Consider the following 57,370-nt stretch of genomic DNA (forward strand, 5'->3'; position numbering starts at 1 on the left):
CAAGTTCGACGCCCGCGAATGGCTCAAGCCGGCGCGCGAGGCTGCCAAGCAAGTCTGCAAGGCCCGCTACATCCAGTTCGGCTGTGAAGGCCAGGCTGGCAAGATCAAGCCGGTGGGTATGTCGGTGATGGCGGCTGACTACGCAAACGGCAAGCTGGCGCAAGTGGTGCAATAAGCATTTCACGTCACATCTGGCAAACGGCTGGCATTGCGCCAGCCGTTTTGCATTGCACAGGCCACGTATAATGCTGGCCTTCCACGTTTTCTCATCCTCCACTGGGTTCCGTCGTGTCCGCTACCCCCGCCGCATCCTCCGCCCTTTACGAATCGTCGATCACCAGCCTGCCGTTGCTCGGCCGTGGCAAGGTGCGCGAGAACTACGCCGTCGGCGACGACAAGCTGCTGATGGTCACCACCGACCGCCTGTCGGCGTTTGACGTGATCCTCGGTCAGCCGATTCCGGACAAGGGCAAGGTGCTCGCGCAGATGTCGGACTTCTGGTTCAACAAGCTGCGCCACATCGTGCCGACGCACGAAACGGGCATCGCGCCGGAAACCGTGGTGGCCCCGAACGAAGTCGACCAGGTGCGCGGCCGCGCCATCGTGGTCAAGCGCCTGAAGCCGATCCTGGTGGAAGCTGTGGTGCGCGGCTACCTGGCCGGCAGCGGCTGGAAGGACTACCAAGCCACCGGCGCTGTGTGCGGTGTGCAGTTGGCCCCCGGCCTGCAGAACGCGCAGAAGCTGCCCGAGCCGATCTTCACCCCCGCCGCCAAGGCCGAGATGGGTGAGCATGACGAGAACATCTCCTTCGATGAAGTCGAGCGCCGCATCGGCCCGGACCTCGCCGCGCAGATCCGCGACGTGAGCATCCGCCTGTACAAGGAAGCGTCTGACTTTGCCGCCACGCGCGGCATCATCATTGCTGACACCAAGTTCGAGTTCGGCCTGGACGAGAACGGTACCCTCACGCTGATGGACGAAGCGCTCACCGCCGATTCGTCGCGTTTCTGGCCGGCCGATTCGTATCAGGTGGGCACCAACCCGCCGTCGTTCGACAAGCAATTCGTGCGCGACTGGCTCGAAGCCGTGCGCATCGACGGCAAACCGTGGCCGAAGACCGCGCCGGCACCGGAACTGCCCGCCGACGTGATCGAAAAGACCGCCGACAAATACCGCGAGGCGCTGACCCGCCTGACCGGTCAGTCCCTGCGTTAAACCGGAGCGATGACGATGACTGCACAATCTGCTCCGCTCGTTGGCGTGGTGATGGGCTCCAGTTCCGACTGGGAAATCATGCGCCACGCCGTGGACATGCTCACCCAGTTCGGCATTCCGTTCGAGGCGCAGGTTGTCTCGGCACACCGCATGCCGGACGACATGTTCCGCTACGCCGAAGCCGCCCGCGGCCGGGGTTTGCGCGCCATCATCGCCGGCGCTGGCGGGGCAGCGCACCTGCCGGGCATGATCGCCGCCAAGACCATCGTGCCGGTGTTCGGTGTGCCGGTGCCGTCCAAGTACCTGCGCGGCGAAGATTCGCTGCTCTCCATCGTGCAGATGCCCAAGGGCATTCCGGTGTCGACATTTGCCATCGGTGAAGCGGGTGCGGCCAATGCGGCGCTCGCGGCCATCGCCACCATCGCGACTACCGACACGGCACTGGCCGACAAGCTCGAAGCCTTCCGCGCACAGCAGACCGAAGTGGCGCGCGGCATGACGCTGCCCGTGCACGGGGCCTGAGGTGCCTAAGCAACAGACGACCCCATTTATGGCCGACGACCTGAACCCGCGCCTGGCGCAAGCCCACACTGCGGAATCCCGCGCGCTGAACGTTCCCAACGCCATCCTGCCTGATGCTTGGTTGGGCATGCTCGGCGGCGGCCAGCTTGGCCGCATGTTCGCGCACGCTGCGCAAGCGATGGGCTACAAGGTTTGCGTGCTGGATCCGGATCCGAACAGCCCGGCCGGCACCATTGCCGAGCGCCACATCTGTGCCGGTTATACGGACGAGGCCGCGCTGGCCGAAATGGCGGCGCTGTGCCCGGCCGTCACCACCGAATTCGAGAACGTGCCCGCACAGGCGCTGGACCGCCTGGAGCAACTCGGCGCATTCGTTGCGCCGCGCGCCAACTGCGTGTCGATCGCGCAAAACCGCATCGCCGAGAAAAAGTTCTTCGCGCTGTGCGCCGCCCGCACCGGCATCCACCCGGCACCGAGCTGGGTGATCGAGCACGAAGCCGACATCGAGCAGCTACCCGCCGACATCCTGCCCGGCATTCTGAAGATTGCCCGCATGGGCTATGACGGCAAGGGCCAAGCGCGCGTCTCCACCATCGACGAGCTGCGCGCTGCCTGGGGCGCCATGCAGCACGTGCCGTGCGTGCTGGAGAAGATGCTGCCGCTGGCGTACGAGGTGTCCGTGCTGGCCGCCCGTGCCGCCGACGGCTCCACCGCCACCTGGCCGCTGGCCGAGAACGAGCATCGTGACGGTATTTTGTTCTCGACGATCATGCCGTCGCGTAGCGTGTCGGACGACATTGCCACGCGCACGCGTGCCGCTGCCGCGATGATCGCGGAAGAGATGGGCTACGTCGGCGTGCTGTGCATCGAGTTTTTCGTGCTGCAGGATGGCTCGCTGATCGCCAACGAGATGGCACCGCGCCCGCACAACTCCGGCCACATCACCATGGATGTATGCGAGACCAGCCAGTTCGAGCAGCAGGTGCGCGCCATGGCCCGCCTGCCGCTGGGCAGCACGCGCCAGCACTCGCCGGGGCGCATGCTCAATGTGCTGGGCGATGTGTGGTTCGAATACGGTCTGGAACGTACGCCTGCGTGGCACGAGGTCATGGGCCACAGCGGCGCCAAGGTCCACCTGTACGGCAAGGCCGATGCGCGCCCGGGCCGAAAGATGGGTCACGTGAACTGCGTCGGCACGTCGCCTGAAGTGGTGGATGAAGCCTTCCGTCACGCCGCGCATGTGCTCGGCCTGCAGCCGGATTGATCGCGAGCATCACCATGCACAAGTCGACCACGCCCTACGTCATGCCTTCGCGCGAGCGCCTCGATGAGGCCGCACGCAAGCTGGAGGCGGGCGAGCTGGTCGCCTTCCCGACCGAGACAGTCTACGGCCTCGGCGCCGATGCCGAAAACCCGCAGGCCATCGCCAAGATCTACGCGGCCAAGGGTCGGCCATCCAACCATCCGGTGATCGTGCACGTGGTCGATGGTGCGGACATCTCCTACTGGTCCGACGATGTACCCGGCATCGGGCTTCAACTCATCGAAGCCTTCTGGCCGGGGCCACTCACGCTCATTCTGAAACGCGCGCCGCACATTCCGGCTGCCGTAGCGGGTGGGCAGGACAGCATCGGGCTGCGTTGCCCGTCGCATCCGGTGGCGCAGGCGCTGCTCTCGCGGTTCAAGCGCGGACGCGGTGGCATCGCGGCACCCTCGGCCAACAAGTTCGGCCAGGTCAGCCCCACCACCGCACAGCATGTGCGTGATGAATTCGGCGATGCCGTGTTCGTGCTCGAAGGTGACGGCGTTGACGTGGGCATTGAATCCACCATTGTCGATCTCTCGCGCCTGGACCAGGGCATCGGCCCGGTGCTGCTGCGCCCCGGTGCCATCACCCCCGAAGACATCGAGCGCGTGACCGGCGAGGTGCCCGCACTGCCGGATGCCGCAGCACCGCGTGCCTCCGGTACGCTGAAGGCGCACTACGCACCGCGCACGCCGCTGTATCTGCTTTCCGCTGCCGAAGTGCCCGTACGTCTGGCAGCGTTGCAACCCGGCAAGCGCATCGTCTGGCTGGGTGCCCCCATGGCATTGCCGGCCGGCTGCGACCAGCAAGCCGCACCCGCCACGCCGGCGGCCTACGCCAACGCGCTGTATGCGCTGCTGCGCGAGCTCGATCGCGGCGGGTACGACGCCATCTGGGTAGAAACCCTAGCCGATACGCCCGCCTGGGCGGCCGTTAACGATCGCCTGCGTCGCGCCGCCGCCGCGTTCGAGACGAGCCTCTAATTCTTACGGGGCACGCGTTCGCCGTGCGCCCGGCAACCTCGCTACACTTGGTCGTTGTGTCGTTCCGCGTGCTTCAAACGTGCGCGGACAACGCACCCTACACATCATAAAAATTCCACACGGGAGACAGACCATGAAGTTGCGTCAATGGATGGGGCTCGCATCGGCAGCCCTCGCCTTGGGCCTGACCGCTTGCGGCGGCGAATCCGATCAGAGCGGTAGCAGCAATAGCGGCAACCCCAAGGTTCAGCGCATGGTGGTGTTCGGCGACAGCCTGAGCGACGCTGGTACCTACACGCCCGCCGCGGCAGCATTAGGTGGCGGCAGGTTCACCACCAACCCTGGTCCGGTGTGGGCGGAAACCGTGGCATCGCAACTGGGCGTGGCACTTACGCCGGCGGTGATGGGTTACGCAAACCAGGTGCAGACCTGCCCGAAACCCGGCTGCTTCGACTATGCGCAAGGCGGTTCGCGTGTGACCGACCCGAATGGGATCGGCCACAACGGCGGCGCAGGCGCGCTGACCTATCCGGTCAAGCAGCAGCTCGCCAACTTCTACGCGGCCAGCAGCAACACGTTCAACGGTAGCGGCGACGTGGTGTTCGTGTTTGGTGGCAACAACGACATCTTCTATTGGGCAGCGGCGGTGGGCCAAACTGGCCCCGGCGGTGTCGTGATAACGCCGGCCATCGCTACCGCACAGGTGCAGCAGGCCGCGACCGATCTGGTCGGCTACATCAAGGACATGATCAGCAAGAACGCGACGCAGCTCTACGTGTTCAACCTGCCCGACAGCAGCCTGACGCCGCAGGGCGTGTCGAGCGGCCCGCAAGGCCAGGCTCTGCTGCATGCACTGGTGGGCGTGTTCAACACCACGCTGCAAACCGGCCTGGCGGGCACCACCGCGCGCGTGATCGACTTCAACTCGCAACTGACCGCCGTAATCCAGAACGGCACGCAGTTTGGCTTCAGCAACACCAGTACGCCGGCTTGCGACGCGACCAAGATCAACGCACTGGTGCCGGGCGCTGGCGGCAGCTCGCTGTTCTGCTCGGCCAACACGCTGGTGGCAGCGGGGGCGGATCAGTCCTACCTGTTTGCCGATGGTGTGCACCCGACCACGGGCGGCCATCGCCTGATCGCCAGCAACGTGCTGCAACGCCTGTTGGCGGACAGCCTGATGCACTGATCCGGCTAGTCCCGATGTAAGCAAAACGCCCGCGCAAGCGGGCGTTTTTGTTTGTGGCGATGACGCGTGGGCAGGCTTACTGCGCGGTTGGCGTGGGTAACGTTACCGCCAGGCGTGCCAGTGTTGCCTGCAGCGCATCGCTCTTCGGCCAGATCGCGAGGCCCTGCTTGAAGGCCTCCTGTGCTTCGTCAGTGCGGCCGAGTCTCCACAGCACTTCGCCCTTGTGTGCGAGACCTTCCGCGCGCGCATTGCGCACCGCGTCGTCGCTGACGCCGTAGCTGCCATCCGGCTGGTTGAAGATAGCGATGGAACGGTCGAGCCACGTGAGCGCCTCTTCACTGTGGCCCAGCCGGTAAAGCGCCCAGCCCTTGCTGTCGAGCGCGAACGGGTCGTCTGGGTGTTGTGCCAGATAGGCTTCGATCATGGACAGGCCACGCTCCACACGCAGCCCCGCGTCGGCGAGGTCATAGCCGTAGCCGTTGAGCTTGTCTTCCGGCACCGGGCGCAGATCGAGCGCGTAGTCGATGTGTTCGAGGTTGCGCTCGGCGATCGCCAGCGAAATCAGCTTGCGCGCAAGGCGGTTCTGAAAACCTTCGCTGAGCGTGGTGCCGTTGGCAGTCAGCGCACCGAGGTATTGCGTATAGAGCGCCGACGGGCTTTGCGCCGCGTCCGCATTGGCGATGGCTCTGCCCGGGCCTGCGCACCAGGCGTAGTCCTCGGGCGTGAACTGCATGTCGATATCGAGCTGGACTGTGCGCGACTCGCGTGACTGTGCGTAGTACGAATAACCTCCCGCATTGGCACGGCCGCAGATCAGGTATTCGTCTGTCACATCCAGCAGGTACGGGTAACCGCCCATCGGGTCGCTGCTGGACGTGCCGACCAGATGGAAGGATTCGCCAAATTCACCCTGGCCGATGACCGGGTTGAGTATCCAGCGAGCGGCCGGGTAGCGCTTGGGCAGGCGGACTTTGACCGTGCGCCCCGCACCATCGGTGGTGCCGAAGATCACGCTATCGTTTTCGTCTTTCTTGGGCGGTTTGCCGGCGATGGTGTGGCCCGGTAGGAATAGGCGGTAACGCACGTTGGGCATCGGCTTGCCGGTCGAGGGATCGGTCAGCACGAACTGATGGACCTGTGCGCCGCGGCCGAGCGTGGCTGTCGGGGCGATCCAATCACGCGCGGCAGCAGGTACGGCAGAGCAAAAAAATGCCGCGCCAAGAAGCGCGGCTGACAGACGGGAAAGCATATTGTTGGGAGGGGGGCTGGCGCAAATTGCAACGCCCCATCATAGCCAAGCTGCTTCGCGCAGATGTTAAGAGTGCTTCATGTGGATGCTTTTGCAATCTGCTGCACGGCAAACCGGTACACCGCATCGACATCGTTGAGGTCGAGCACGGCAATGCCTGCCGGCACTTGCACGCCATCGGTGGCATCTGTCGCCACCGCGACCACGCCACCAATTTCCGGCCACAGCGGCGGACGGCCCAGCGAAGGGCGGAACACCTCGATCTTCGGGAACGTGCTGCGCTTGTAGCCCTCCACGATCACCACGTCGGTCTCGGGGGACAGCAGTGCCAGCACGTCGGCCAACTCAGGCTCTTGTGCCGGGGCAAATTCGCGCATGAGAACGAGGCGCTCGCCGCCCACCAGCACCACCTCGGCGCTGCCGGCCGAGCGCATGCGGTGCGAATCCTTGCCCGGCGTGTCGAGATCGAAGCCGTGATGCGTGTGCTTGACGGCGGCCACGCGGCGCCCATCGCGCACGAAGCGTGCGATGAGCTGCTCGACGAGCGTGGTCTTGCCGCTGCCCGAGGTGCCGGTGATGCCGAGAATTGCCGCGCGTGGGTTCGACTGCATCATCGTGGCGCGCCCTGGTAGATCCATTGCAGCAGCGCGTCGTGTGCAGCCTGGCCGCCGCTCGCGTTCGGGTGGTTGATCATGCTGACGACAACGAAGCGCTCGCCATTTTCGCCTTCCACATAGCCGGCGATGGCGCGCACATCGTTGAGCGTGCCGGTCTTGATCTCGGCGTTGCCGGCCACGCCGGCGCGCGTGAGGCGGTTGCGCATGGTGCCGTCCACGCCCACCACGGGTAGCGCGTCGCGCAGGATGCCGCCGTTCGGGTTGGCATCGGCCTGTTGCAGCAGGCGCCCCATGTTGCGCGCACTGATGCGTTCCGTGCGCGACAGGCCCGAGCCGTTCTCCAGCACCAGCTCCGGCATCGTCAGGTTTTGCTTGGCTAGCCAGCGGTTGATGACCTCGGTCGATTGCGGAACCGAGGCAGGCTTGCGGCCGATCTCCGCACCAATGGTGAGGAAGAGCTGGCGCGCCATCACGTTGTTCGAATACTTGTCGATGTCGTGCACGACTTCTGCCAGCGTGGGGCCGTAGTGCGTGGCGAGCAGTACAGCCTGGCGCGGCACCTTGCCTTCGCGCAGGCCGGGCGTGAAGCGTGTCGTGCCGCCCGCCTGCTGCCACAGCGCCAGGAAGCCGCCCCAGATGAAGTCGGCATGCGTGAGCGCGGCGATGTTATAGACGCGTTCTCCACAGGCGGCAGCATAGCGACCGCCGAAGCTGGCGAGCACGTGGCCGTCGGTCTGCGTGGTGATGTTGGCGCCGGAGGCCGTCTTCCAGTCGCCGCAGCCGCCACGCGTGGTGCGTAACTGGTTGTCGATCTGCAGCTGCGCGAGCGGCGGCGATACGTCGATGTTGACCGCGCCGTTGCCGGCGTCCGGCGTGAGCGTGAAGGTGAGCGTCTTGAACGAATACAGCAGCGCATCGGGTGCCACGTTGTAGGCACGTCCGCTGTCGCCATCGAGCGGTGGCGCTTCAGACAGGCCGTTCTCGAAATACGTGCGGTCCAGCACGATGTTGCCGGCGAGTTCATCCACGCCGGCGCGGCGCACGTCGCTCACCAGTTTGACCAGCTCTTCGGGAATCAGCTTCGGATCGCCCTGGCCGCGCAGATAGAGGTTGCCGTTGAGCGTGCCGTTGATTGGCTGGTTGTCGGCATAGGCCGTAGTCTTCCAGCGGAAGTCGGGGCCCAGCAGATCCAACCCGGCAAAGGTGGTCAGCAGCTTCATGGTCGACGCCGGGTTCATGCCCGCATCGGCGTTCCACTGCAGGATGGGGTTGGCGGTGCCGGTGCGGATCACGAACACGCTCACCGCATCGAGCGGAATATGCGCTCGGGCAAATGCCAGCGCCACATTGGCGGGCAACCCGGCGGGATTGCGTGCGGCCTGACGCTTCTGTGCTGCGGTGGCGGCGGAAGTTGCGTGGGCCACCTGGGCTTTGGGCTTCTTGGCATGCGCGATGGGCGTAGCCGCGAGGGTGAGGAGGGTTGCGCAGGCAAGTGCGCAGCGCGACAGGTACGGCAAACGGGTCGAGCGAATTCGGGCCATTGGGCGGGGGCAGAGTGGGGCACACGTGCGTGCGCCAAGTGCGGATGCAGGCATGTTAACGCAGTGGCCCCGCGCTTCGGACGACAAGCAATGCGGCATTCATCGTTCAATTCCTGAGGAATCATCGGCGTGTGACGGCGGCGTCATCGCATGGGCAACCCTGCGCAAAGCAGTGATCAGCTTGGCGCGGTAGCATGGCGGCTTTGCCGCGCGACGTTCGTGCGGCATGCGCATTCCTCGTCGTCCTCATGTCTTCCGAATTCGTGCAATCTGCCGGCGTGCTGCAGCCTCGCCGGCTACCCTTGTCAGCCCGCGCGGCGACGATGGCTCTTTTTTTCGTCAACGGCGCAACGTTTGCGACCTGGGGTATCCACATTCCTACCGTGAAGGCGCGCTTCGGATTGTCCGAGGCATCGTTGTCGCTGGCGATGTTCATGGTTGCCTTTGGTGCCATCCTCTCGATCAAATTTGTGGGCCGCTGGGTGGCGCGCGTTGGCACGCAGCACGCCAGTGTGCGGGGCGGCATCGCGTTCAGCGCGATGCTCGCGTTGATCATGCTGATGCCCAGCTACCCGGCGCTGCTGGTGGCGCTCTTTCTGTTTGGCGTCAGCACCGTGGGGTTCGACGTGGCTATCAATGCACAGGCCACCACGGTGGAAGCCAACCACCACAAGCCGATCATTTCGTCTTTGCACGGCATGTTTAGCCTGGGCGGCATGGTGGGCGCAGCCGTGGGCGGCGTGCTGCTGGAGTTGGGGGTGCCGCCGGCCGTGCACTGTGGCGGTATGGCGCTGGTCTTGATGGCGACCGCGCTGTGCGCCGGGCCGTTCATGCTGCCCGATCACGTGCATGCTGAAGGCGAACCCGCACACCCGAGCACCGGACGCACGCTGTTCGTGCTCGGTCTCCTGGCCTTCTTCGGGCTGCTGGGTGAGGGGGCGATGTACGACTGGACCACCGTCTACATGCGCGAGATTGCGCAATCGCCCGAGGCCGTTGCCAGCGCCGGGTATGCAGCGTTCTCAGGCGGTATGGCGTTGGCGCGTTTCGGCGGCGATTTCGCCCGCGGGCGCTGGGGCAACATGCGCGTGCTGGGCGCCAGCGGCGTGCTGGCCACGGGCGGCATCCTGCTGGCGCTGCTGTGGCCGGACCCGGCGGCTGTGCTGGCTGGCTTTGCGCTGATGGGCGTGGGCGCAGCCAACATGGTGCCGATCTTCTTCATTACCGCATCGCGCCTGCCGGGCGTGCCGGCTGCAGAGGGCATTGCGGCGGTGGCGCGTTTTGCCTACGTAGGTTTGCTGGTTGGCCCGGTCATCATCGGGTTGATCGCCCACCACTCAGATTTGCGCTGGGGGCTGTCTGTGGTGGCACTGACGATGGCGCTGATTGCCGTTGCGGGGCCGGGAGCGATCCGGCAGAAAGGCCGGAAGAGCTAGAAAGGGCTTAAGGGTCAACACTGATGTTGTGCATGTCGCCAAAAAAATAGGCACTTCCTGTGCGTTGACTTTCGCGTGCGCTTGCCATAGCGTACGACGAGGAGAGGGGGTTCTCCGATGTGGCGTCATGGTCAAACCGTGATTGACGGCACCGGAATATGTTCAAAATGAGGCTGCACGATGTGATCAGCCCAAACGACCCAGTGGAAAGGAGCTTCAGATGCCGTACAAACGTCTCAACCTCGTGGCAGCGGTTGCTGTCGTGGCAGCCATCAGCAGTGTGGCGCACGCGCAAACCGATAAGAAGTTCGACCCCTACAGCCAAGGCGCCAACGCCGACAAGAAGTTCGACCCGTATACCCAAGGGGCGAAGGCCGGCGACAAATTCGACCCGTATTCGCAGGGTGCCAACAAGGATGACAGCACCGCCAGCGCACTGAACCCGGGTGCCCAGCCGGCCAATGTCGAGAAGGGCAAGTACGATACGTACACGCAGGGTGCCAAGGCCGGCGACAAGTTTGATCCGTACAGCCAGGGTGCTCGCCAAGGTGATGCCACCAGCCCGTACTCGAAGGACCAGAACAAGCAGTAAGCCTATGCCGTTCAGGTTCATGAAGACGCCGATGCATCGCCAGGTGCATCGGCGTTTTTCTTTATGGGTTGCAGCCATGGTGGCCTGTGCGGCGCTGCCCGCGCACGCTGCCGGCCTGTGCACCGCGTCCTGGGTGCATGACGGTAGCCGCCTGCGACTGGACGGCAACGGCAAGACGCCGATGATCGTCGAGTTCACGCTGCACGACGTCAACCGCGACATCCAGGACGGCTGCGAGATCGGTCTGCACATCTACGCTAAGTCGGGCCTTGTGGCGCTCGGCGGTCGACCCATCGAGACAGTGCAGGAGCATCAACTGCTGGTGGACGAGGCCGGTGTCGTCACGCGCGTGGTCAGCATCAACGGGCGTGTGTTTGCGCAAAGCGAGCATGCTGACCTGGTCGGCACCGTCAGCACGGCCATCTCCGGCATGTTTCTTTACGGCGCGGGTCTGGCACCCGAAGCTGAGATGCTGCCGGGCGATACGTACGAATCGAGTTTCGACTTTGATGTGGTATCGCCCCGTGTGGGGATTTCAGTCGGGCACATGCGCGCCGAGCACGCCAAGGTGGAGGTGTCCGAGCGTGAGGTCGGGCCGCCGCAGCCGATGAACACCGTCGTCGGCATTCTGCAGTGCCGGCCGATCCGCTACACGCGTACGGCCACGCTGGGCGTGTTGAAGCTGGGCAATGAATCGCTCGAACCCGAGCCGACCGTGGCCCATCTGACCGATTGGTTCTGCCCGGAAGCCGGCGTGGTGATGCGCCAGGAGGTCGAGCAGCACGGCCAGACGCAGGTGATCGACGTGGTCGATCTCACGCGCTGAGCATCAATACCTGCTGCGACATCATTCAACGCTGCCGTCGAAGCGGTACACGCGCGCCACGGTAAAGGGCGCCTCGGGTTCTGGCTGCGTGAACAGCGCGATATTGTCGATGGACATGGTGGGCGGCAGCATCACGCTGCCGGCTTCCAGCGCGCGGTAGCAGGCCAGTTGTTCGGTATGGCCCAGGCGCCCGGTCAGCGTGATGTGGAAGGTGAAGGTATCGAACACGTATGGATAGCCCCAGCGCTGCAGGTGGCGCTCCTGCGCGTCCGACAGCCCGGCCTGGCGCCGCCGCGCGAGTTCGGTGGCGGGGGCCGGCGCGCGGAAGGTGTCGAACTCACGCACGCAGGCATCGGCGAACTGGTGGAGCGCATCGCGGGCGGGATCGCCGTGGCGCAGGCGCCAGGCCAGGAAGCCGCGCAGCGTTTGCAACGCCGGTTCGATCGTGAATGGGGTTTGCTCCAGCGCGAACCGGCGCAGCGCCGCATCCAGGTCATCCACGGTGCGTGTTTCTGCCAGGCGGAATGGCGGTTTGAAGGTAGCGTGCAGGCCGTAGTGGCGTGGGTCTGCGGTCCAGCGGTCGAGCGTGGTGAGGTCGATCTGGGCCTCGCGGGCCAGCGGTTGGCGCGCATCGGTGTCGATCGGCCCGCCGTGCAGCGCGCAGCGGCCGAGCCAGCGGGTGCCCAGCGTGTACCAGGGCTCGGGCGGCAGCAGGTAGAGCGCGTATCGCCAGGCGTTGGGGAGCGCAGGCAACGGTTGCAGCGGTGCGTCCATCGGCAGCCAAGTCCTCAGGCGATAAGCGGCAGATGCCCGGTGGCGTGGCGCAGTCGGCCTCCCACCACGGCAGCCACCACGCGCGGCAGGCCGGGGCGGTGGTCATCGACCACGATGGCGTCGGCACGCAAGCCGGTGGCGAATTTGCCGCGGTCGGTCAGCCCCGCAGCTTCTGCCGGGTTGGCGGCCACCAGATCCCACGCCTGCGCCAGTGGCACGACGCCGCGTTCGGCCAGCTTGAACGGTGCGGCCAGCAGGGCGGGGTAGTAGTAGTCGGAGGCCAGCACCGTGCCCAGCCCGGCCGCCACCATGGCTGCGGCGTTGGGCGCGCCATTGTGGCTGCCGCCGCGCACCACATTGGGGGCGCCAAAAACGATGTGCCCACCGTGCGCACGCGCCGCGCGGGCCACCTCCTCGGTCAGCGGGAATTCAGTCACGGTGCAGCCATGCGCGTGGAAGGTGTTGCGCGTGGCCACGTCCGGTTCGTCGTGCGAGGCCATGCGGATGCCGCGCTGCTGCGCCGCCCGTGCCAGCACGCCGAGCACCTCGTCGAGCTTGTGCACGTTGACGGCGGCGGTGTCCAGACGCGTGCGGAAGGTGTCGACGTCGCACTCGGCGCGGTCGGCGTATTGCGCGAGCTTGCGCGCGTCGCCCAGCTTGTCGCGCATCATCGGCAGGTGGTCATTGAACGAGAGGAAGTGCACGCGGCCTGCCGCCATCCAGGCCAGCGCATCGGCCACGCCGTCTGCGTGGTGCAACTCAAAGCGCAGGTGCATCAAATGCTCGGCACCCAGGTGCGGGCGCATGGCTTCGAGCGTATCGAGCATGCGCAGCGCATAGGCGTGGCCGCGCAGGCCACCTTCCCAGGAGTAGGTCACACCGTGGAATTCGGTGGTGATGCCGTTGGCGAGCAACTGGCCGTCCACATCGGCCAGCGCCGTGTCGTACGGAAAGGCCACGCCCGGGCGCGGCATGACGGCGCGCTCGAAGGCATCGCCATGCAGATCGACAATGCCGGGCAGGACCAGCAGGTCACCGCAGTCGAGCATGCCGCGCGTCGGGTTGGAGTCACACGCAGCGATATGGCCGTCACGAAACTGGACCGCCGCTTCCACCAGCCCATCGGCCAGGAGCGTGCGGCGCGAAACGAGGCCGGCCAAGTGACCGACAGAGGACGAAAACGATTGCATGGCCCGTGCCTGAGAGAAAGTGTGCGCGTTTGCGGTGCTCGCGCGCATCGAAGTTGTGCCGGCATTGTGCCGCAACTCATGTGTCATTCGACCTGACCTCGGTCATTTGCACCACTCTGAAGAGGGGAGGACCATCCAAACGCCTTAACTTTCCTGACACGATGGTCGATAGCAAGAGAAACAGGCCCCCCAGCCCTATGGACGCCACTTCCGCAGAGCGGCCCGACCGTCCCGAACCGGATACGACCGGCCCGGACATGATCAGGCCGCTACCGCTTGCTGATGACCGCTACGAGGCGCTCGTCCGGCAGATGCCGGATGCGCTGTACATCGTGGCGGACGACATCATCGTTTTCATCAACGAGGCAGGTGTTCGGCTGTTCGGTGCGCAGCATGCCCGCGACATCGTCGGCCACGAGCTGGACGAGTTCGTGCATGGGGATTCGGTGCACCTTGCCCGCCAGCGCCGCGAGTGGATGGTGGCGCACGGCACAGGCCTGCCGCCGGTGGAGCAGACCTTGCTGCGCCGCGATGGCACGCCCGTCGATGTGGAGGTGCTGTCCGCGCCCGTGCAACTCGGCTGGCGCACCGCCATCCAGGTGGTCGCGCGCGACATCACCCAGCGCAAGCAGGCCGAACAGGCCCTGCGTGACTCCGAAGCCAACTACCGCGCCCTGGCCGCAGAGACAGCACGTGCCAAGGAATTGTTGCGCTGCGAAAAGACCGTGCTCGAATTGAGTTCGCGCAACGTGCCGCTGTCTGACCTGCTGGCCGAGGTATGTCGGCTGGTGGAAGCGTTGCTCGACGACGGTGCGATGTGTTCTGTCCTGCTGAGCAGCGACAGCGAACATGTCACACAGGCCGTGGCGCCGTCGCTGCCGTTCATGCTCTCGCAGGTACTGACCGGGCTGGCGATCGGGCCCGCGCACGGCTCGTGCGGCACGGCCATGTTCCTCAACAAACGCGTGGTGGTGGAAGACATCGACACCGACCCGCTGTGGGACGACTACCGCGACATCGTCCAGCCGCTCGGATTGCGTGCCTGCTGGTCCACCCCCATCCGTGGCGATAACGCGCAGATGATTGGCGCGATGGGCGTCTACTACGACACGCCGCGTGCGCCCACGCACGACACGATGGGCTTGCTTGACGGCATCACCGACATCGTCGGGGTGGCGATCCAGAAGGCGCACATCGCGCGTGAGCTGCAGGAAAGCGAAGAGCGTTACCGCCTAGCTGTCGACAACCTGACCGAAGGCATCGTCGTGCAGGCGGCTGACGGCACCATCCTGGCGTGCAACCCGAGCGCGCGGCGCATCCTGCGGGCGGGCAATGTGTCGCCGGTCGGCACCAGCCACCTTGCGTTGATGCGCCGGTCCTTGCGCGAAGACGGTAGCGAGATTCCCTTCAACGAGCGGCCCACGCACGTGGTGCTGAGCACCGGCCGCCCGCTGCTGGGCCTGACCATTGGCCTGGAACTGGTGGATGGCGATGTGGTGTGGGTGCACGAGAACGTGCTGCCCATCGCACGCCCCGGCGACGATGCGCCCACCGCCGTGCTCATCTCGTTCAACGACATCGGCCCGGCACGTCAGGCCCAGCAGCAGCTCAAGTTCCTGGCGCAGCGTGATGCGCTGACCGGCCTGTACAACCGCGCCTATTTCTCGCAGCGCATGCAGGCCGTGCTGGACGAGGCTGCCAGCGATGGCCGTCAGGTGGCGGTGCTGTTCCTGGATCTGGACGGCTTCAAGAAGGTCAACGACACCGCCGGCCACGAAGCGGGCGACCACCTGCTGCGCATCGTCGCGCAGCGGTTGTCGGCCTGCGTGCGCCAGAGCGATACGCTGGCGCGCCTGGGGGGCGACGAGTTTGTCGTGCTGCTCGACAACGTGCGCTCGCTGGGCGAGGCCGAGCGGCTGGCCCAGCGCATCGTCGAGGCCATCGCGCAGCCGTTCTCCACCAGCGGCACGGAGTACTACCTGGGCGCGTCGATCGGCATTGCGGTGTATCCCGAGCACGGCAGCGATGCCGCCACGCTGCTGCGCTGTGCCGATGCCGCCATGTACAACGCCAAGCAGAATGGGCGCAACCAGCATCGCGTGTACACCGCGCGGCTGTCGCAGCGGGCGCAGCGGCGCTTTCAGCTTGAGTACCACCTGCGCCGCGCACTGGCGGCAGAAGAGTTGTCGCTGCGTTTCCAGCCCATCGTCGATGCAACGTCAATGGAGATTGTCGGCGCAGAAGTGCTGTTGCGCTGGCACAGCACAGAGTTGGGCGAGGTGTCGCCTGCCGAGTTCATTCCCGTGGCCGAGGACTCCGGGCTCATCGGCGTGATTGGCGAGTGGGTGCTGGGGCAGGCATGCCACCAGGCCGCGCACTGGCGGGCCACCTGCATGCCGAACTTCTTCGTGGCCGTGAACCTGTCGCCGCGCCAGTTTGGCGAGGGGCTGGTGCCGACCATCTCGCGGTGCCTGACCGAAGCCGGCCTGCCCGCGTGCGCATTGGAGATGGAGATCACCGAAGGCCTGCTCATGCGCGACACCGCCGCCGTGATGCCCGTACTTGATGCGCTCACCGCGCTGGGCATCCGCATCTCGATCGACGATTTCGGCACGGGGTATTCCTCGCTGTCGTATCTGCAGCGCTTCCCGATCGACAACCTGAAGGTGGACCGCTCGTTCGTCTCGGGCATTCCGCGCCACCGCGATTCGGTGGTGATCTCGCGCGCCATCGTGGCGATGGCGGCGTCGCTGGACATGACCGTCACCGCCGAGGGCGTCGAGACGCTGGAGCAGGCCGAGTTCCTGCAGGCCGCTGGCTGCGACAAGCTGCAGGGCTTCCTGTTTGGCCCGCCCATGACGGCGGCTGCCTACGAGGCGCGCCTGCGCCGTAGCCGCGCCGCGCAGGCATGATCCAGCCGTAATGCCAGCGTAAGTCTGGGCGCGTAGCGTCTCTCCAGCGCGCATCCGCCCGCGCCGATATGCCCCATAGAGGGTTGCCCCGCCACCGTTGCGAGGGCGCATAAAACAACGACCTTGGAGACCACTGCACGTGAAGCCATTTGCCTGGGGCCGCGGCCCAAAAGCCTCTTCCGAACTGATTGCCCGCATTGCCGAAGAGGCCGGCCGTGTGGGCATGGGCATCTGCGAGGTGTCCGGCAACGTGGAGGACGTGGCCGTGCGCCTGCGTCGCCAGGCCGATGTATTCGATCAACTGCGCAGCGCTGCCGACGCCACCATGCGCGGTAACCACGACATTGCTGTGGCCGCGCGCCATGCGCGTGAAGTGGCGTCGCACGCCAGCGAAGAGGTGCGTGATTCACGCGCCACGGTGGATGCCTCGTTGCGCGACATACGCGAACTGGCGATCGGCGTGGCCAGCATGGAGCAGCAGATTGCCGCGCTGCGTGAAGCGCTGGTGCAGGTGGCGCAGGCGTCGGAACAGATTTCGCAGATTGCCAAGCAGACCAACCTGCTGGCCATCAATGCCGCCATCGAGGCGGCGCGTGCCGGGGAATCCGGTCGCAGCTTTGCCGTGGTGGCAGGCGCAGTCAAGCAGCTGGCCGGCCAGACGGCAGAGGCCACGCAACGTATCGAGACCACGCTGGCGGATTTGTCCGGTCAGACCGACAAGCTGATCGGTGACAGCAGCACCAACGTGGCACGTGCACAGCGTGTGGATGCCGGCACGCAGGCCATTGGTGCGGTGATCGGTGTTGCGGGCGAGGCCATCGCACGGTTTGACGCCGAGGCCACCAGCATTGCCGACTCCACCGCCGCGATTGAAGACGAGTGCGCTTCGCTTGCCCACGAGGTGGAGGCCATGGCCGAGGGTGTCCGGCAATCGAGCCAGAACATCGACAACGCGCGGCAGCAGCTTTCCGGCCTGCTGGCGGTATCGGAAACGTTGATCCGCCACACGGCCGCTACCGGTGTGCAGAGTGCCGATACGCCGTTTATTGATGCCGTGCAGGCGACGGCGCGCAAGGTCGGTGCGCTGTTCGAGTCGGCTGTCGCGCGCGGTGACATCAGTGAGAGCGACTTGTTCGATCACGCGTATCAGCCCGTCGCTAATACCGACCCGCCGCAGCATCTGGCGCGCTTCACGGCGTTTACGGACCGCGTGTTGCCTGCGCTGCAGGAGCCGCTGCTGGGGCTCGACCCGCGGGTGGTGTTTTGTGCGGCGGTGGACACTAACGGCTATCTGCCGACGCACAACCTGAAGTTCTCGCAGCCACAGGGCAGTGACCCGGTGTGGAACGCGGCCAACAGCCGTAACCGTCGGATGTTTGCCGATCGCACGGGGTTGGGGGCGGCACACAATACCGAGGCGTTCTTATTGCAGACGTATCGGCGCGATATGGGGAACGGCGCGTTTGTGATGATGAAGGATGTGTCGGCGCCGATCTATGTGAACGGGCGGCACTGGGGTGGGTTGAGGATTGGGTACAAGGTGGCGGGGTAGCCGGCTTGTGCCACGATTCGCTGGCGATTGATGTTGGTGGTGCATCCCCCGTTTCGTCCCCTGCCGGGGCCGACTCACTTTCTCTGTCTTGCCAGAGAAAGTAAGCAAAGAGAGGCGCGCCCGAGATGGCGACTTCCCCTTGAATTTATGTAACCGGGCGGAGAAGGAGGCAAACTCGCTTCGCTCAGACAGGCCTCCTTCTTTTTTCCGCCCGCTTACAGAAATTCAAGGCGCCATCTAGGGCAGGAACGTCAAAGGCCAAACCATCGCGGCGCATGGGTTGGCGCTGCGATGGTTTCTTCTGGGGCTTGGCTGCTGCTCAGTGTTTGCGCGTGCCTACGATGACCAGCACGGCGGCACCCAGTTCCAACACGGCTACGAAGTACAGGCCGGCCGACAAGTGGCCGGTGCTCGTCTTCAGCCAGCCGATCATGTACGGGGCGACGAAGCCGGCCAGGTTACCGATCGAGTTGATGAGGGCGATGCCGCCTGCGGCAGCGGTGCCGGCCAGGAACACTGCCGGAATCGACCAGAACACCGGGAATGCCGCCAGGATGCCGATGGCTGCCACGGTGAGCGCAACCAGCGCCAGCACCGGTGTGCCCAGCGTTGCGCCCGTCGCGATCAGGCCCGCGCTGGCGATGATGGCGGCGATGGCGCAGTGCATGCGGCGCTCACCTGTGCGGTCTGAATGCATGCCGTTCCACACCATCGCGATCGTGCCGGCGATGAACGGAATGGCGCTGATCAGCCCGATGTGGAAGTTGCCCTGTACACCCAGCTCCTTGATGATCGACGGCGTCCAGAACGCGATGGTGGCGTTGCCGCTGACCACGCAGAAGTAGATTGCCGCACAGATCCACACACGGGCGTTCGACAGTGCCGCACCAAACGACACGTGTTTGGCTGGATCGCGGTTTTCTGCGTCGATGGAGCGGACAACGGCTTCCTGCTCGGCGGCGGAGAGCCACTTGGCCTGGCGTGGCGTCTCCGGCAGCCAAGCCAGTACGGCAAAGCCGGCCAGCACCGAGGGAATGCCTTCCAGCAGGAACAGCCACTGCCAGTTGGCGAGGTGGCCGACGCCTTCCATGGTGCTCATGATGAAGCCCGCAACCGGGCCGCCCACTACGCCCGCAATTGCAAACGAGGTCATGAACAGGCCGTTGATGCGCGCACGATAGGCCGACGGAAACCAGTACGTCAGGTACAGCACCACGCCTGGGAAGAAGCCGGCTTCAAAAATGCCCAGCAGAAAGCGCAGCGCATAGAACGAGGCCGGCGTTTTCACATAGATCATCGCCATCGAGGCCAGGCCCCAGAGGATGGTGATGCGCGCCAGCGTCTTGCGTGCGCCGATCTTCTCCAGCAACAGGTTGCTCGGCACTTCAAACAGGAAGTAGCCGATGAAGAAGATGCCGGCACCCAGGCCGTACACCGCTTCGCTGAACTGCAGGTCCTGCAGCATCGACAGCTTGGCAAAGCCAACGTTGACGCGGTCGATCCACGCGAGGATGAACAGGAAGACCAGGAACGGCACCAGCCGCCATGCGATGCGGCGGTAGGTGGCGTCCAGCGCGGTGCCGTGGGGTGGGCTGCTGGCCGGGTCCGTGTGGTCGGCCGGCAGGGCTTGGGTTTGCGACATGGTTTCCTCCAATAGCGTGCAAGGGCGTCTGCGCTTTGTTGTCAAAACGCACGCGTGAGTGGGGCCGGACGCGTCTGTCGCGCGCCTTGTCTTCGTGGCTTAGAGAACCGCCTGCGTGGCGCGGACGCTGGCGGGGATGTTCTGTCTAGTTTCTGTCTAGTCGATCAACGCAGCGCAGCCTCCACCGCCCGGCCGGCGCGCAGGATGCGTGCATCGTCATTGGCGAGACCGCACAGCGACAGGCCGACCGGAAGTTCGCCGGAGGCATGGATGGGCAGCGTCAGTGCGCAGCCGTCCAGGAAGTTGATGACGCTCGGGTTGCGCAGCGTCAGTGCATTGGTGCGGAAGAACTGGGCGTCGTCCGCTTCGAGCGGTGCCACTTCCGGCGGCACGATGGCCACCGTGGGCATCAGCCAAGCGTCGAAGTTGCCCAGGCGCTTGTGCGCGGCGGCGATCATGCGGGTGCGCGCGTCCAGTACGTCGATGTAGGCGGCAGCACCCATCTGTTCACCACGGCGGATGCGTGCGGCAACGCGCTGGTCGTACTGCGCCTCGGCACGTGCCAGCACTGGGCGATGCCATGCCCAGGCTTCAGCCGCCGTGAGGCCGCCACCACCGTTGATCTCGGGCAGTTGCAGCAGTTCGGGAAAATCGAAACGCACGATATGCGCGCCTGCACGTTCGAGGCGTTCTACGGCGCGGTTGAATGCCTTGGCGACGACGTCGTCGAGATCCGCCCCCACGTAGTCCTGCGTGATGCCGAAGCGCAGGCCGGCCAGCGGCACTGCATCAGTGTCGAGCGATTCACCACTGAGGATGGCATCGACGATGGCGCAGCAATCCACCGAGTTGGTCAGCGGCCCACCGGAATCGAGCGAGGTGGACAGCGGCACGCCGCCCGTCATCGGTACGCGGCGTGCGGTGGGTTTGAAGCCAGTCAGATTGCAGAAGGCCGACGGAATGCGGATCGAGCCGCCCGTGTCCGTACCCAAGGCCGCCACCGCCATGCCGCCCGCCACGGTGACTGCGCCGCCTGAGGTGGAACCGCCCGCAGCACGCGTGCCATCTGCCGGCGTGCGCGGCGTGCCGTAGTGCGGGTTCAGGCCCAGGCCCGAGAACGCGAATTCGCTCATGTTGGTGCGGCCGAGCAGCACGGCCCCGGCAGCGCGCAGGCGGGCGACTGCAGCAGCATCCGCAGTGGCGGGCGGTTGATGCGCCAGCGCACGCGAGCCTGCGGCCGTCACCTGGCCCGCCACGTCGAACAGATCCTTGATCGATACCGGCAGACCTGCCAGCAGCGATGGCACGTTGCCCGCCGCGCGGGCGGCGTCGGCAGCGCGCGCCATGGCCAGCGCCGCTTGCGCATCGATGCTCACATAGGCGGCACCGCCGGCGGCGCGATGCGCTTCGGCGTGTTCCAGGGCGGCTTCGGTCAGCGCAACGCTGGTGGTGCGACCACTGGCCAGTTCAGCGGCCAGGGCGCGGATCATGTTCGGGCGGGGTGTCATCATGCAAAGGGTCTCCGGTAGGGGGTGCTTCAGCCCTCAACGGGCAGCGTGTCGACAGCATACTGATGGCGTAGCTCGGTGCCCGATACCGGGTCGATCAGGGCCATATCGAACGCTTCGCCAAAGCCGAGTTCACCGATGATGGGCTGCGTGCCGCAGAACATGGCGGTGCCCACCGGCAGCGTGTCGGCGCCGGTGTAGCGACGGATCAGGTCACGCGGGTCCAGCATGCGCGTGACGCTGCCTTCCTGGTACAGCGCGGTCTGGCCGTTGCGGGTGCGCCAGGTCTTCATCTGCAGGCTGTCCCAGTGATCGGCCAGCGCTTCAAAGCGCCACACATCTCGGCTCACGGGCTTGGCGCACATCTGCTTGGAGACGGTCACGCCATAGGCTTCGACCTTGCGGTCGGTGTGGTCCGAACCGATGCCGACCAGCAGACCCATCGGCGTGGAATACAGCACGAACTCCGCTTCGCCCGACGAATCAGCACCGGGAATTTCCACGCGCGCATCGGTGGTCAGCAGTGCGTGCGACACGCGATAGAAGCACGGCACACGCGCCGGGCGCGCCACGCCAATCGCTTCGAGTTCGGCGATGTGGTGTTCAACAGCTTCAGCATCGCGGCCGGTCCAGCCGGCAATGACGAGGTGGTCCACGGTCACGTCGACGGGGCCGTGGCCGATCAGGTTCAGGTGCAGCGTGGTCATGCGGAATTCCGGAAAGAGGGCGGGGGGAACGGGAATCAGAGCGTGCGGATGATCGTGCGGCGGAACTCGTCGATGTGCTCGCGGATGGCCTCGCGGGCGGCGGGCACGTCGCGGCGTTCCAATGCATCAAGCACGGCGAGGTGTTCGTCGTACACGTTCTGCAGGTGTTGTGGCTCTGAAAGCGAGAGGAACCAGAAGCGCGCCTGCTTTTCATGCAGGCCGCGCAGCAGCTCGGCCAGCACGCGGTTGCGCGAGGCGGCGGAGATGGCGAGGTGGAACTTGAGGTCGAGTGCGGCGAGCGCGGCGATGTCGCGGTGCTCGATCAGCGCGGGCGATGCATCGACGATGGCGCGCATGGCTTCGAAGTCGGCCGGGTGGGCGCGCTCGGCGGCCAGCGTCACGCAGAGGATCTCGTTGGTCGCGCGCACCTCGATCATGTCGAGCACGTCGTTGAGCGACAGCGGGGTCACCAGCACGCCCTTGCGCGGCAGGATCTGCACCAGGCCTTCCACTTCAAGGCGATGCAGGGCCTGGTGAATCGGCGTGCGACCCAGGCCCAGCAGCGCGCCCAACTGCGCTTCGTTGAGCGGCTCGCCGGGGCGGAATTCGCACGCCATGATGCGGCGCTTGATCTCGCCGTAGGCCAGTTCGCGCAGGGCAGCGCCCTTGGGGGCGTGCGCGGCGGGTTCGGCGGCGAACGGCACGGGCGCTTCCGCAGTAACAAGCTTGATCGGACGCGACATGAGGCAGTCTCGGATTTCGTAAAAGTCGAGTGATGGTATTGTGATATATCACTGAGCGTCAAGGCATCCACACGCCACATTAGCCTAGGGATTGCCCTGATCCGGCCCGCTCTGGTTGTCGTTGATATTTGTTATAGACTGCAACAAATTTCACGGAGACAGCCATGAAGATCGCCATCATCGGCGCGGGCATCGGCGGGCTCACGCTCGCGTTGATGGCCGAGCGCCAGGGCTTCGAGGTCGAGGTGTGGGAGGCGGTGCAGACGCTGCGTCCGCTGGGCGTGGGCATCAACCTGCTGCCGCACGCCGCGCGCCAGTTGTGTGAACTGGGGCTCGAAGATACGCTGAGTGCGTTGGCGATCCGCACCTCCGCGCTGGCGTACTACAACCGCTTCGGTCAGCCGATCTGGCATGAGCCGCGCGGGCTGGCAGCGGGCTACGACTGGCCGCAGTTCTCCATCCATCGCGGCCAATTTCAGATAGCACTGGCCGATGCCGTGCGCGAACGGCTTGGGCCCGATTGCATCCGCCTTGGCCACAGCTTTGATGCCATCCAATCGACGGGCGAGGGTGGCGGCCCAGTGCGCTTCACGTTGCGGAATCGGGGCAATGAGCGCACCAACGACGCGCTCGTCGAATCGTCTGCCGATGTGCTGATCGGTGCGGACGGCATCCACTCCGCCGTGCGTCGTCAGTTCTATTCGAGCGGCGATGCACCGCGCTTTGCGGGCCGCATGCTCTGGCGTGCCACCACGGAAGCCGCACCGTACCTCGATGGACGCACCATGTTCATGGCCGGCCATCAGGACCAGAAATTCGTCGCCTACCCGATCTCTGAGCCGCTGCGGCAGCAGGGCCGCTCGCTCATCAACTGGATTGCCGAGCTGCGCGTGCCCGACGAAGCGCCGCCACGCAGCGACTGGAACCGCGAGGTCGACCGCGCCATCTTCCGCAGCGCCTTTGCCGACTGGAAATGGGATTGGATCGACATTCCCGCACTCATCGACGGCGCGCAGGCGGTGTATGAATTTCCGCTGGTCGACAAGGACCCGCTGCCGCGCTGGACCTTCGGGCGCGTCACGCTGCTGGGCGATGCCGCGCACCCGATGTATCCGATCGGCTCGAACGGCAGCGCACAGGCGATTCTCGATGCACGTGCACTGGTCGATTGCCTGCTCGCCACGCGCGACACCGGCATCGCCCTGCGTGAGTACGAGGCCGACCGCCTGCCGCGCACCGCTGGTATCGTGCTGCGCAATCGGCTCAACGGCCCGGAGCAGGTCATGCAGCTCGCGCACGAACGCGCACCGCAAGGCTTCGCCGATATCGATGGCGTGATCCCGCGCGCCGAGCTGGAAGGGATTGCGATGCGCTATAAAAAGCTGGCCGGCTTCGATCCGCAATCACTGCGTGACCAGCCGCCGATGCCGGAACGCACACGCGTACCCGCCTGAACCCATACCGCCAGAACACCAGAAGAGGAGAGGAGACCCATGATCATCCACCGCACCATCTGCGCTGCTGCCGCGCTCCTGCTTGTGACTGCCGCGCATGCCGAGATCGTAGTGGGCGTGAGCCTGTCGACCACCGGGCCGTCGGCGTCGCTCGGCATCACGCAGAAGAATTCGCTGGCGTTCTATCCAGACACCATCGGTGGGGAGAAGCTGCGTCTGGTGCTGGTGGACGACGCCTCTGACCCGAGCACCGGCGCACGCATGGCGCGCAAGCTGGTGACGGAAGACCACGTGGATCTGATCGTCGGTTCGTCCGCCGTGGCGCCGTCGATTGCGATTGCCGAAGTCGCCACCGAATCGCAGACGCCGCAGTTGTCGCTCGCCCCTGTGGAGTTGAAGCCGGGCAAGGGCGACTGGACGTATCGCCTGGCGCAGCCGATTTCGCTGATGGCTGAGGCGATTGCTGCGCGCATGGCGTCGAGCGGCGTGAAGACCGTCGGCTTCATCGGTTTTGCCGATGCGTACGGCGAGAGCTGGCTGAAGGATTTCACTGCGGCCGCTACGCCGCGCGGCCTGAAGGTCGTGGATGTGGAGCGCTATGCGCGCGCCGATACCAACGTGACGGGGCAGGTCGCCAAGCTGATCAGCTTCAAGCCCGACGCCGTTCTCGTGGCGGGGGCAGGCACAGGCGCCGCGTTGCCGCACACCTCGCTGCGCGATCGTGGTTATGCCGGGCCGATCTACCAGACGCATGGTGCCGCTACCAAGGACCTGATCCGCATCGGTGGCAAGGCCGTCGACGGAGCCATCCTGCCGGCCGGGCCGGTGATCGTGGCCGAGCAATTGCCGGACAGCCATCCGAGCAAGAAGACTGCGCTCGAGTATGTGACGCGCTACGAGAAGGCCTACGGGCCCGATTCACGTACGCAGTTTGGCGCGCACACGTGGGATGCGCTGCAGGTGCTCCAGCGCATCGTGCCGGTGGCGCTCAAGACGGCCAAACCGGGCACGCCGGAATTCCGCCGCGCGCTCAAGCATGCGTTAGAGACCGAGCACGACATCGTCGTCTCGCACGGCGTGCTGAACTACACGGCGGCCGACCACTTTGGCTTTGACGCGCGCGGCCGTGTGCTGCTGACCGTGGATCACGGCAAGTGGAAGCTGCTGCCCGCCGATCAAGCTGTCGTGAAGAACTGAAATTCTTCTCGGTTCATGGCTGACGGGCACGCGGCCGACGATAATCGACGGATTCCGTATGCCTGACGCCACCATGCCGCGCCAACCCAAAGCCGACGACTTGTACCCAGCCGTTGCTGAATCCGGTCACTTCAATCCGCATATCGCGGACGTAGAGTACGGCGCACTCGACGGGTTGATCGGCTATGCGGTGCGGCGTGCGCAGCTGCATATCTACGAAGATTTTGTGCGCTCGCTACAGGCGTGGAACATCACGCCGCCGCGCTTCTCGGCCATGACCGTGATCGCGCACAACCCCAACCTCAAGCTGACCGAACTGGCCAATATCCTGGGCGTGGCGCGCTCCGGTGCGGTGCTGCTGGTCGACACGCTGGAAGACATGGGCTTGGTCGAGCGGCAGCCTTCGCCGACGGACCGGCGCGCTTTTCGCCTGGTGCTGACGGCCAAGGGCGTCACCACGCTCGACGAGATCACGCGTGCGGTCACCGCGCACGATACCCGCGTGACCGCCCATCTGTCCGGTGAGGAGAAGCAGCGCCTGCTGGCATTGCTCAACAAATTGGCATCGGGGCCGGACAGCGATTGAACGCGCTTGAATGAAAACGGCCCGGGGAGTGAACCGACTCCGGGCCGCAACATCGTCTTTGGGTTGGCTTAGCGCTTGTCAGCGTCGATGGCCTTTTGCCAGAGGTCTTTGTCGGGTGGGTAGAGCGAATCGAAGTGTTCGCGCAGTGTGCAGATCTCCTGCACGATCTCGAATGGAAAGCCCTGGCGGCCGCCGCGGTCATCAATCTGCAGGCTGTCCAAGTAGCGCCGGCAGCCGATGAAGTCGACCCATTTGGCGGCGATGGTGTTGATGATGCGCGGGAATTTGCGGCCGAGCTCGATCGGCCGGACATCTTCCGGCAAGGACGCAAGCCAGCGGATGGCATCGCGGTTGAGCGCGAAGTCATCGGGTTTTGCTTCCTTGCGTTGGGATGCGGGATCGTGAGTCATGTCGGATGCACTTGCATGGGGCTTAGTGTACGCCGCCATCGCCCCGGTCGGCAGCCCGACGGGCGTGGGTCTTGACGCACCACCTGTTTGATTCGACCGCTGCGAGCGCCGACGTTCCCCGATGTCCCTGGTTCGAAGCGCGCTACGCGCCGCCTGATCCACCTTTCCCCTCAAGTTTTGTGCGGGGCTGCCGATAAGCCAAGCGCGGTTTGGTTCGTTGGTGGCCCCGAGCATCCACCTGGGTCGTAGACTCGAATGGCCAAAACGGCGTCAGTGTCGGCTGACGTGCCGCATCCCTATTTCAATCAAAACCGGACTTCGAGCCGAGGCGGGCAGGGTATGAAGCGAATCGATGCGAACCAATTGCGTGTCGGTATGTTTGTGATGAAGCTGGGTGGGTCCTGGTTGAAACATCCGTTCTGGCGTACGCAGTTTCAGTTGTCGCACCAGGGTCAGATCGACGACATCCTCAAGGCGGGTATCACCGAGATCTGGATCGATCCGGAGCGCGGCGAGGACGTGGTCGCCCAGGGCCTGATGCCCACGCCGGCAGCCGCTGGGGTGTCCACTTCGGCGTCCGAGCCCGAACCGCTCACGCGCGAAACCGTTGCCGCCCGCCCGCCGATTACGCCCACGTCGCTCAAGGAAGAGTGGCAGCACGCCCAGAAGCTGATGCAGAGCGGCAAGGCGACGCTCGGCCACATGTTTGCCGAAGCCCGCATGGGCCGCGCCCTGGAGACCGACAAGGCGCTGCTGCTGGTGGACGACGTGTCCAACTCACTGGCGCGCAACTCCTATGCGCTGATTGCGCTGGCGCGCCTGAAGAACAAGGACGACTACACCTACCTGCACTCGTTTGCGGTCTGCGCGCTGATGGTGGCGCTGGCCCGCACGCTGGGCCTGCCGGAAGACGAGATCCGCGAATGCGGCCTGGGCGGGCTGGTGCACGACATCGGCAAATCGGCCATGCCGCGCACGCTGCTCGACAAGAGCACGGCGCTCACCAAGGACGAACTGGCATTGCTGCAGACCCATGCCGTGGGCGGCCATCACTTGCTGCAGGGCACGGGGCAGTTCAGTGAGATTGCGCGCGAGATCTGCCTGCACCATCACGAGCGCATTGACGGCAGCGGCTACCCCGACGCCCAGAAGACCGAAGGGATCAGTCTGTGGGCCAAGATGGGGGCCATCTGCGACGTGTATGACACGTTGACGTCGAGCAGCCCGTATCACCATGCGTGGTCGCCGGCGCAGGCGCTCAAGTACATGATGGCCCGTACCGACACGCAGTTCGATCGCACCGTGTTCCAGGCCTTCACGCGCAGCGTGGGCATCTACCCGGTCGGTACGCTGGTCAAGCTGCGTACCAATCGCCTGGGCGTGGTCGTCCACCAGAACGAGGCGTCGGCCCTCAAGCCGGACATCGTGGTGTTCTATTCCGGCAATACCAAAACCCGCGTGCGCCCCGAGCGCATCAGCCTGGGCAAGTCGGACGATTCCATCGTGACCGTGGAAGATGCCGCCACCTGGGGGCTGTCGGACGAAGAGGTCTCTGACATGTGCCTGGTTTGATCAGAATGCAACGTAAGCGCCGCCAAAGTGCTGCGCTGTGCATTTGGCAAGCCCCTTCGATTTTTGTGTCTTTTTCTTAACACGGACTTCAATAAACTTCATGCCGCACCCCTCTAAAGTGGGGTACCGTTGAGTCGTTGATTTTTACGTTGTTGACTGATTGCCATCGAGAGCAACGGCAGCAACCTCTCAAATAAACGATTCGGTCTTCCGGGGGGTGACATGAACGTTTCCAACATGCTGCATGCGGTCTCGGACTGGGCAATCCGGTCGCGAGCCTTCAATGTCACGCAATCGGTTGCGCACCATCGCACCGAGCGCGATGCACTGTCGCACTGGAAGCTCGATATCTGGCACAAGAGCGTGCCGTTCCTGTTCGAGGGCGGCCTGGCCGAGCCTGCGCATCAACTGTTTCCCAAGCATCTGGCCCATGCCGACTGGGTGGACGATCTCCATCACCATCTGAGCCAGTTGGTGGGCGTGCGCCGTGAGCATTGCCAGATCGACATTCGTGCGGTGACGGGGCTGGCGCAGTCGCCGTGCTCGGTGCACTCGTTCCCGAGCATGCTGGTGTTTGCGCATCAGCATTGCCGCCGCATTCCGCACAGCACTGATGCGGACTTTGCTGCCAACCAGCGCCACGTGTTCCGCTATGCGGATCAGACCAACGTGTTCCGCGCCTATGACTTTGCGGGCGCCGAACTCTTCTTCATGAATGAATGGGGCGCGCACCATTTTGCTGCGCTGGCGCTGCAGGCACGCACGCAGAATCGCGTGTTGCTGGTGGATGCCGAGGTACGCCATGCGCGCTCTGCACTGGGGTTGCGTCGGCTGCTGGATGGCTTCCACGTGATTGCCGCGCGCCGTCAGGGGCAGCAGCGTTATGGCACGCGCTTGTCGGAAGCGCTCGCCAGTCACCAGGTGCCGCATCGCTGGATGCACGGCCGCCGCGAGACCGAGGGCTTCGAACTGTGCTTCCTGCCCAAGTCCGACCGCTTTGCCAACTGCGTGGGTGAGCAGCTCGTGCGTGACGGCTGGTTTGACTACGGCACTTGGCTGGCCAACTTGCATGACGCCACGGAAGTGGGCGCGCCAGCCCAGCGTGCCGAGGCCGCCCGCAAGGCCCGCCCGAACTGGAAGCGTGTGCCCGTGCCGAGCCTGGGCGTGCAGACGGGCTTCGGGCCGGGTTTTGCGCACACGCGCCTGTAATACGAAGGCGGTAGGGTGGCGGGCGGTTTTCCCTGCCGCCTCCCTCCACCCGACGGATTGCCGAATCGGGCGGCCGGTGTCAGAATTCGCAACTTAGTTGCATTGGGCGCTCAGTCACCTGAAAGATTGCGCGCCTGCATCTGCTCCTCAAACCGTGCGCGCTTTCCGCTCCTCCTTCTCGCATTTGCGCTGGCTGGCTTGCCTGCTGGCCGTGCTGCTGCTGTTTGGTCAGCAGGGCGCGCTGCGGCATGCGCTGTCGCATTGGAGCGAAGGGACCTCGGCTGAGCTGAGCGTCGCGGCCACACCTGCCGGCACCGAACGCGGCAGTCAGCCCGCACAGGAGCACGCTGCCTGCTTGCAGTGCGCGGCCTTTGCTGCGCTCGCGGCTGCGCTGCCGATGCTGCTGGTACTGCGTTTGCGCAGCACGCGGCGCTGGCACTTTCCTCATATCGGCTTTCGCGCCGCGGCGCCGGTCTTTCCGGTCGCCGTCTGTTCGCGTGATCCACCGTTCTGCCTTTGATTTTCGACTTGCCTGTCGGCTCGCGTCTTGATGCACGAGCCGCCGTTTGACGCATTTGTTCGATTCAAAGGTCTTTCCATGATTCCGTTCCAGCCTGCCAAGCTGGTGGTGGCGCTTGCTGCCGTGCTGCCATCCTTCGCCTCCGTCTCCGCTCTGGCGCAAGAAGCCACGACAAAAACGGCTCCGGCCGAGAGCCCCACCACCAACGTCGCGCCTGCCACGTCAGCGGCACCTGCCACCAACGTGCGCGATCTCAGCGAAACCCGCGTCACCGCCAAGCGCCTGGATGCGGCACGCAATGCGCTGTCGCCGGACACCGGCAGCTCGGTCTACAAGTTTGATACCGACGACATCGCCCGCCTGCCGCTGGGGGACGCTACGCCGCTGAACCAGGTGCTGCTGCAAGCGCCGGGCGTGGTGCAGGATTCCTACGGCCAACTGCATGTGCGTGGGGACCACTCCAACCTGCAATACCGCATCAACGGTGTGATTGTTCCCGAGCCGATCAGCGGCTTCGGGCAGATGCTGGATACGCGCTTCGCCAACCAGATCAATGTGCTGACCGGCGCGCTGCCGGCACAGTATGGCTATCGCACGGCCGGCATTGTGGACATCACCACCAAGGGCGCTTCCACCGATGAGAACGGCGAGCCCAAGGCCTTCGGCGGCGAGATCGGCACGGTGCTCGGCAGCAACGCCACGCACGAGGTCAACGCGCAGATCCAGGGCACGAAAGACCGCTTCAGCTATTACTTGAGCGGCGTGTTTGCCGAGAACAACCTCGGCATCGAGAACCCCACGGGCAACCGCAACGCCACGCACGACCACACCACGCAGAACAAGTCGTTCGGCATGCTCTCGTACCTGCTCGACAACGACAGCCGCGTGAGCTTCATGTTCGGCTCGTCCAACGGACGCTTCCAGATTCCGACGCGCCCCGGGCTGACGCCGCAGTTCACGCTCGACGGTGCGGTAGCGCCGGCATCGGAGGCGCTCAACGCCAATCAGCGCGAGAAGACCGATTTCCAGATCCTGACGTATCAGCAGAAGGTGTCGCCCAAGCTGGACTATCAGGTGTCGGTGTTCCGCCGCTCCAGCCGGATCGACTACACCCCGGATCCGATCGGAGATCTCGTCTATAACGGCGTAGCGGCCGACCTCACGCGCCGCAATGAAGCCTACGGCCTGCAGGGCGACGCCAGCTACAAGCTCAATGACAAGCACACGCTGCGTGCCGGCGTGTTCGTGCAGCGCGAGCGCTTCGGAACGGACAACACTTCCCGCGTGTTCCCTGCGGACGACACCGGCGCACAGACCAGCGGCACGCCGCTCACCATCGTCGACAACCACAGCGGCACCGGCACGACGATGGGCGTCTACCTGCAGGACGAGTGGAAGCCGACCGACAAGCTCACCGTCAACTACGGTGCGCGCTATGACCACGTCAACACCATCGTCAGCGAGCAGCAGTTGAGCCCGCGCCTGGGCCTGACCTATGACCTGACGCCGCGCACCCGCGTGCATGCCGGTTACGCGCGCTACTTCACGCCGCCGCCGACTGAGAAGTTTGATAGCACCTCGGTGGCGAGCTTCCTCGGCACAACCAATGCGCTGCCGTCGGATGCCAACACGGCGGTCAAGTCGGAGCGTTCGAACTACTTTGACCTGGGGGTCTCGCACCAGCTGACGCCGCACCTCACGGTGGGCCTGGATGCGTACTACCGCGACGTGCGCCACCTGCAGGATGAAGGCCAGTTCGGCAATGCGTTGCTGTATTCGGCGTTCAACTACGAGCGTGGCCGCATCTACGGTCTGGAAGGCAGCGCCAACTATCGCAACGGCAACCTGGGTGCGTATGTGAACGTGGCGGTATCGCGCGCGCAGGGTAAGGGCATCGAGACGGGGCAGTTCAACTTTGGTGCGGATGAGCTGGCCTACATCAACAGCCACTGGGTCAACCTGGACCACGACCAGCGCCTGACCGCGTCGGCCGGTGTGTCATACCTGTATTCGAGCACAACCTACACCAGCGATGTACTGTTCGGTACGGGCCTGCGCAGCGGCTTTGCCAACACCAACCACCTGCCGGCCTACTGGCAGATGAATATCGGTGCCGCGCGCGACTTTAACCTGCCGATGCTCGGCAAGTTCAAGACGCGCCTGACCGTGCTGAACATCTTCGACCGCAGCTATCAGTTGCGCGACGGCACGGGCATCGGCGTGGGCGCGCCGCAGTTTGCGCCGCGCCGCACGTTCCTGCTGTCCGTCAGCAAGCCGTTCTAAGCAAAAAGGGCCGGGCATCAGCGTCGGCCCTTTCTTTCATCACATCGGCGGGACCATTCCGTCCTTGCCGACCAGCACGCGCTGCGCAGTCAATGCGCCTTGCGCATCAGCACGCACGAACAGCACCACGTGCGCACCGGCGGTCAGTGCATCACGCTGCCCTGGTTCGAAGGTGACGATCGGCACCTCGGGCGGCACCACGATGCGCTGCTCCCCATCCTTGTACTTGACTGACAACGTGCGGCCCTGCGTGCCCGACACGCTCGTGACGGCGCCGGCCTGTTCGACCGTGCCGTTGGTCATGGTGCTGTTCGGGCCCAGGTCATATGGGCGATGGCCATCACCCGTGCCGCGCATGGCTTCGGGAAACACGTGCACTTCCAGCGCACGCAAGGTGCCGTCGGGTTGCTTCACGGCGGCCGTGCCGATATAGCTGCCGGCCTTGATGGCAGACGGCTCGATCGGGGCGACTTCCGTGACCGTCACTTCAGCAGGCAGGGTGACGGTGGCTGTGTTCCCCGCCTTGTCGGTCACATCGATGGTGTTGCCGTGCGTGGCGACGATGGTCGCGCGCACACGGGTGGGCGGTGCGCTGTCGGCGGCGAAGGCGGTTTGCGTGAAGAGCGAGGTGGCGGCGATGGCCAGTGCGGCGAAGGTGCCGGCTGCGGGAGACAGGCGTGGCATGGCGGTTTCCAGTGGAGGAGCCCTAAGCGTGGGCGGGGATGGACGCGAGTCCGAGCGCCAGTGTAGGGCGCAGCCGGCGCATGCGCTGGCGGCACTTGATTACAAATGGTTAGCCGGTTAGCCGCGCCGCTGCCCCGGGACACCCTTGCCTTTGCGCGGGATGACCATGTCGATCGCGTCAAACCGAATCCCCCGTTTTGCCCAGCGCGAGCGCTAGGCGCGTCCGCGCCGGGTTTGCTGCCGCACGCCGAGATGCGCGAGCCAGCGGCGCAGCGTTGTCAGCAGCGACCACCTGTACGTTGGTCCGGCGGGCACGAGCACGCGCAGTTGTGCGCCGCCCGGCCGGTCTGCATACAGGCCCCACCAGCCGGAAGTCTCCAGCGCATACGCGTGGCCCTCCGTAAAGGTCTGGCGGATCCGGTACGCCTCGCCGGCCAACCGGCGCGGCGGGTATTCCAACGTGATGCTGCCCGCCAGGACCACTACGATGGTGCCGGCGGGCAACCATTCGAGGCGGGATTCACCGCGTAGTAAGGCAGGCCATTCGGTGTGGAGCGAGGTGTCGGGGGTGCTGGCAGTCATGTCGATCTCCGGTACATGACTGCAGACTAAGCATGCGCCCCGGGCCGTAACAGACACAGAAAGCGCTGCTTGCACCACAACAGCGCCTGCATTGTGCCCATCTGTTACGGTACAGTTTTGCGTTGTCTGTATCTGTTGCGGTGACGTCCCTGCCTGCATGATCTGCGGGAGACTCTCACCGTCGCCCGCCTGTCATGACCGTCACCGAGTTGACCCTCCCGCCCACGCAGCCTGCGCAGCCACTCTATCGGATGCTGGCTGATCATTACCTCGGTGCGATTCGCAGCGGGGTGCTGATGCCGGGCGAGCGTATGCCGTCGGTGCGCGCGCTCATGCGCACGCATGGGGTGAGTCTGTCGACCGCGTTGCAGGTGTGCCGGCATCTTGAGGCCGATGGCTGGCTGGAGGCGCGCGAGCGCTCGGGTTACTTCGTGCGGCAGCCGCGCCGCGCCTTGCTTGCGCCGGTGAAGGAGCCGGAATTGGCTACGCCGGACCCCGCTGCTTACGTGGGGGTGCATGCGCGGGTGTCGGCTATCGTGGCGCGCGGCCAGCAGGCCAATGTGCGTGTCGATCTGTCAGGCGCGAGTGGGGCACCGGCGCTGTACCCGGCGGCCGCGCTCAACCGGATCACCACGCAGGTGCTGCGCCGGCATCCGTTCATGCTCACGCAGGCCGTCATGCCCAATGGGCATCCCGAATTCCAGATCGCCGTGGCGCGCCGCGCGCTCGATATGGGGATGCAGATTGCGCCGGACGACGTGGTTGTCACGCATGGGTGCATCGAAGCGGTGAACCTCGCGTTGCGCGCGGTGGCGCAGCCAGGCGACACGGTGGCGGTGGAATCGCCCACGTACTACGGCTTGCTGCAAGTGCTGGAGAGCCTGGGCATGCGCGCCGTGGAGATTCCCACCAGCCCGCGCACCGGCATGTCGCTGGAAGCGCTGGAGATGGCGGTGCAGGCCTACGACAACATCCGCGCGGTGGTGGTGGTGCCCAATTTGCAGAACCCGCTGGGCAGCATCATGCCCGACGCGGCCAAGCGCCGCATGGTGGCCTTCTGCGAGCAGCACAACATCGCCCTGATTGAAGACGACACCTACAGCCCGCTGGCCGACAGCAACACGCCGCTCAAGGCCATCAAGGCGTGGGACCGTACGGGCAACGTGATCTACTGCGCCTCACTGAGCAAGACGGTGGCACCCGGCCTGCGCCTGGGCTGGATGACGGCGGGACGTTGGCAGGGGCGCGTGCAGATGCTGAAGTTTGCGCAGTCGCGGCCGAACGATTCGTTGATACAGGTGGTGGCCGGACGCTTTATCGCCTCGGGGGCGTATGACCGCCATATCCGCACGCTGCGTCAGACCTTGCGCGAGCAGCGCGAGCGCATGGCGGAGTCGATTGCGGAGTGCTTCCCCGCCGGCACGCGGTTGTCGGTGCCGTCGGGCGGGTTGGCGATGTGGGTGGAGTTGCCGACCAACGTTTCGTCAGTGGCCTTGTTTGATGCGGCGCTCAAACACAGCATCCGCATTGCACCGGGGACGATGTTCTCGAACCTGAACCGCTTCGATCATTTCTTCCGCATCTGCTTCGGGCTGGCGCCTTCGGCCAACCTGGAGACCGCGTTGGCCACGCTGGGCGAGCTGACGCGGCAACTCACCGAAGCGTAAGCGAGGCGCAACTACCGGCACCAGGCCGGCATGGCTGCGTGCGACTCCAGACCCAGCACGCTCTGTGCGATCTGCTGCGACCACTGCTGCACCAACTGCTGGGTCGATGCCACCACGGCATCGACACCCGCGCTGGCCGGCACCGTCAACGTGTTCTGGCAGGTGAGGGCAGTGGCCGAGCCCTGCGCCTGCGTTGCCGCATCGCGCGTCACACGCCACGTCACCAGCGTCGTCACGTTCTGGCCGGGGCGCGCATCGTAGCTGCGCATGTCAGCGGCAATGCGATAGAGCGGCACGCCCGCAGGCACCACGCCACCGCCCACATCCACCGCCGATAGCGCGCCAGCCAGATTGGCCGACAGCGCATCGCGTAGTTCCGCGCCGAACGGCGCCGCCCAGCGTTGCTGCTCCAGCGCCTGCACTTCACTGTCAGACGTGCGCAGCACAATCTGTGGCTTGTCCAGACGGTCAGGCACGCGCACGCCAGACAGGCGGAAGGCGCGCTGGAAGCGTGCATCCGGCGCGGGGGCTTCGTTGCGCAGCGACAGCGTATGCAGCGTCGGCTCGGGCGAGGCGCACGCCGCCATCAATGCGGCAGCGGCAACAGCGCTGGCCAGTCGAAGGGAAGACGATAGCGTCGACGTTTGCATCATTGCGCATCCTTTGCCTTGCCCCGGATCAGCGCTTCGGGGTGGGTTTGCAGATAATCGGTCAGCACGCGCACCGAGGCGGCAGCCTTGGCAACCTGATCCAGCGAGTCGCGCGCGTTGCGTTGCAGCGGCGCATCTTCAGAGAAGGTCTGCCGTGCGGTTTCCAGTGTGCGGCGTGCCTCGGCCAGCGTTTCTTTCATCTGCGGAGCCAGATCGCTGTTGACCGTCTTGGCCAGTTGCTCGGTCTGCTTGAGCGTGGCGTCCAGCGTGCCCAGCGCGCGATGCATGTCCTGGCCGATCTGCTCGAACGGCACCTTGTTGAGCTTCTTGGCGATGCCGGCGAGCTGCGCTTCGATGTCGTCGGTCGGGTTGTCGGCGGTCGGGAAGACGTAGGCGCCATCGCGATCGCGCATGCCGAAGCGCGGCGGCGTCTTCTCGCGATCGCCCGGGTCGACAAAGTCGAGTTGCACAAATTGCTGGCCGGTCAGCAAGCTGGCGTTTTTCAACTGCGCGCGCATGCCGTTCTTGATAAGCACGTCGAACTGTGTGCGTACATCCTCGACCGCGTGTTGCGGGTTGTCGTCGCGAATGTCCATGCCAAAGCGCGTCGGGTACAGCGTGGCAGTGACGGGCAGCACGAACTCATGGTGCTTCTTGCTGTAGTGGATGCCGATCGATTTGATCTCGCCGACATTGATGCCCTTGAATTCCACCGGTGCGCCCACGGTCAGCCCGCGCAGGGAGCGATGGAAGTACATCACCACCGTTTGTGAAATGTGCTCCGGATCCTTGAGCGCCGTGGCTTCGTTGCGCACCAGCTGATACTCGGTGTTGGGCGTGGCCGGATCATGGTCTGCCTCTTCCGGCGTCTGGAAGGCAATGCCGCCCAGCGCGACGGTCAGCAAGGATTGCGTATCGAGCTTCAGGCCGTTGGCGTCGAGTTTGAGGTCGATCCCGCTGGCGTTCCAGAAACGTGTGCCACGTGTGACGAACTTGTCGAACGGCGCATTCACGAAGACATGCAGCGTCACGCCCTTGCCGTCGATATCGATGTCGTAGCTGGTGACCTGTCCGACACGCACGCGGCGGAAGTACACCGGCGAACCGATATCGAGCGAGCCGAGATCTGGCGCATGCAGCGTAAATTGCTTGCCGGGGGTGTCGGCGTAGATGGCGGGCGGCGTGTCCAGCCCCTTGAACGTGGATTTCTTGTCGTGGGAGCGCCCGCCGTCCACGCCGATATAAGCGCCTGAGAGCAGCGTGCCCAGCCCAGAGACGCTGCCGGCCGCAACACGTGGGCGTACGACCCAGAAGCGCGCGTCGGAGACAGCGAAGGCCTTGCCGTCGTGCGTGAGTTCGATCAGGGCAACGGCGCCGGAGCGATCGTCCGTCAGCCCGATGGACTTCACGACGCCAATGTCGACGCTCTTGTATTTCACGCGCGTCTTGCCCGCTTCGATGCCCTCGGCCGAACTGAACGTGACCGTGATCTGTGCACCGCGTGCCAGGATCACGCGCGCCATGAGCGTGCCGCCCACCACGAGTGCAACGATGGGCACCAGCCAGATCAGAGAGGGCAGCCAGCGCTTGCGTTTCATGCGGCGCGGCGGGGGGACGTTGTCTTTATCAATAGGGTCGGTCATGCATCGGTCTCTTCGGGATCGGGCTCGTCGACGGCATCCCAGATCAGGCGGGGGTCAAAACAGCGGGCGGCGAACATGGTCAGCACCACCACGGCGGCGAATGGCCCGACACCAGGGCCAGGCTTGATGACGGCCAGCGTGGACAGGTGCACCAGCCCTGCCAGCAGCGCCACCACGAATACGTCGAGCATCGACCAGCGGCCAACCGCTTCGACAATCACATACAGGCGCGTGCGAAAGCGGGGGTTCCAGCGCCAGCGCTGCTGCACCGACAGGCACAGCACCGCCAGGATGCCCAGCTTGGCCAGCGGCACAAAAAAGCTGGCGATGAACACGATGATGGCCAGGTGCCACGAGCCCGACGTCCACAGATAGACGATGCCGCTCATGATGGTGTCCTGCTGGGTGCCGACCAGCGTGTCGGTAATCATCACGGGCAGCATGTTGGCCGGCAGGTACATGGCCATGGCGGCGATCAACAGCGCCCAGCAGCGCATCAGGCTGTCGGGTTTGCGCGCGTGCATGGGCGACACGCAGCGTGGGCAGACCGGCGCGGCGGCGTGCTCGGGCGCGTCGTCGTGTGCGAGCGCGGCCCGGGCGGCGGTCTGTGCACCGGGCATGCGCGCGAGCAAGCCACAACGCTCGCACGTGGCGAGGCCGTGTGCCGCAGCCCGGATGGGACGGGCGGGTTGCGGGGAGGGAGCGGCGGTGCTCATGCGCGTCCTTCGCCGTCGGTTGCTTCACCGGGGCGGGCAGCTGCATCCATGCCGGTGGGCGCATCGACCTGCGTGCCTGGCTGGAGCGTCATGCCGATCTCGCGCCAGAACGGGCGCAGGTCGATCGACAACGCAATCGTCATGAACACTGTGAGCGCGCCGAATGCCCACAGGCCCGCATCGGCCTGCAGCGACACCATGTGCGCCACCTTGATGAGTGCCACCACCACGCCCAGCATGAAGATCTCGATCATGGCCCAGGGCCGGATCAACGCCGCCGCGCGCAGCGCCAGCGCCGCAGCCGGATGCTGCCGCCCGCGCAGTCGTGCAATCAGCAGCGGTGCCAGCACGGCCATGTACAACAGCGGGAACAGCAGCGTGGTCAGGCCTACCAGTACAGCTGCAAACACCATGTTGTAGTTGTACAGCGCTTCAACGGCGCCCCACAGCGTGGTGGTGTTGCGGTTGCCGCCGCCGTTGAGCTCGGCAATCGGGAAGCTGTTGGCGACGAAGTAGACGATCAGCCCCGTCACGATCAACGGTAGCAGTACAGAGAGCCGCTCGCTCTGATTGCGATACAGCTTGACGCCGCAGCGCGTGCAGCGCGCCTCTTCATCCAGCGCGATGACCTCGTGGCGGTGCAGCGTGTCGCAGTGCTCGCAGGCGATCCACGCGTCGGGGTCTCCCGGGAGCGGCTGTGCGACCGGGGCGGCAGGTGTGGCGGAGGCAGCGCCCGATGCGTCATCTGGCGCCAGCCCGGGCAGGGCCGCACGCCATGACTGCGGCAGCGGGAAGGGGAATTTCACGTCGAACAACTCCATCGTCTGGCCGGCGAGCAGGCCGTTATACAACGTATGCGCCACATGGTAAGCGCAGCCGTATGCCGGATCAGGTTGGGGCGATTATACATACAGGGTTGAATGTATAAGCCTCCCCTACCTTGGGTTCGCATTTTGACGGTGGAAGCGATGCAAGAATCCCGCCATCCACATTGTTTGAAGGTTGTCCTCCTGCCTAGTTGCGGGCATGCAACTGCGCGGCGTGGTGCAGCAGGTGGTCTTCGATGAAGGTTTCGATAAAGTAGTAGCCGTGGTCGTAGCCGGGGTGGCGGCGCAATTGCAGCGGTTGTCTGGCGGCGGCGCACGCGGCAGCAAAATCGTCGGGATAGAGCTGCTCGGCGAGGAATGTGTCGGCTTCGCCCTGATCGATGAGGATGCCGCCGGGGAACGGGCACTGCGCCTGCCGCATCAGCAACGTGGCGTCGTGCGCGGCCCACGCGGCGCGGTCGTCGCCGAGATAGCCCGTGAACGCTTTGATGCCCCACGGGCACACGGACGGATGCGCAATCGGCGCGAACGCCGAAACCGAGGCGAAGCGCTCCCGATGTCGTAACGCCAGCGTCAGCGCGCCGTGGCCGCCCATCGAGTGCCCGAAGATACCGATGCGCCCCGGGGCGACCGGAAAGGCCACCCGCGCGATGTGATGCAGCTCCTCGGCGATGTAGCTCTCCATGCGGTAGTGCTCGCGCCACGGCGCCTGCGTTGCATCCACATAGAAGCCGGCGCCGACGCCGAAATCCCAGCTGTCCGTTTCGCCGGGCACGTTGGCGCCGCGCGGGCTGGTATCGGGTGCGATCAGGATGAGGCTCTCGCGCGCCGCCACGCGTTGTGCACCGGTCTTGATGGCGAAGGTCTCGTCCGTGCAGGTCAGGCCCGCCAGGAAGAGCAGCGCGGGGCATTTCTCGCCGGCCAGCGCCTTCGGCGGCAGGTAGACCGAAAAGCGCATCGGCAGCCCGATCGCCGTCGAGGCATGCCGATAGAAACGCTGCACGCCGCCAAAACAGGCGTGCTCCGAGATCAGCTCAAGGGCGGGTACAGGGATGGTCATCGCGTGGCTCTCCAATCCTCAGTACAGCACGACGGACCGGATCGACTCACCGCGCTTCATCAGGTCGAAGCCCTCATTGATGCGCTCCAGCGGCAGCGTGTGCGTGATCAGGTCGTCGATGTTGAGCTTGCCTTCCATGTACCAGTCGACGATCTTCGGCACATCCGTGCGGCCGCGTGCGCCGCCAAAGGCCGAGCCCTTCCACTCGCGCCCGGTGACGAGCTGGAACGGGCGTGTGCTGATTTCCGCCCCGGCTTCCGCCACGCCGATGATGATCGACTGGCCCCAGCCCTTGTGCGTGCACTCCAGCGCCTGGCGCATGACCTGCGTGTTGCCGATGCATTCGAACGAGTAGTCCGCGCCGCCATCGGTGAGCTGGATGATGTGGTCGACCACGTTGCCGACGTCCTTCGGGTTGATGAAGTGCGTCATGCCGAATTTGCGTGCCATGGCTTCGCGCGCAGGATTCAGGTCTACGCCGATGATCTTGTCGGCGCCGACCATCTTGGCGCCCTGGATCACGTTCAGCCCGATGCCGCCCAGGCCGAACACGACCACGTTGGCACCCGCCTCTACCTTGGCCGTGTACACCACCGCGCCCACGCCCGTGGTGACGCCGCAGCCGATGTAGCAAACCTTGTCGAACGGCGCATCGGGGCGGATCTTCGCCAGCGCAATCTCCGGCACCACGATGTGGTTGGCAAACGTGGACGTGCCCATGTAGTGGAACAGTGGCTTGCCGTCGAGCGAGAAGCGCGACGTGCCATCGGGCATCAGACCCTTGCCTTGCGTGGCGCGGATGGCCTGGCACAGGTTGGTCTTGCGCGACAGGCAGAACTTGCACTGGCGGCATTCCGGCGTGTAGAGGGGGATCACGTGGTCACCGGCCTTGAGCGAAGTGACGCCAGCGCCTACCTCCAGCACCACCCCTGCACCCTCATGGCCCAGGATGGCCGGGAAGATGCCTTCCGGGTCTGCGCCCGAGAGCGTGTAGTAGTCGGTATGACAGATGCCGGTGGCCTTGATCTCGACCAGGACCTCGCCAGCGCGCGGGCCTTGCAGGTCGACGTCTTCCACAGTGAGCGGAGCACCGGCTTTCCAGGCGATGGCGGCTTTGGTTTTCATGTGGACTCCTTTTGGTAGATGAGGCGCCGTTTGGCTATCGGCTTGATACGAAACGGGCGATTGTAGTGCGTTGCCTGCCACGGCAATGTGTCGCGCGCGTAACTGGCATCAGACCAGGCTTCAGATTTCCTTACGACGGCCGTTTCTTGAGCGACGGCACGGCTGACAGGGCCATGTGCTGCTTGCCTTACATGGCGGAACCGCCGCCATGGGCTTCGTAGGAAACCATACCGTGCTTGCTTCCATTCGTACCCGCATTTTGCTGACCTGCGTTGCCATCGTGGTCGGCGCATTGACTTTCGCTGGTGGCCTTAACTACCTCGTTACCAGCTCGTACAACGAAGAATCGACCCGTCAGAGCCTGCAGGCCATTGTGCGTGGCAGTACCTCCACCATTGATGAGTGGGTTGCCACCAAGACGCAGATGGTGGCGTCCCTGCAAGATGTTGCACTTACGGCTGACCCGGTGCCCGTGTTCAAGGCTGTGCACCAGGCAGGCGGCTTCATCAACATCTATGTCGGCTATCCCGACAAGACGTACAAATTCTCCAACCCGGAAGGCATTCCGCCTACCTACGACCCGACCGCGCGCCCCTGGTACAAGCAGGCCGTGGACGCTGGCAAGCCGGTGGTGACGCCGCCGTACGTCAGCGCCAGCACGGGCCAGCTCGTGGTGACGTTTGCGGTGCCCATCCTGCAGGGCGGCGCCCTCAAGGGCGTGATCGGCGGTGACGTGGCGATGGACAGCGTGATCGCCAACGTCAAGGCCATTCATCCGACGCCGGCCAGCTACGGCTTCCTCGTCAACGCGGCCGGCAAGATCGTCGCCCATGCGAATGACAAGCTGACGCTCAAGCCGGCGACCGACCTGTCTGCCGGGCTGAGCGAAAGCGCGCTGGCGGCATTGGCACAGGCCGACAAGCTGACGGAAGTCAGCATCGAGGGCGCTCCCAAACTGCTGTGGCGCCAGAGCGTGAAGGGCACCGACTGGGGCCTGATCGTGGCGCTGGACAAGTCCGATTCCACGGCCGGCATGCGCTCGCTGGTGATGACCTCGATTGGCGCGCTGGTGGCGGTGGCCATCGTCGCCGCCCTGATCGTCGGCGCAATGACTGCGCGCGCGTTCCGCCGCCTGTCGTTGATTCGCGATGCGATGGACGACATCGGCTCGGGCAGTGGTGACCTCACCAAGCGCCTGCCGTCGGACGGCGAAGACGAAGTTGCGCAGATCGCCCGCTCGTTCAATGCGTTTGCCGACAAGCTCACGGCAGTGATGCAGCAGATTCGCCTGGGCAGTGACTCGGTGCGTTCCGCCGCGCAGGAGATTGCCGCCGGCAATGCCGACCTGTCGCAGCGCACGGAAGAGCAAGCCAGCTCGCTGGAAGAAACCGCATCGAGCATGGAAGAACTCACGTCGATCGTGAAGCAGAACGCCGACAACGCGCGTCAGGCGAGCCAACTCGCCGTGACGGCATCGGACGTCGCCACGCGCGGTGGCAACGTGGTCGGCCAGGTCGTGCAGACTATGGGCGGCATCAACGAGAGCAGCAAGAAGATTGCCGACATCATCGGCGTGATCGAAAGCATCGCGTTCCAGACCAACATCCTGGCGCTGAACGCTGCGGTGGAAGCCGCCCGCGCGGGTGAACAAGGTCGCGGCTTTGCCGTGGTGGCCAGCGAAGTGCGCAGCCTGGCGCAGCGCTCAGCCGGTGCGGCCAAGGAGATCAAGGCGTTGATCAGCGACTCGGTGGATCGTGTTTCCAACGGCACGGCGCTGGTCGATCAGGCCGGTGTAACGATGGCCGAGATTGTTGACGCGGTGAAGCGCGTGACGGACATCATGGGCGAGATTTCGTCCGCGTCGGAAGAGCAGAGCAGCGGCATCGAGCAGGTCAACCAGGCGGTCAACCAGATGGACCAGGTGACACAGCAGAATGCGGCGCTCGTCGAGCAAGCTGCCGCTGCGGCGGAATCGCTCGAGGAACAGGCCCACAACCTCAACGAGGCCGTGGGGCAGTTCCGTCTGTCGCACTGAGCCTGACTCAGGCTCCCGGGGCGGCTGCGCTGGCGGCCGCCTTGGCTGCGTCCTGTTGTTCCGCCAGCGCCAGATCGGCCGCTTGCGCACGTTGTATGGCCGGGCGTGCCATGACGCGGTCAATGTAGGCGCGTACCACGGGTGTTTCCGGCATCAGCTTGAACTTCGTGATCCAATCCAACGCGGCACCCCACAGCACGTCTGCCGCCGTGAAGCGTTCCCCCAGCAGGTAAGGACCCTTTGCGAGCTGCGCGTTGATCGTGCTGATCACGGTGTCAAAGTCGCCATACGGTGACATGGAGTAGTTGGCCGACGGACGGTTCATCGAGCGGTCCACCACGGCCGGCTCAAAGCACGCGCCATAGAACACCATCCAACGCAGGTATGCGCCGCGCAGCGGATCGCCCACTGCCGGTGACAGACCGGCTTCCGGATACAGCTCTGCCGCATACATGTAGACGGCGGCTTGCTCGGTCACCACCACATCACCGTGACGCAGCGTCGGCACTTTGCCCAGCGGGTTGATGGCAAGAAACTCGGGGGTGTGATGCTGGCCCGTGGTCAGGTCGAACGGGCGCAGTTCATAGTCGGCGCCCAGTTCCTCGAGCAGCATGCGCACGCCTCGCGAGCGGCTGCGCGGGGAGTGGTAGAGGATCAGGTGGCGGTCTTGCGACATCGTGGTCTCCGGTGTGTGCGTGGATCTGAGATTGCCACTGTAGGCTGACGATTCCGCACCGTCTTGGAAAAATCCGCTGTGGCGGTGCATCATCGCGGCATTGCTTCTGATGGCACTTCCATGACCGACCTGCATGACGTTGCAGACAGCCCCAAGGGCGTGGTCGATCCGCTGGCCTTTCGTCAGCGCGTTCGCTTGAACCGCTATCAGCCGAGTGCCGCGCTGGCCGGCGTGCTGGATCACCACTGGATTGTTGAATGGGACTTGCGCGGTCTGCCGCCATTTACGCAGCGGACACTGCCGTATCCGTGCGTAAACGTGGTGTTCGACCGGCGGCAGACGGGCATTTTTGGCGTGGTGTCGGGCGCCTTCGAGACCACGCTGGCAGAAGCTGGCCGCGTGATCGGCCTGCGCTTTCGGCCCGGCGCCTTCCGTGCGTTCTTCGGCAAGCCCGTGCACCTGCTGACCGACAAGGTGCTGCCGGTCTCCACGCTGCTCGATTGCGACGATGCGCAAGCCGAAGACATCGTGCTCAGCGCGCGGGATGACGTGGGCATGGTGTCCGCCGCAGAAACGCTGCTGCAGCGCGTGCTGCCGCCGCCCGACCCGGAGGTTGAGCGCATCCACGCCATCCTGCAGATGCTGCAGCAGAACGCAGGCTTGACCCAGGTGCGCGATCTTGCCGAACGCGCGGCCCTGAGTGAGCGCACGCTGCAGCAGGTGTTTTCTGAGTATGTTGGCGTGACGCCCAAGTGGGTGATCCGCCGTTACCGCCTGCATGAAGCGGCCGATCAGCTTGCCAACGGGGCGACTGTCGATCTGGCAGAACTTGCGCACGCGCTGGGTTATTTCGACCAGGCGCACTTCACGCGCGATTTCCGTCGTCTGGTCGGCAAGGCGCCGGCGGAGTACCGGCGCGCCAATCAACCCTGACGCGCCATACGTCTTACTCGGCCGCCGCCGACAGGTCGTGTACAGGCGACGGCGGATCGGTCATCACACGGTTGCGCCCGGCCAGCTTGGCCTCGTACAGCAGGCGGTCAGCGCGCTTGAGCAGCGATTCGAGCGAAGGGTGGTCCACCGCCTGCGCCACGGCCACGCCAAAGCTGGCCGTCATGCGGCAGGGTACGTCGGTGCCGGTTGGTACGGTCACCTCGGCAATGCGCTTGCGTAGGCGCTCGGCCACGCTGCGTGCTTGCTCCGGGCTTTCCGCCCACACCATCACCGCGAATTCCTCGCCGCCAATGCGTGCCACCAGGTCGGCCGCACGGCCATCGGTGCGGCACAGGCGCGCGACGGTGCGCAGTGCCTCGTCACCGATTGCGTGGCCGTAGGTATCGTTGATGCGCTTGAAGTGGTCGACGTCAAACATCACCAGCGCGATGAGCGGTGCCTTGGGTGTGGGCGCCCTGCACATCGCAATCGACTGATCTTCAAAGGCGCGGCGGTTGAGCAGTTGGGTGAGCGGGTCGGTCTCGGCCATGCGCGCGAGTTCCTGCATCAGGTGCGCGCGCTCCAGTTCAAGCCGGCGCCGCTCGATGCTGTTGATGCGCAGCACGCGGATCGCCTCGAACATCGCGCGGATCTCGCGCCGCGTGAAGCTGGTCGGGATATGCAGGCTCAGGTTGCCGCTTGCGATGGCATCGATCAGGCGCGTGGCGTTGACGAACGGGCGCACCACGTCACGGCGGAACGAGACGATCATCCACGCCAGCGCCCCCAGCACCGACAGCACCGCCGCCGCCGAGCCCAGCAGCACCCAGAGCATGGCGCGCCGGTGCTCGCGAATATCGTCTTCGGCCAGGCGCAACACGTTGTCGCGAAAATCGGTGATGGCGCGCATGGTCGGCACATAGCGCTCGGCGAACTGGCCGGTGGTGATATCCGCGCCGCCGGGTTGGCTGGTGGCGGCGCGCACGGCTTCGACATAGCGCAAGCCATCGCCAAAGTACTGTGCATTCAGTGTGTCCATGGCGTGCTGGCCCAGCGCGGGTCCGCGCACGATGCGCGTTTCGATCATGGCGCGCAACTGGTCGATGCGGCCATGCGTGCGTGCAATGGCGAGCTGTTCATCCAGCGTGAGCTTGCGGCGCATGGCCAGCGCGCTGGTGAAGCGCGAACCGAGCTGGCCGGCATATTCGCGCAGGTCGGCGGCCAGCCGGGCCAGTGTCAGGCAGTTGAGCGCATCGGGGTCGCCGCGCGTGATGTTGGCCGTGCGCGCGTTGACGATCGGCATGAATTCGGGAATCACCCCGATCATGCGGTCCACCGCATCCGCCAGCGCGCCGTTGGTGCGCGACGGCAGGGGCAGGGCGACGAGGTTGTCGACGTTCCGGCGTGCGCTGGCCAGGTCAGCCTGCGCCTGGCGCACGGCATCGGCGTCGGCAATGCAGCCGGGGCAGCGATCGGGTTGCAGCGTGGCGAGTAGCGTGGCGAGGTGTTCATCGCTGGCGGCGCGCATGCGTTGCAGGGCGGCGGTACGTTCGGCCGGCAGCGGCAGGTCTTCGCCCAACACACCGTTGGTGGGGCCGCGCTCGGCCGAGACCCTCTCCATCGTCAACAGCACGGCGCGCAGCGCCTGGAAGCTGCGCGCGGCGTCATCTGCCCGGCCATAGGCAAGCCATGCATAGCCGAGCAGCCAGCATGACAGCGAGAGCACCGGGATGAGGACGATGGCGACACTGGCGCCGAAGCGCCTGTCCATCGACGTTTCTGAGGACATGAGCGGGAGCAGTGGCGTCGTGGCGGGCCTGGCGGACAAATCGGCGAAGGTGGCGGCGCAGCGGATGTGCGCGATGCTCATCCAGCCTAACGGCAGGACGGAGGGCATCTTTACGCCGCCATTGAACGCGCGTGCGGCCCCCAGACTGCAAACAAATGAAAAAGGATTCTTGCGGATCCTTTAGCGTGTGCGGCGGATTCCCGATGGCGTGCCTGGAGCGGAACGTTGGGGTCTTGGCGTCACAGACTTCTGCCGTGGCAGCAGTACTGGCGCTGTCGGTGAACCCGTTGCCCGTGATTTCGCGCGAGCAGGTTCGTGCGCGACTTGACCTACGACAACGGGAGGTCATGGGCGACCTGCCGACAGCGATCGCACATCATGGCGATGGTGCGGGAGCAAGTTCTGCCGATGATTGACCGGTGAACTTGTAGCGTGGCGGGCAGCTCAGGTTGCCGTGGAAGGCTCGGTAGCCAGCGGCGATGCTTCGGGCCGGGCGCGCCACCAAGCGGGCGTCGGACCCGGCTGCACCATGTCGAGCCGCGCACCGATGGTTGGCGTCAGCACCTCCACCGAGTGAGCACGCGCCGCCGCGGCAATGCGTTCGAACGGTTCCTGCCAGGCATGGAACGCCAGATCAAACGTGCCGTTGTGGATCGGCACGAGCCGGCGCCCGCGCAAATCCAGATGCGCCTGAACGGTCTGCTCCGGCAGCATGTGCACGTAGGCCCAGCGCGGGTCGTAGGCACCGGTTTCCATCAGGGTCAGGTCGAATGGCCCGAAGCGTTCGCCGATGGTCTTGAAGCCGGGGAAGTAGCCGGTGTCGCCGCTGAAGAAGAGCCGCAGGTCGTCATCGATCATGACCCACGACGCCCACAGCGTGCGGTTGCTGTCAAACGGTGTGCGGCCCGAAAAGTGTTGTGCGGGCGTGGCGGTGAATTGCAGGCCGCCTACCGTGGTCGATTCCCACCAGTTGAGTTGCCGTACCTTGTGGGCGGCGATGCCCCAATCGATCAGCCGATCGCCCACGCCCAATGGCGTGAGGAAGTGCTTCACCTTGGGCGCCAGCGTAAGGACGGTCGCGCGGTCCAGATGGTCGTAGTGGTCATGCGAGAGGATGACCGCCTCGATCTCCGGCAGGTCTGCCAGCGCGATGGGCGGCGCATGGAACCGCTTGGGACCAAGCCACTGTACCGGCGAGGCGCGCTCCGCAAACACCGGATCGGTCAGCCAGAAGACTCCACGCAATTTGAGCAGCACGGTCGAGTGGCCGAGGCGGAACAGCGAACGATCGGGCGCCGCCAGCAGTGCGTCACGCGTCAACGCCTGGGTTGGCACCGGCTGGTCCGGCACCGTACCTGCCGGCTTGTTGATAAAGGCCCACAGCAAGCGCAGCCCTGCCCAGAAACCGGTCTTGGGTCGGCGGGCTGCGTTGTGGAAAGCGCGATCCGTGCCGGAGACGGCCGGTGTACTCGGGGCGGCAGACGGTGAGGGCGAAGCGGACATGAGAGAGAACTCCAACAGCGAGGGGACTAGCGGATCAGGCAAGGGCATCGAGCCCCGGCTGATGCGTCCTCCGCTGGCATGATGCCTTGCGCCGCCGGATGGGAGGACATAACATGAGGCGGCCTCCGTTTAATATGCGGAGGCTTCCTCCGTTTGTCAAGTGAGACCCGATTCAGTGGCCGAGAAGATCACAAACCGAAAACCCCGAGCCGATGCCGAACGCAACCGCCAACGCCTGCTGGACGTGGCCAAGGTGGCGTTTGCGCAGAAGGGGGTTTCCGCCAGCCTTGAAGAGATTGCGCGCGAGGCGGGCCTGGGGATCGGCACGCTGTACCGGCACTTTCCGACGCGCGAGGCGCTGATCGACGAGATCTACCGGGATGAAGGCAATCGCCTCGTGGAGGCTGCGCAGCAGCTGTCCGCCGAGCGCGCGCCATTGGACGCCATTCAGGCCTGGCTGCTCCTGTTTATCGGCTATCTGGCCAACAAGCAGATTCATGCCGACGTGCTCAACTGCATGGCCGGCGGCGAGAGCGATGTATGCACCCTGTCTGCCGACGCGATCGTCGAGGCACTGAACTTGCTGATGCAGCGTGCAAGAGAGGCGGGCGAGATCCATCATCCGATCGAGCCGCTTGAACTGCTATGCGCAATCGCCGGTGTTGCAACGTTCGGCGTCGACACGGATTGGGAAGCCGGCGCGAAACGCCTGGTTGCGCTGATGGTCTCCGGATTGCGCAACCCGATGCCCGTGTAACCGCACCTTTGTTTGCGCTGGTGGTGGCGTGCGCAACCGCTATGACAACAGCACCGTCGCGGGCATACTCCGGTTCAACTCACGTGGCTCTGGCCTTGCCCGGGGCCTTCAGACTTCACCTGCACGCGAAGGCGCACCATGGATAGCGGAAACGACCGCCGGTATTTTTTCTACTTTCTGCTGTTTATCGTCACCATCGGGCTTTGCTGGATACTCTCGCCATTCTTTGGGGCGGTGTTCTGGGGGGGCATCCTGGCGATTCTGTTCCAGCCCGTGCAGCGCTGGCTGGTCGCCCGGTTTAACAAGCGACGCAATCTGGCCGCGCTTGTCACACTCACCCTCATCATCCTGATCGTGATCCTGCCGCTCTTGTTCGTGGCGATCACGCTCGTGCAGGAAGTGGCCTACGTCTATCAGGAAATCAAGAACGCGCAGCCCAATTATTCGCAGTACTTCCAGGACGCCATCCATGTACTGCCGACGTCGATCCAGCAGTTGCTTGCCAAGTACGGTCTGGCCAACTTGCCTGCGCTCCAGCGCAAGCTTAGCGACGGTGCCGCGCAGATCAGCCAGTTTGCCGCCACCCAGGCGCTCAGCATCGGTCAGAACACGTTCCAGTTCGTCGTCAGCTTTGGCGTGATGCTTTACATGGTGTTCTTCCTGCTGCGTGACGGTGCCGAGATCGGCCGTCGCGTGCGTCGCGCGCTGCCGCTCGATGAGGAGCACAAGAACCTGCTGCTGGCGAAGTTCACCACTGTCGTGCGTGCCACCGTGAAGGGCAACATTGCGGTGGCATTGGTGCAGGGCGCACTCGGCGGCTTCATCTTCTGGGTCGTGGGGATTGAGGGCGTCGTGCTGTGGGGCGCACTGATGGCATTTCTTTCCCTGCTGCCCGCGATTGGCGCGAGCATTGTTTGGGTGCCGGCCGCGCTGTACTTCCTGGCGACGGGCGAGCTGGGGAAATGCGCGATCCTCGTGGTGTTCTGCGTGGGCGTGATCGGGCTTGTCGACAACCTGCTGCGCCCGATCCTCGTCGGCAAGGACACGAAGATGCCCGACTGGGTCGTGCTGATCTCAACGCTGGGCGGGATGGCGCTGTTCGGCATCAACGGCTTTGTGATCGGGCCGCTCGTCGCCGCGCTGTTCATGGCGAGCTGGGACATCTTTGCGCGCTCCGGGCAGGCCGAGTGACACGGGCTGTGCCGTGATGGGCGTCACGCGCATGCCCACGGCGTTGCTGATTTCAGGCACAATTCGCGATCTTGTGGAGATGGCATTCCTCCCTTAACCGCCGGCAGCAACTGCCAGCTGATGATGCCTACAAGTTCCTGGACAGGGAAGTTGTAGGCACACGTCCATACGACATCCTGTCGTCCAGGTTTGCGTTCTTCAAATCTGGCCATCATGAAGACAAAGATCACACGTTCCGAGCCGCTGCTTATGCTGGCGTATCTGTTGCGCTGGCTCTCGCTGGGGTCGCTCGTTGGCATGCTTGCCGGGCTGGGCTCTGCGGTGCTGCTGCTGGCGCTGGACTGGGCGACCGATACGCGCATCGCGCACCCGTGGCTGCTTTGGTTGTTGCCCGTGGCCGGCCTTGCCGTCGGCTTGCTGTATCACTACACGGGCCGTTCGGTGGAGGGCGGCAACAACCTGCTGATCGACGAGATTCACGACCCAAAGCGCGTGGTGCCCAAGCGCATGGCGCCGCTGATCCTGCTCGGTACCGTTGTCACCCACCTCTTTGGTGGCTCGGCCGGGCGTGAGGGGACGGCAGTCCAGATGGGTGGCAGTTTTGCGGACTATCTGACGCGCTTGTTCAAGCTTGACCCTGGCGACCGTCGCATCTTGCTCATGTCCGGCATCAGTGCTGGGTTTGCTTCCGTGTTTGGCACGCCGCTGGCCGGTGCCGTGTTTGGCTTGGAGGTGCTCGCCATCGGGCGTTTGCGGTATGACGCGATCCTGCCGTGCTTGATTGCGGTCATCGTTGGTGATCTGGTGCCGCCACTGCTGGGGGTGCATCACACGCCGTATGCGATTCCGTTTGTTCCGCATCTCACGCCGGTCGCGATTGGCCTGGTGGTGCTTGCCGGCATCGTCTTCGGTTTGGCGGGCAAGACGTTTGCCGCGCTTACGCACAAGCTCGGCCGCTTGCTGAAGCACCACATTCCGTTCGGGCCGCTGCGCCCTGTGCTGGGCGGCTGCGTCGTCGTGGCGGGAGCAATGGCGTTGGGGACAGACAGGTACCTCGGGCTGGGCATTTCCGTCATCGTTGATGCATTCCACACGCCGCTGCCGGCATACGACTTTGCCGGCAAGGCTGCCTTCACCATCGTGACGCTGGCTTCCGGCTTCAAGGGTGGGGAGGTGACGCCGCTGTTCTACATCGGCGCGACGCTGGGCAATGCGCTTGGCTATGTGTTGCCGCTGCCATTCCCGCTGTTGGCGGGGCTGGGGTTTGTTGCGGTGTTTGCGGGCGCAGCCAATACGCCCATTGCATCGACCCTGATGGCGATGGAGCTCTTCGGCCCCGAGGTCGGCACGTTTGCCGGCATTGCCTGCGTGGTGAGTTACCTCTTCTCAGGCCACGCCGGTATCTATCACGCGCAGCGCATCGGCCATGCAAAGCGCCCGTCCGAGCCAGACGGGGCTGCTCTGTCTGCCGCGCAGGCGATCGGGCAGGCATCCGCAGACTCCACTGAACGCCCACAACGCTGATCTGCGGATCAGGCCGCGCACGGTCTCCCTCCGCAGTCGTTTTCGACGCGCTGCACCACGATGGCTCTGGCTGCATTGAGATGCGCGATGGTCATCGAGCGTGCGCTGGCTAACGAACTGCATCCCAAAGCGCATGCGCTGTGCTACCGGGCGAACGCTGTCAATTTCCAATTTCCCCTTCCGTTGCGAACCGGTCATCGAGTTTGCTGGTGCATAAGGCGTTGGCGCGATAGGCGCGACGTGGGGGGCTGAACAGGCTCGCCACCACTATCTGAAATTAAGATAGTCGATATCGGTGCTATGTATTTGCGTAATTTTGGTGGCATTCCTAGGATTCAGGTCACATCCGCTATGCGCACAGCTGTTCATAGGTAGAACAAGTGGTGCGCAAGACGGATATCCGGCGATGCGTTGATGCGCGGCTGTTCTTCCCTGATCCGCCGTTCGTTCTCCCGCTTCGCCTTCAGACGATGTGCCTTTTTCCACAGCCCCAAGGAGTGTCACCATGAAAGCCCTTTCATACGCCATCCGCGCCGCCGCAGTCGCCTTCTCAGCAGTGGCGTTTAGCGCGAACGCCGCGGCGGCCGCGCCCGTCAAGAACATCGTGCTGGTGCACGGCTACTTTGCCGATGGCTCGGGCTGGCAGGCCGTGGCCAAGATTCTCATGCGCGATGGCTACCAGGTCTCCGTCGTGCAGCAACCCGAGACGTCGTTCGATGAAGACGTGAAGGCCACCACCCGCGTGGTTGAGGCGCAGGACGGCCCCAGCATCCTGGTCGGCCATAGCTACGGTGGCGCCGTCATCACGGAGGCTGGCAACCACGAGAAGGTCGCAGGTCTGGTCTATGTGGCCGCGTTCCAGCCCGACACTGGCGAAAGCCCGCTCGACCTGACCAAGAAGATGCCGCCCGCCACCCAGGCCATCAAGCCGACCCCCGATGGCTTCCTGTACTTTGACCCGGCGGCCTTCCATGCAGACTTTGCCGCCGACGTGCCCGCCGCTGAAGCCAAGTTCATGGCGATCTCGCAGGTGACACCAGCTGCGCAGTCGTTTGGCGTGCCGATCAAGCAGGCAGCCTGGAGGACGAAGCCGAGCTGGGCCCTCGTGGCCACCGCAGACCGTGCGATCAATCCTGACCTGGAGCGCTTCATGACCTCACGTGCAGGCAGCAAGACGATCGAGATCAAGAACGCCAGCCACGTTGCCTACATCTCGCATCCGGCCGAAGTGGCGAAGCTTATTGAGCAGGCTGCAAAGCAATCCATCAAGAACTAACGAAAACGCGGGGCGCCGCTTCAGACCGGTGAGTTGATCTGAGGCGGCGCAGACCATCGGTTTGATCTGTGCTGGCCATGTGACACGTGGCGGCTTGCGCGTCTTCGTCAGGCTCGCGCACGCGGTTACCTCGCCGATCCTGCGGCAGCGGTTAGATCGCTCACCGCTCCTCCCTCCACGTCTGGTTCACGCAACGCTGTCCTCTCCACAGGGCGGTCACCATCCACCCCTCGCGATTTCGTGAAGAGTGGTGCGGCTTTGACGTGACCACAGTTGCGAGCGCATTCATCCATCGCCGCCGCAGCGCGTGCCGCGGCAACAAGCCCGACAGCGCTAGGGAAAACCATAGTGCCTGCCACACCGCTCACGAGGGCCCGAGTAAGAGTTCAGTCAGTTTCGCTATCCAGAATCGCCGCACTCATTCAAGAGCAATTCAGGAGACAGGTGATGCAGGATGGTTTGGTAGCAAAAATCGCGGCGCATCCGAAGTACGCGCAGCTCAAGCGCCGACGCAATGCGCTCGGCCTCTTTCTGACAGTGGCAATGCTGGTCGTGTACTACGGCTACATCGCACTGATCGCATTCAATAAGCCGTTTCTCGCCAAGCCGATGAGCGCGGGTGTGATGAGTGTCGGCGTTCCCGTCGGCATGGCGGTGATCGTTTTCACCGTCGTCATCACCGGCCTGTACGTGCGCCGCGCAAACAACGAATACGATCAACTGACGCAGGACATCCTGCAGGATGTCGCCAAATGAAGAAGACACTTTCCATGATGCTGGTGGCGCTTCTGGCCGCCGGCGCCTGCGGTGTCGCCATCGCGGCGGGCGGCGATGTTGGCGAGACCGCCAAGCAGGCAACCAACACCACGGCCATCGTGCTGTTTGCGCTGTTCGTGGCCGGCACGCTGTGGATCACCAAGTGGGCGGCCTCGCGCACGCGCTCTGCGGCGGATTTCTACAATGCCGGCGGCGGCATCACCGGTTTCCAGAATGGCCTGGCGATCTCGGGCGACTACATGTCGGCCGCGTCCTTCCTGGGGATTTCTGCTGCCGTCATGACCTCCGGTTACGACGGCCTGATCTATTCGATCGGGTTTCTGGTCGGCTGGCCCATCATCACGTTCCTGATGGCCGAGCGGCTGCGCAACCTTGGCAAATTCACCTTTGCCGATGTGGCGGGCTACCGTTTTGAGCAAGGGCCGATCCGCAGCTTTGCCGCGGTCGGCACGCTGGTGGTCGTGGCCTTCTACCTGATCGCACAGATGGTCGGCGCGGGGCAACTCATCAAGCTGCTGTTCGGGCTCGACTACTGGGTGGCCGTGGTCATCGTCGGCGCGCTGATGATGGTCTACGTACTGTTTGGCGGCATGACGGCGACGACGTGGGTGCAGATCATCAAGGCGTGCCTGCTGCTGGCCGGCGTGACGTTCATGGCGATCATGGTGCTGGCGCAGTACGGCTTCAGCCCGGAAGCGCTGTTCGCCAAGGCCGTTGAAGTGAAGACCGCCATTGCTGCAAATGCCGGCAAATCGCCGGACGATGCCACCAAGATCGGCCTGTCGGTGATGTCGCCGGGCGGCTTTATCAAAGACCCGATCTCGGCCATCTCGTTCGGTATGGCGCTGATGTTCGGCACGGCCGGGCTGCCGCACATCCTGATGCGTTTCTTCACGGTGCCGGATGCCAAGGAGGCGCGCAAGTCGGTGTTCTGGGCCACGACCTGGATCGGCTACTTCTACGTCCTGATCTTCATCATCGGTTTTGGTGCGATCACGCTGGTGCTGACCAACCCGGAGTTGTCCGACGTGGCCAAGGGTGTGATCAAGGGCGGCGCGGGCACAGCCAACATGGCTGCAGTGCTGGTCGCCAAGACGGTCGGCGGTGACGTGTTCTACGGCTTCATTTCGGCGGTGGCGTTTGCCACGATTCTGGCGGTGGTGGCAGGGCTCACGCTGTCCGGCGCGTCGGCGGTGTCGCACGATCTGTACGCCACGGTCTTCAAGCATGGCAAGGCCAACAGCGCCGATGAACTGAAGGTGTCGCGCATCACCACGCTGGTGCTGGGCGTGATCGCCGTGCTGCTGGGCATCGCCTTCGAGAAGCAGAACATCGCCTTCATGGTCTCGCTGGCGTTTGCGGTGGCGGCGTCGGCCAACTTCCCGGTGCTGTTCCTGTCGATGCTGTGGAAGGGCTGCACGACGCGTGGCGCGGTCATCGGCGGGTTCCTGGGGCTGATCTCGTCGGTGGGGCTGACGATCGTGTCGCCGTCGGTGTGGGAAGCCACGCTGGGGTATCCGAAGGGCTCGGCGTGGTTCCCATACACCTCGCCGGCGTTGTTCTCGATGACGATCGGCTTTGTGGGCGTGTGGCTGTTCTCGGTGCTGGATACCAGCGCGCGTGCCAAGGCTGAAAAGGCCTCCTTCGCGGCACAGCAAGTGCGTTCGGAAACGGGCCTTGGTGCAGCCGGCGCTTCGAGCCACTAAGCGCTTGCGCCACCCACTGGAAGCGGGTGATGCTCTGCTGCGTCGCCCGCCTTCCAGTGTTGTTTCTTCTATCTTCTACATCGCTTCTACTGCGCCGCTCATAGGCGCTCGAAGCGCAAGCCTGCGTAGCGGGTCAGGCGTGCGATGAAGCGGTCATCGAACATCGTGGCCGGCGTCCAGAAGCCGCCGGGGCGCCCGGTCTTGATGCCGTCCTTGACATGGTCCAGCGCGAGGCTGGCAGCGGCCTGGCCCAGCATCTTGCCGGTGGAGCCGTAGCCCGGATCGCGATCCCCCGTCACTTTCACGCGCAAGGTCTTGCCGTCGTCGGTGCGTGCGAAGAAGCGGATGTCGTAGCGGCCCGCCAACTGGGCCGCGGGGCTGGGGCCCTCGCCGGGTTTGGGCAGCAGGAAGCGCTCCATCAGGCGTCGCGTGGGCTTGATGACGATGCCCACCATGAACGCCCCCAGGCCTGCGACCATCGTCACGGCTCTCAGGCGGCCTTGCAGGCCGCTGCCGGTGATTACCGCTTCGTCATACGTGAACTGGTTGCCATAGGCGTTGCCGGACAACGCATTGGAGCGGTGCACCACGCGCTCGTTGATGGCCGCCATGACAAAGGGGGCGATCCACGCATCGAAATCGGTATCGAATGTCGCGCCCCTCGTGGAGTGCTGGCGTGCCGTGAAGCCATGTCCGTTGGGGCAGAGGGCATACGGGTTGGCCAGCGCCTTGCGCAAGGCGGGGTCGGCGGCGGCCTCCTGCACCACGTTGATCAGGCTGGCCACGGTGCCGCCCGATGCGCCGCCCTTGAGCGTCTTGACGCGCATCTTCACGTGGGTGGCCGGTGCGGCCCATTGCTGCATCGCCTGTTGCTGCAGGAAGTAGACACCCATGTCCGACGGTACCGAGTCGAAGCCGCAGCAGTGGACGATGCGTGCGCCTGACCGTTGCGCGGTCGCCTCGTACTTCTCGATCATCCGTTGGATCCACTGGGTCTCGCCAGTGAGGTCGCAGTAGTCGGTGCCGCTTTCCGCGCAGACCTTGACGAGTGGCTCGCCATAGAGCGCGTAAGGGCCCACCGTGGACACCACCACCCGGGTCTGTGCGCACAGCGTGCGCAACTGGGCTTCGTTGGCCGCATCCGCCACGATGATGGGCAGAGCGGTACCCGCTGCGCCCAGCGAGCGCTTGAGTTCGTTGAGCTTCGCTTCAGACCGGCCTGCAATGGCCCAGCGCAGGGTTTCCGCCTGGCCCGAGAACTGCTCGGCCAGGTAGCGGGTCAGGATCTGGCCGACAAAACTGGTGGCGCCAAACACGACGAGGTCATGGTCCGGGGCGGTCATGGGGTCTTCCTTTCTTGGGCGGATGAGCGGGCCTGCATGAACGCCGTTGTCCTCACAGTGCGGAATGATCAAAAGCCGGCAGCGGCGTCGGCAGATTCAAAACCAATTGCGCATCTTTGACAACGTCCAACCGAAGAACGGTAGATGCACCGAGCCCGTCCAGCAACTGGCTCAGTGGGCCACCGTTGCGCACCAGCTTGATGCCGCGCGGAAACAGGCGTTGGGCGAACGACAGCGTGTTGCTTTGCACCGTGCTCTGATGCCATACGCCATCGACCTGGTTGATCATGGTCGCTGTCCCCATGCGGGACTGCGGCACGACGTCGTGCAAGGCCGGAAGTGGCGCATGCAGGGTCAGGTCTGGTTTGCCGCCGGGCGCAGCAATGCTGGCTTGCACGGCATCCCCAATATGCATGTTGATGTCGGCGCGCCACTTGGGCAATTGGTAGCCATGCACGCCGCGCACCCGCGCAATTTCCGTGGTGACGGGCAGGGCCAGCACATGCGCGACGTAGCTGCGACGGCGCATGGAATCGAACAGCTCCAGCGCATGCGACCCGCGCGCACCGGGCCGGCGGATCACCACGGCAACGGACACTTCGTCGTACGGATCGTTGTCGCACACCGCATAGGAGAAGAAGGTCAGCGCAACGAGCCCATAGCCAGGGAATGCCCGCAATGGTTCGAGCGGCTCAGGCAGCGTCGCTCGCAACCGCGAGAGCGGCGCCAGAAACAGCAGTTGAATGCTGCTGGAGCGGTAGTAGAAGTTGGGCGCCCAGGTTGGGCCAACGCGCGAGGCGGCCAGGCGTTTGGGAATCCGGCGGAAGAAATCGATATTGCCTGCGGCAGGGGCCAGCGCCACCTCATCCAGATTCGGGTTCATCCGATAGCGGTCGTAATAGCCGCCTTTCAGCACGTCGACCGTGTGCGGCCCGAATTCGACCTGTGTAAACCGCGTATCCATGTGCGTTGACCTTTCCTCTGTGGGTTGACCAGCGAACACACTCTAAGATTGAACTCAACTTGAAGGTCAAGGCGTTTGAATTCGGTACAGCGACGGGCTTGACCTTTAAGTTGCCTTCAACGTTAGTCTCCTGCCAACAACCACGAGAAGCCACTTCTCAAAGGCGGAAGAAATGCAGACGATATTGGGAGCGAACGGTCAGATCGC

At 64.7% G+C, this 57,370-nt stretch carries 51 protein-coding genes and 1 riboswitch (2 of these 52 cut by a window edge); of the genes, 28 read left to right on the forward strand and 23 right to left on the reverse strand.

Translation table 11 applies throughout. From position 1 onward, the window contains the following. The 6 genes from fba to C404_RS51395 all read left to right on the forward strand — a co-directional run. Positions 1-175, forward strand: the end of a protein-coding gene (fba, locus tag C404_RS51370) for a class II fructose-bisphosphate aldolase (RefSeq protein WP_021196627.1). It extends 890 nt beyond the left edge of the window; 175 of the gene's 1,065 nt are visible here — the last part of the coding sequence; its start codon lies off the left edge, out of view; the stop codon is at positions 173-175. A 113-nt stretch (positions 176-288) separates the two neighbouring features. Beyond that, a complete protein-coding gene (locus C404_RS51375) occupies positions 289-1,215 on the forward strand; it encodes a phosphoribosylaminoimidazolesuccinocarboxamide synthase (protein ID WP_031329886.1) in 927 nt (308 codons plus the stop codon). A gap of 15 nt (positions 1,216-1,230) precedes the next feature. After that, the gene (gene purE / locus C404_RS51380; protein WP_031329887.1) at positions 1,231-1,737 is read left to right on the forward strand and encodes a 5-(carboxyamino)imidazole ribonucleotide mutase; all 507 of its coding nucleotides are present in this window, start codon (positions 1,231-1,233) and stop codon (positions 1,735-1,737) included. 28 nt (positions 1,738-1,765) lie between these two features. Further along, a complete protein-coding gene (locus tag C404_RS51385) occupies positions 1,766-3,001 on the forward strand; it encodes a 5-(carboxyamino)imidazole ribonucleotide synthase (RefSeq protein ID WP_021196630.1) in 1,236 nt (411 codons plus the stop codon). A 14-nt stretch (positions 3,002-3,015) separates the two neighbouring features. After that, positions 3,016-4,026: an L-threonylcarbamoyladenylate synthase gene (locus C404_RS51390; protein ID WP_031329888.1), complete on the forward strand. Its 1,011-nt coding sequence runs from the start codon at positions 3,016-3,018 to the stop codon at positions 4,024-4,026. 133 nt (positions 4,027-4,159) lie between these two features. Continuing rightward, positions 4,160-5,215 (forward strand): SGNH/GDSL hydrolase family protein, encoded by a 1,056-nt coding sequence (locus C404_RS51395; protein ID WP_021196632.1) that lies wholly within the window; start codon positions 4,160-4,162, stop codon positions 5,213-5,215. A gap of 76 nt (positions 5,216-5,291) precedes the next feature. Here the strand turns inward: C404_RS51395 and C404_RS51400 are convergent, their stop codons facing one another. From C404_RS51400 to dacB, 3 genes are all read right to left on the reverse strand, one after another. Next, positions 5,292-6,464: a tetratricopeptide repeat protein gene (locus tag C404_RS51400; protein WP_021196633.1), complete on the reverse strand. Its 1,173-nt coding sequence runs from the start codon at positions 6,462-6,464 to the stop codon at positions 5,292-5,294. A 77-nt stretch (positions 6,465-6,541) separates the two neighbouring features. Beyond that, the gene (gene mobB / locus C404_RS51405; RefSeq protein WP_232317408.1) at positions 6,542-7,102 is read right to left on the reverse strand and encodes a molybdopterin-guanine dinucleotide biosynthesis protein B; all 561 of its coding nucleotides are present in this window, start codon (positions 7,100-7,102) and stop codon (positions 6,542-6,544) included. Then, the gene (gene dacB / locus C404_RS51410; RefSeq protein ID WP_021196635.1) at positions 7,075-8,622 is read right to left on the reverse strand and encodes a D-alanyl-D-alanine carboxypeptidase/D-alanyl-D-alanine endopeptidase; all 1,548 of its coding nucleotides are present in this window, start codon (positions 8,620-8,622) and stop codon (positions 7,075-7,077) included. Before dacB ends, mobB begins: the two co-directional genes overlap by 28 nt. 248 nt (positions 8,623-8,870) lie before the next feature. Here dacB and C404_RS51415 point away from each other — a divergent pair, with 248 nt between their 5' ends. From C404_RS51415 to C404_RS51425, 3 genes are all read left to right on the forward strand, one after another. Continuing rightward, on the forward strand, positions 8,871-10,058 hold the full coding sequence (locus C404_RS51415) for an MFS transporter (RefSeq protein WP_031329890.1): 1,188 nt from the start codon (positions 8,871-8,873) through the stop codon (positions 10,056-10,058). 220 nt (positions 10,059-10,278) lie between these two features. After that, on the forward strand, positions 10,279-10,650 hold the full coding sequence (locus tag C404_RS51420; protein ID WP_021196637.1) for a hypothetical protein: 372 nt from the start codon (positions 10,279-10,281) through the stop codon (positions 10,648-10,650). Positions 10,651-10,669: 19 nt separating this feature from the next. Beyond that, a complete protein-coding gene (locus C404_RS51425; RefSeq protein WP_374754718.1) occupies positions 10,670-11,476 on the forward strand; it encodes a hypothetical protein in 807 nt (268 codons plus the stop codon). Positions 11,477-11,497: 21 nt separating this feature from the next. On the opposite strand, the gene C404_RS51430 is transcribed toward C404_RS51425, so the two are convergent. Next, positions 11,498-12,250: a DUF1045 domain-containing protein gene (locus C404_RS51430; RefSeq protein WP_021196639.1), complete on the reverse strand. Its 753-nt coding sequence runs from the start codon at positions 12,248-12,250 to the stop codon at positions 11,498-11,500. A gap of 14 nt (positions 12,251-12,264) precedes the next feature. Further along, the gene (locus C404_RS51435) at positions 12,265-13,440 is read right to left on the reverse strand and encodes an alpha-D-ribose 1-methylphosphonate 5-triphosphate diphosphatase (RefSeq protein ID WP_021196640.1); all 1,176 of its coding nucleotides are present in this window, start codon (positions 13,438-13,440) and stop codon (positions 12,265-12,267) included. A gap of 197 nt (positions 13,441-13,637) precedes the next feature. Here C404_RS51435 and C404_RS51440 point away from each other — a divergent pair, with 197 nt between their 5' ends. Together C404_RS51440 and C404_RS51445 are read left to right on the forward strand one after the other, a co-directional pair. Continuing rightward, positions 13,638-16,352, forward strand: a complete 2,715-nt coding sequence (locus tag C404_RS51440) for a sensor domain-containing protein (RefSeq protein WP_021196641.1) — start codon at positions 13,638-13,640, stop codon at positions 16,350-16,352. A 139-nt stretch (positions 16,353-16,491) separates the two neighbouring features. Continuing rightward, complete coding sequence (locus C404_RS51445) at positions 16,492-17,904, forward strand: methyl-accepting chemotaxis protein (RefSeq protein ID WP_021196642.1); 1,413 nt, start codon at positions 16,492-16,494, stop codon at positions 17,902-17,904. Positions 17,905-18,223: 319 nt separating this feature from the next. On the opposite strand, the gene C404_RS51450 is transcribed toward C404_RS51445, so the two are convergent. From C404_RS51450 to C404_RS51465, 4 genes are all read right to left on the reverse strand, one after another. After that, positions 18,224-19,546 carry an MFS transporter gene (locus C404_RS51450; protein WP_021196643.1) on the reverse strand — a complete coding sequence of 441 codons (1,323 nt, stop codon included), beginning with the start codon at positions 19,544-19,546 and terminating at the stop codon, positions 18,224-18,226. A 164-nt stretch (positions 19,547-19,710) separates the two neighbouring features. After that, entirely contained in the window at positions 19,711-21,057 is a 1,347-nt protein-coding gene (locus C404_RS51455) for an amidase (protein ID WP_021196644.1), read from the reverse strand. A gap of 26 nt (positions 21,058-21,083) precedes the next feature. Continuing rightward, positions 21,084-21,761: a DUF2848 domain-containing protein gene (locus C404_RS51460; protein WP_021196645.1), complete on the reverse strand. Its 678-nt coding sequence runs from the start codon at positions 21,759-21,761 to the stop codon at positions 21,084-21,086. Positions 21,762-21,796: 35 nt separating this feature from the next. Then, entirely contained in the window at positions 21,797-22,504 is a 708-nt protein-coding gene (locus tag C404_RS51465; protein ID WP_021196646.1) for a GntR family transcriptional regulator, read from the reverse strand. Between the two features lie 164 nt (positions 22,505-22,668). On the opposite strand from C404_RS51465, the gene C404_RS51470 reads away from it, so the two are divergent. The 3 genes from C404_RS51470 to C404_RS51480 all read left to right on the forward strand — a co-directional run bounded on the left by C404_RS51470 (position 22,669) and on the right by C404_RS51480 (position 25,741). Then, a complete protein-coding gene (locus C404_RS51470) occupies positions 22,669-23,958 on the forward strand; it encodes a flavin-dependent oxidoreductase (protein WP_021196647.1) in 1,290 nt (429 codons plus the stop codon). Positions 23,959-23,997: 39 nt separating this feature from the next. Next, on the forward strand, positions 23,998-25,155 hold the full coding sequence (locus C404_RS51475) for an ABC transporter substrate-binding protein (RefSeq protein ID WP_021196648.1): 1,158 nt from the start codon (positions 23,998-24,000) through the stop codon (positions 25,153-25,155). Between the two features lie 73 nt (positions 25,156-25,228). Beyond that, positions 25,229-25,741, forward strand: a complete 513-nt coding sequence (locus C404_RS51480) for a MarR family winged helix-turn-helix transcriptional regulator (RefSeq protein WP_031329891.1) — start codon at positions 25,229-25,231, stop codon at positions 25,739-25,741. Positions 25,742-25,809: 68 nt separating this feature from the next. Here the strand turns inward: C404_RS51480 and C404_RS51485 are convergent, their stop codons facing one another. Next, complete coding sequence (locus C404_RS51485) at positions 25,810-26,151, reverse strand: hypothetical protein (protein WP_021196650.1); 342 nt, start codon at positions 26,149-26,151, stop codon at positions 25,810-25,812. Positions 26,152-26,490: 339 nt separating this feature from the next. Here C404_RS51485 and C404_RS51490 point away from each other — a divergent pair, with 339 nt between their 5' ends. From C404_RS51490 to C404_RS51505, 4 genes are all read left to right on the forward strand, one after another. Continuing rightward, entirely contained in the window at positions 26,491-27,723 is a 1,233-nt protein-coding gene (locus tag C404_RS51490; RefSeq protein ID WP_021196651.1) for an HD-GYP domain-containing protein, read from the forward strand. A gap of 222 nt (positions 27,724-27,945) precedes the next feature. Beyond that, positions 27,946-28,932 (forward strand): DUF6685 family protein, encoded by a 987-nt coding sequence (locus C404_RS51495; RefSeq protein WP_021196652.1) that lies wholly within the window; start codon positions 27,946-27,948, stop codon positions 28,930-28,932. A 154-nt stretch (positions 28,933-29,086) separates the two neighbouring features. After that, positions 29,087-29,452, forward strand: coding sequence for a hypothetical protein (locus tag C404_RS51500; RefSeq protein WP_031329893.1), 366 nt, complete (start codon positions 29,087-29,089; stop codon positions 29,450-29,452). Between the two features lie 78 nt (positions 29,453-29,530). Continuing rightward, positions 29,531-31,735 carry a TonB-dependent receptor gene (locus C404_RS51505; protein ID WP_021196654.1) on the forward strand — a complete coding sequence of 735 codons (2,205 nt, stop codon included), beginning with the start codon at positions 29,531-29,533 and terminating at the stop codon, positions 31,733-31,735. 39 nt (positions 31,736-31,774) lie between these two features. On the opposite strand, the gene C404_RS51510 is transcribed toward C404_RS51505, so the two are convergent. Beyond that, on the reverse strand, positions 31,775-32,419 hold the full coding sequence (locus tag C404_RS51510) for a hypothetical protein (RefSeq protein ID WP_021196655.1): 645 nt from the start codon (positions 32,417-32,419) through the stop codon (positions 31,775-31,777). A gap of 213 nt (positions 32,420-32,632) precedes the next feature. After that, positions 32,633-33,001: a hypothetical protein gene (locus C404_RS51515; protein ID WP_021196656.1), complete on the reverse strand. Its 369-nt coding sequence runs from the start codon at positions 32,999-33,001 to the stop codon at positions 32,633-32,635. A 194-nt stretch (positions 33,002-33,195) separates the two neighbouring features. Here C404_RS51515 and C404_RS51520 point away from each other — a divergent pair, with 194 nt between their 5' ends. Next, positions 33,196-34,668: an aminotransferase-like domain-containing protein gene (locus tag C404_RS51520; RefSeq protein WP_021196657.1), complete on the forward strand. Its 1,473-nt coding sequence runs from the start codon at positions 33,196-33,198 to the stop codon at positions 34,666-34,668. 11 nt (positions 34,669-34,679) lie between these two features. On the opposite strand, the gene C404_RS51525 is transcribed toward C404_RS51520, so the two are convergent. The 6 genes from C404_RS51525 to C404_RS51550 form a co-directional block, all read right to left on the reverse strand. Beyond that, complete coding sequence (locus C404_RS51525; RefSeq protein ID WP_021196658.1) at positions 34,680-35,321, reverse strand: PqiC family protein; 642 nt, start codon at positions 35,319-35,321, stop codon at positions 34,680-34,682. Beyond that, positions 35,318-36,961 carry a PqiB family protein gene (locus tag C404_RS51530; RefSeq protein ID WP_031329894.1) on the reverse strand — a complete coding sequence of 548 codons (1,644 nt, stop codon included), beginning with the start codon at positions 36,959-36,961 and terminating at the stop codon, positions 35,318-35,320. Before C404_RS51530 ends, C404_RS51525 begins: the two co-directional genes overlap by 4 nt. Further along, a complete protein-coding gene (locus C404_RS51535) occupies positions 36,958-37,677 on the reverse strand; it encodes a paraquat-inducible protein A (protein ID WP_031329895.1) in 720 nt (239 codons plus the stop codon). Before C404_RS51535 ends, C404_RS51530 begins: the two co-directional genes overlap by 4 nt. Continuing rightward, on the reverse strand, positions 37,674-38,498 hold the full coding sequence (locus tag C404_RS51540; protein WP_031329896.1) for a paraquat-inducible protein A: 825 nt from the start codon (positions 38,496-38,498) through the stop codon (positions 37,674-37,676). Before C404_RS51540 ends, C404_RS51535 begins: the two co-directional genes overlap by 4 nt. Positions 38,499-38,691: 193 nt before the next feature. Further along, on the reverse strand, positions 38,692-39,564 hold the full coding sequence (gene fghA, locus C404_RS51545) for an S-formylglutathione hydrolase (protein WP_021196662.1): 873 nt from the start codon (positions 39,562-39,564) through the stop codon (positions 38,692-38,694). A gap of 18 nt (positions 39,565-39,582) precedes the next feature. Then, entirely contained in the window at positions 39,583-40,689 is a 1,107-nt protein-coding gene (locus C404_RS51550; RefSeq protein WP_021196663.1) for an S-(hydroxymethyl)glutathione dehydrogenase/class III alcohol dehydrogenase, read from the reverse strand. A 232-nt stretch (positions 40,690-40,921) separates the two neighbouring features. On the opposite strand from C404_RS51550, the gene C404_RS51555 reads away from it, so the two are divergent. After that, entirely contained in the window at positions 40,922-42,724 is a 1,803-nt protein-coding gene (locus tag C404_RS51555) for a methyl-accepting chemotaxis protein (protein ID WP_031329897.1), read from the forward strand. Positions 42,725-42,731: 7 nt separating this feature from the next. On the opposite strand, the gene C404_RS51560 is transcribed toward C404_RS51555, so the two are convergent. Next, positions 42,732-43,400: a glutathione S-transferase family protein gene (locus tag C404_RS51560; RefSeq protein ID WP_021196665.1), complete on the reverse strand. Its 669-nt coding sequence runs from the start codon at positions 43,398-43,400 to the stop codon at positions 42,732-42,734. A 120-nt stretch (positions 43,401-43,520) separates the two neighbouring features. Between C404_RS51560 and C404_RS51565 the strand changes: the two genes are divergently transcribed. Next, positions 43,521-44,333 carry a DUF6597 domain-containing transcriptional factor gene (locus tag C404_RS51565; protein ID WP_031329898.1) on the forward strand — a complete coding sequence of 271 codons (813 nt, stop codon included), beginning with the start codon at positions 43,521-43,523 and terminating at the stop codon, positions 44,331-44,333. A gap of 13 nt (positions 44,334-44,346) precedes the next feature. Here the strand turns inward: C404_RS51565 and C404_RS51570 are convergent, their stop codons facing one another. Continuing rightward, the gene (locus C404_RS51570; protein WP_031329900.1) at positions 44,347-46,104 is read right to left on the reverse strand and encodes a GGDEF domain-containing protein; all 1,758 of its coding nucleotides are present in this window, start codon (positions 46,102-46,104) and stop codon (positions 44,347-44,349) included. 462 nt (positions 46,105-46,566) lie between these two features. Beyond that, positions 46,567-47,673: an MBL fold metallo-hydrolase gene (locus tag C404_RS51575; protein ID WP_080981204.1), complete on the reverse strand. Its 1,107-nt coding sequence runs from the start codon at positions 47,671-47,673 to the stop codon at positions 46,567-46,569. A gap of 196 nt (positions 47,674-47,869) precedes the next feature. On the opposite strand from C404_RS51575, the gene C404_RS51580 reads away from it, so the two are divergent. The 6 genes from C404_RS51580 to C404_RS51605 all read left to right on the forward strand — a co-directional run bounded on the left by C404_RS51580 (position 47,870) and on the right by C404_RS51605 (position 54,856). Further along, positions 47,870-48,382, forward strand: a complete 513-nt coding sequence (locus C404_RS51580; RefSeq protein ID WP_235180666.1) for a TetR/AcrR family transcriptional regulator — start codon at positions 47,870-47,872, stop codon at positions 48,380-48,382. A gap of 138 nt (positions 48,383-48,520) precedes the next feature. After that, positions 48,521-49,573, forward strand: a complete 1,053-nt coding sequence (locus tag C404_RS51585; RefSeq protein WP_021196670.1) for an AI-2E family transporter — start codon at positions 48,521-48,523, stop codon at positions 49,571-49,573. A gap of 66 nt (positions 49,574-49,639) precedes the next feature. Continuing rightward, positions 49,640-49,710, forward strand: a riboswitch (Fluoride riboswitch). A 76-nt stretch (positions 49,711-49,786) separates the two neighbouring features. After that, on the forward strand, positions 49,787-51,097 hold the full coding sequence (locus C404_RS51590; RefSeq protein WP_021196671.1) for a voltage-gated chloride channel family protein: 1,311 nt from the start codon (positions 49,787-49,789) through the stop codon (positions 51,095-51,097). 505 nt (positions 51,098-51,602) lie between these two features. Next, positions 51,603-52,373, forward strand: coding sequence for an alpha/beta hydrolase (locus C404_RS51595; RefSeq protein WP_021196672.1), 771 nt, complete (start codon positions 51,603-51,605; stop codon positions 52,371-52,373). A 447-nt stretch (positions 52,374-52,820) separates the two neighbouring features. Further along, positions 52,821-53,129, forward strand: a complete 309-nt coding sequence (locus C404_RS51600; RefSeq protein ID WP_021196673.1) for a DUF485 domain-containing protein — start codon at positions 52,821-52,823, stop codon at positions 53,127-53,129. Continuing rightward, complete coding sequence (locus C404_RS51605) at positions 53,126-54,856, forward strand: cation acetate symporter (RefSeq protein ID WP_021196674.1); 1,731 nt, start codon at positions 53,126-53,128, stop codon at positions 54,854-54,856. Before C404_RS51600 ends, C404_RS51605 begins: the two co-directional genes overlap by 4 nt. A gap of 98 nt (positions 54,857-54,954) precedes the next feature. Here the strand turns inward: C404_RS51605 and C404_RS51610 are convergent, their stop codons facing one another. Further along, on the reverse strand, positions 54,955-56,199 hold the full coding sequence (locus tag C404_RS51610; protein ID WP_021196675.1) for a saccharopine dehydrogenase family protein: 1,245 nt from the start codon (positions 56,197-56,199) through the stop codon (positions 54,955-54,957). 52 nt (positions 56,200-56,251) lie between these two features. After that, positions 56,252-57,163: an acetoacetate decarboxylase gene (locus C404_RS51615; protein WP_021196676.1), complete on the reverse strand. Its 912-nt coding sequence runs from the start codon at positions 57,161-57,163 to the stop codon at positions 56,252-56,254. A gap of 172 nt (positions 57,164-57,335) precedes the next feature. Between C404_RS51615 and C404_RS51620 the strand changes: the two genes are divergently transcribed. After that, on the forward strand, positions 57,336-57,370 hold the beginning of the coding sequence (locus C404_RS51620) for an SDR family oxidoreductase (protein WP_021196677.1). 898 nt of this gene lie beyond the right edge of the window; 35 of the gene's 933 nt are visible here — the first part of the coding sequence; it begins with the start codon at positions 57,336-57,338; the stop codon falls past the right edge of the window.

It is taken from the genome of Ralstonia sp. AU12-08, assembly GCF_000442475.1.
GTDB lineage: Bacteria > Pseudomonadota > Gammaproteobacteria > Burkholderiales > Burkholderiaceae > Ralstonia > Ralstonia insidiosa.

Bases quoted from the DNA above. Each gene is read 5' to 3' on its own strand.
- purE (WP_031329887.1), top strand. From the start codon at position 1,231: ATGACTGCACAATCTGCTCCGCTCGTTGGCGTGGTGATGGGCTCCAGT.
- C404_RS51425 (WP_374754718.1), top strand. From the start codon at position 10,670: ATGAAGACGCCGATGCATCGCCAGGTGCATCGGCGTTTTTCTTTATGG.
- C404_RS51615 (WP_021196676.1), bottom strand. From the start codon at position 57,163: ATGGATACGCGGTTTACACAGGTCGAATTCGGGCCGCACACGGTCGAC.
- C404_RS51480 (WP_031329891.1), top strand. From the start codon at position 25,229: ATGCCGCGCCAACCCAAAGCCGACGACTTGTACCCAGCCGTTGCTGAA.
- C404_RS51600 (WP_021196673.1), top strand. From the start codon at position 52,821: ATGCAGGATGGTTTGGTAGCAAAAATCGCGGCGCATCCGAAGTACGCG.
- C404_RS51610 (WP_021196675.1), bottom strand. From the start codon at position 56,199: ATGACCGCCCCGGACCATGACCTCGTCGTGTTTGGCGCCACCAGTTTT.
- C404_RS51475 (WP_021196648.1), top strand. From the start codon at position 23,998: ATGATCATCCACCGCACCATCTGCGCTGCTGCCGCGCTCCTGCTTGTG.
- C404_RS51420 (WP_021196637.1), top strand. From the start codon at position 10,279: ATGCCGTACAAACGTCTCAACCTCGTGGCAGCGGTTGCTGTCGTGGCA.
- C404_RS51465 (WP_021196646.1), bottom strand. From the start codon at position 22,504: ATGTCGCGTCCGATCAAGCTTGTTACTGCGGAAGCGCCCGTGCCGTTC.
- C404_RS51565 (WP_031329898.1), top strand. From the start codon at position 43,521: ATGACCGACCTGCATGACGTTGCAGACAGCCCCAAGGGCGTGGTCGAT.
- C404_RS51485 (WP_021196650.1), bottom strand. From the start codon at position 26,151: ATGACTCACGATCCCGCATCCCAACGCAAGGAAGCAAAACCCGATGAC.
- mobB (WP_232317408.1), bottom strand. From the start codon at position 7,102: ATGGATCTACCAGGGCGCGCCACGATGATGCAGTCGAACCCACGCGCG.
- C404_RS51585 (WP_021196670.1), top strand. From the start codon at position 48,521: ATGGATAGCGGAAACGACCGCCGGTATTTTTTCTACTTTCTGCTGTTT.
- C404_RS51495 (WP_021196652.1), top strand. From the start codon at position 27,946: ATGAACGTTTCCAACATGCTGCATGCGGTCTCGGACTGGGCAATCCGG.
- C404_RS51520 (WP_021196657.1), top strand. From the start codon at position 33,196: ATGACCGTCACCGAGTTGACCCTCCCGCCCACGCAGCCTGCGCAGCCA.
- C404_RS51395 (WP_021196632.1), top strand. From the start codon at position 4,160: ATGAAGTTGCGTCAATGGATGGGGCTCGCATCGGCAGCCCTCGCCTTG.
- C404_RS51575 (WP_080981204.1), bottom strand. From the start codon at position 47,673: ATGCCCTTGCCTGATCCGCTAGTCCCCTCGCTGTTGGAGTTCTCTCTC.
- C404_RS51415 (WP_031329890.1), top strand. From the start codon at position 8,871: ATGTCTTCCGAATTCGTGCAATCTGCCGGCGTGCTGCAGCCTCGCCGG.
- C404_RS51540 (WP_031329896.1), bottom strand. From the start codon at position 38,498: ATGGAGTTGTTCGACGTGAAATTCCCCTTCCCGCTGCCGCAGTCATGG.
- dacB (WP_021196635.1), bottom strand. From the start codon at position 8,622: ATGGCCCGAATTCGCTCGACCCGTTTGCCGTACCTGTCGCGCTGCGCA.
- fghA (WP_021196662.1), bottom strand. From the start codon at position 39,564: ATGACCATCCCTGTACCCGCCCTTGAGCTGATCTCGGAGCACGCCTGT.
- C404_RS51450 (WP_021196643.1), bottom strand. From the start codon at position 19,546: ATGTCGCAAACCCAAGCCCTGCCGGCCGACCACACGGACCCGGCCAGC.
- C404_RS51455 (WP_021196644.1), bottom strand. From the start codon at position 21,057: ATGATGACACCCCGCCCGAACATGATCCGCGCCCTGGCCGCTGAACTG.
- C404_RS51440 (WP_021196641.1), top strand. From the start codon at position 13,638: ATGGACGCCACTTCCGCAGAGCGGCCCGACCGTCCCGAACCGGATACG.
- C404_RS51605 (WP_021196674.1), top strand. From the start codon at position 53,126: ATGAAGAAGACACTTTCCATGATGCTGGTGGCGCTTCTGGCCGCCGGC.
- C404_RS51400 (WP_021196633.1), bottom strand. From the start codon at position 6,464: ATGCTTTCCCGTCTGTCAGCCGCGCTTCTTGGCGCGGCATTTTTTTGC.
- C404_RS51590 (WP_021196671.1), top strand. From the start codon at position 49,787: ATGAAGACAAAGATCACACGTTCCGAGCCGCTGCTTATGCTGGCGTAT.
- C404_RS51515 (WP_021196656.1), bottom strand. From the start codon at position 33,001: ATGACTGCCAGCACCCCCGACACCTCGCTCCACACCGAATGGCCTGCC.
- C404_RS51505 (WP_021196654.1), top strand. From the start codon at position 29,531: ATGATTCCGTTCCAGCCTGCCAAGCTGGTGGTGGCGCTTGCTGCCGTG.
- C404_RS51525 (WP_021196658.1), bottom strand. From the start codon at position 35,321: ATGATGCAAACGTCGACGCTATCGTCTTCCCTTCGACTGGCCAGCGCT.
- C404_RS51570 (WP_031329900.1), bottom strand. From the start codon at position 46,104: ATGGACAGGCGCTTCGGCGCCAGTGTCGCCATCGTCCTCATCCCGGTG.
- C404_RS51560 (WP_021196665.1), bottom strand. From the start codon at position 43,400: ATGTCGCAAGACCGCCACCTGATCCTCTACCACTCCCCGCGCAGCCGC.
- C404_RS51490 (WP_021196651.1), top strand. From the start codon at position 26,491: ATGAAGCGAATCGATGCGAACCAATTGCGTGTCGGTATGTTTGTGATG.
- C404_RS51390 (WP_031329888.1), top strand. From the start codon at position 3,016: ATGCACAAGTCGACCACGCCCTACGTCATGCCTTCGCGCGAGCGCCTC.
- C404_RS51510 (WP_021196655.1), bottom strand. From the start codon at position 32,419: ATGCCACGCCTGTCTCCCGCAGCCGGCACCTTCGCCGCACTGGCCATC.
- C404_RS51595 (WP_021196672.1), top strand. From the start codon at position 51,603: ATGAAAGCCCTTTCATACGCCATCCGCGCCGCCGCAGTCGCCTTCTCA.
- C404_RS51470 (WP_021196647.1), top strand. From the start codon at position 22,669: ATGAAGATCGCCATCATCGGCGCGGGCATCGGCGGGCTCACGCTCGCG.
- C404_RS51535 (WP_031329895.1), bottom strand. From the start codon at position 37,677: ATGAGCACCGCCGCTCCCTCCCCGCAACCCGCCCGTCCCATCCGGGCT.
- C404_RS51460 (WP_021196645.1), bottom strand. From the start codon at position 21,761: ATGACCACGCTGCACCTGAACCTGATCGGCCACGGCCCCGTCGACGTG.
- C404_RS51530 (WP_031329894.1), bottom strand. From the start codon at position 36,961: ATGACCGACCCTATTGATAAAGACAACGTCCCCCCGCCGCGCCGCATG.
- C404_RS51430 (WP_021196639.1), bottom strand. From the start codon at position 12,250: ATGGACGCACCGCTGCAACCGTTGCCTGCGCTCCCCAACGCCTGGCGA.
- C404_RS51385 (WP_021196630.1), top strand. From the start codon at position 1,766: ATGGCCGACGACCTGAACCCGCGCCTGGCGCAAGCCCACACTGCGGAA.
- C404_RS51550 (WP_021196663.1), bottom strand. From the start codon at position 40,689: ATGAAAACCAAAGCCGCCATCGCCTGGAAAGCCGGTGCTCCGCTCACT.
- C404_RS51435 (WP_021196640.1), bottom strand. From the start codon at position 13,440: ATGCAATCGTTTTCGTCCTCTGTCGGTCACTTGGCCGGCCTCGTTTCG.